This is a genomic window from Streptomyces sp. NPDC008092, from assembly GCF_042957285.1.
GTDB lineage: Bacteria > Actinomycetota > Actinomycetes > Streptomycetales > Streptomycetaceae > Streptomyces.
Genome location: NZ_JBIBHY010000004.1, coordinates 729,713 through 776,114 on the forward strand (window position 1 = coordinate 729,713; position 46,402 = coordinate 776,114).

A 46,402-nucleotide genomic window follows, 5' to 3' on the forward strand; every position below is an offset into this window, starting at 1 on the left:
CGCAGTTCCCCGCGCCCCTTTGGGGACGCTGCACCACCGTCGGTCGAAACGTCCCGGCGTTTTCCTGGACCCGCCGCGACGGCGCCCCCTTTTAGGTCGGCTGCCTCCGGCTCAGTTGTCCCCGTGCCTCCGGCGTCCCCGTTCCTCGCGGTGTTCGCGGCGTTGGTGGTGCCATTCCTGGCGGGCGGCGTGGAGTTCGTGGCGGGCCGACTTGTGGTCCAGGCGCTCCTGGCGGCGTTCCGCCTTCGTCACCTTGTGGGCCACCTCGACCCCGCCCCAGAACGCGAAGCCCGTGACCACCACCCGCGGGGCACCCGGGTCCGGCGACATGTCGTGCTCGCGTTCGTCGAAGCCGCCCATGATGCCGATGCCGCGCATCACCACCTCGACGCCCGGCGGCACGATCACGCTCATCCCGCCCATGATCGCGACGCAGTTGATCACGACCTCGCCGTCCGCGAAGTTCGCCTCGCGCAGGTCGATCTCGCCGCCGCCCCAGAACGCGAAGGCGTTGAAGCGCCGCGGCACCGTCCAGCGGCCCTTGCGCTGGAAGCCGGACATCACGGCCACCGCCCACGAGGAGGAGCCCTCGCCGCCGACGATCCGGCTTCCCCAACTCCCGCTCGCAACGGGGGGCTTGCTGAGCGGCACCGCAGGTGACCCGCCCGCCGGGGGCAGGTCCCTGGTGATCGGCGTCAGCTCACCGTACGTACGGGCCTGGTACGTCGCCTCCAGCCGTTCCTCGAACTCCGCCATGTCCAGCCGCCCCTCGGCGAGGGCGTCCCGCAGGATCTCGGCGACTCGTTCACGATCGGCGTCGGAGGCGCGCAGCTCCGGGGCATCGTCGGTCATAGAGTGCAGACTACGAGTTCGCGGCGCCGGGGACCACGGGGCTACGGGGCCTATGCGGTGGCCCGGTCCGCGTACATCTTCGCGATCACCGCCTCGATGTCCGGCTCCCGGACCGACAGGTCGGCCAGCGGGTACTCCGCCGCGATCCGCGCCACCAGCGGCGCCGCCGACTCCGACGCCGGGAACGCCAGCCACTGCCTCGGCCCCTCCACCTTCACCACCCGGGCCGCCGGGCCGGCGTCGATCGGCGGGAGCTCCCGCTCCAGGTCGACCACGAGGGTGCGCTCGCTCTCCCCCGCCTCGTGCAGGCCGCCGAGCGGACCGTCGTACACCAGCCGTCCGTGGTCGATGACCATCACGCGGGAGCACAGCTGCTCGATGTCCTGGAGGTCGTGGGTGGTGAGCAGGACCGTGGTGCCGCGTTCGGTGTTCAGTTCGCGGAGGAAGTCGCGGACCCTGGCCTTCGAGATGACGTCCAGGCCGATCGTCGGCTCGTCGAGGTAGAGGACGTCCGGGTCGTGCAGGAGTGCGGCCACGATGTCGCCGCGCATCCGCTGGCCGAGGGAGAGTTGCCGTACCGGGACGTCCAGGAGGGAGTCCAGGGAGAGGAGTTCGACCAGGCGGTCCAGGTTCTCGCGGTAACGGGCGTCCGGGATGCGGTACATGCGGTGCATCAGGCGGTAGGAGTCGATGAGCGGAAGGTCCCACCAGAGGGTCGTCCGCTGGCCGAAGACCACGCCGATGCGGTGGGCCAGGCGGGTGCGTTCGCGGGACGGGTCGATGCCGGCCACCCGGAGCCGGCCGGCGCTCGGGGTCAGGATGCCCGTCAGCATCTTGATCGTGGTCGACTTCCCGGCGCCGTTCGGACCGATGTAGCCGACCATCTCGCCGCGCGCCACCGTGAAGGAGAGCGAGTCGACCGCCCGTACCTGCCGGCGTTCCCGCTTCAGGAAGCCGGCCTTCTTCCTGACGTCGAAGACCTTCTCCACTCCGTCGACCTCGATGAACATCTCGCCCGCCTCGCCCGCCTCGTCCGGCATCGGATCAGCTCCCTGCTCCCCGGTCATCGGATCAACTCCCCGTACTTCGGTAGGCCCTGAGACCGGCCCGCCAGGCCAGGCCCGCCAGCGCGCAGCACCCCAGCGCCACCAGCGGCGTCGACCACGCCGTCCACGCCGGCAGCCGCAGCGGGTACGGCCGCCCCAGCACGTACGCGGCCGGCACCCAGTTGACGAAGGCCAGCGGCAGCATGAACGTCACCCCGCGCACGAAGTCCTTCCCGAACACCGTCGGCGGGTACTGCAGCAGCGTCGTACCGCCGTACGTGAACGCGTTCTGCACCTCCGCCGCGTCCTGCGCCAGGAACTGGAAGGCCGCGCCCGCCACGAACAGCGCGCAGAAGATCGCCGCGCCGCCGGCCAGCATCAGCGGGACCAGCAGCACCTTCGCCGGCGTCCACGCGACGTCCACGGAGACCAGCGCCCAGCCCAGCACCACCGCGCCCTGGGTGATCCGGCCGAGGCGGCGCAGCGCGAAGTGGTCCGCTCCTATCTGGGCGAGTACGGGGGCCGGCCGGACCAGCAGCGTGTCGAAGGAGCCGTCGCGGATCCGGGTGCCCAGCACGTCCATCGAGCCCAGCACCAGGTCGGCGACGCCGAACGCGGTCGCCGACAGCCCGTACAGGAAGCAGACCTCGGGCAGCGACCAGCCGCCGAGCGAGTCGACCTGCGAGAACATCAGCAGGATCGTGGCGAAGTCCAGCCCGGTCACCAGCAGGTTCCCGACCATCGTGATGGCGAAGGAGGTGCGGTAGGTCATCGTGGAGCGGATCCACATCGCGGCGATCAGCCGGTACGCCCGCAGACCGTCCAGGGCACGCTCACCCACCCCGCGCCGCCACTCCGCAACGCGCTCACCCACCCTGCACCACCACCCGTCGCGTCGCCGCCGACTGCAGCAGCCGGCCCGCCGCCAGCAGCGCCACCGCCCACCCGGCCTGGAAGGCGAACGCCCCCGCCACCCCGGTCTCGCCCATCAGCACGTCCGCCGGCATCTGGATCTGCGCCGCCCACGGCAGGACGCGGGCGACCTCGCCGAAGGCGCCCGGGAAGACGTTCAGCGGCAGGGTCATGCCGGAGAAGAAGATCCCCGTGATCATCAGCACCTGGTTGACGCCCATCCCGTCCAGCAGCCAGAACGCGCTCAGCGCGACCAGGTACCGGATGCCGAAGCTGACGAGCATCGCGAGGAACAGCGCGACCAGGAAGGCGGCCCAGGTGCCGGCGTCCGCGGGCAGCGCCATCGGGAAGAACACCGCGCCGAACAGGAAGGGGATCACGCCCCGGCCCAGCATCTGGAACAGCGAACGGCCCAAGTCGGTCGCCAGCCACCACATTTGGAGATCGGCCGGACGGTACAGGTCGATCGCGATCGCGCCGGTGCGGATACGCTCCATCAGGTCTTTTTCCACGCCCCCGCCCTGGATCGCGAGCGTCGCGTACAGGCACTGCCCGAGCCACACATAGGTCACCGCCTGTGCCTGGTCATAGCCCCCGAGGTGCGGTTTCTCGTCCCAGAGCGCCACGTACGTGTAGACGAGGATGATCCCGAAGACCGTGTTGGTGAACACCCCTGCGGCGGTGGCCGCCCGATACGTCGCGTACCGTCGGAAACCCCCCGCCGCGACGGCCGTGTACAACCGTCCCGCGCCCACGCCAACCGACCTCCCGGACCGCCCGACACCGAAGCGCAGGAGCCTACTGCGCCGACGACATCGCAGGCCACGCAATTTCCGTGACCGAAGCGTGCCGGAATCCGGGAACGGAACGCGCGGTGCGAGAGTCTTCAACAGGGGGCGCAGAAGCGTACGAGGTCGTACGGGAACGAATGTACGACGCGAAACAGGAGTCCGTGCACGACATGAGCGACGAGCCGCAGCCGCAACAGCCGAACCAGGGCGGCGGAGGCCCGACGGAGCCGCCGGCCGCGGCCGAGGAGAAGAAGACCCCGCCGCAGCCGGTGGCCGAGGCGAAGCAGCCGGAGCCGCCCGCGGCGGCCGGGGAGCGGACGGCGGAGCCGCCCGCGGCGGCCGAACGGGTGAAGACGGAGCAGGCGAAGGCGGAGCAGGCGAGGACGGAGCAGGCACCGGCGGGCGGGAGAGCCGGCGAGAACGAGAAGACGAGCACACCGCCGAGGGCGGCGGCCGAGGACACCCGGACCCGACAGCTCACGGCGGTCACGGTGCCCAGGGCGCGCCCGCCCGCGGCGGCCGAGAAGGGGCAGGACACGCAGACACGACAGCTCGCGGCGGTCAGGGTGCCGAAGGCGGCAGCGCCACCGGCACCCGCCGCGGTCCCGGCACCCACCGCGGTCACCGCGGTCCCGGCACCCGGGGCCGGGCCGGCCGCGGCCGACGTGCCGACGAACGGGGGCGAGAAGAAGATGAAGCGGCCCAAGCGGACCGGATGGCGGCGGATCATCCCGACCTGGCGGATGGTGCTCGGCACCTTCGTGCTCGGGGTGCTGCTGCTGATCGGCCTGTTCTTCCTCGGCTACTCGATGGTGAAGATCCCGGCGGCCAACACGTTCGCGACCAAGCAGTCCAACGTGTACCTGTACGCCGACGGCTCCCAGCTCGCCCGGGACGGCGAGGTCAACCGGGAGAACGTCGACCTCTCCCAGGTCTCCGTGGACGCCCAGCACGCCGTGCTCGCCGCCGAGGACCGGGACTTCTACACCGAGTCCGCGGTCGACCCCAAGGCGATGCTGCGCGCCGCCTGGAACACCGCGACCGGCAAGGGCACCCAGTCCGGCTCCACGATCACCCAGCAGTACGTGAAGAACTACTACCTCGCCCAGGAGCAGACCGTCACCCGCAAGGTGAAGGAGTTCTTCATCTCGATCAAGCTGGACCGCAGCGAGTCCAAGGCCCAGATCCTGGAGGGCTACCTCAACACCAGCTACTTCGGCCGCAACGCCTACGGCATCCAGGCCGCCGCCCAGGCCTACTACGGCGTGGACGCCATCGACCTCGACCCGGCCCGCGCCGCCTACCTCGCCGCGCTCGTCAACGCGCCGAGCGAGTACGACGTCGTCGCCCACCCCGAGAACAAGGCGGCCGCGGTCGCCCGCTGGAACTACGTCCTCGACGGCATGGTCAAGAAGGGCTGGCTCAGCGAGTCGAAGCGGGCCGGCATGAAGTTCCCGATGCCGAAGCAGCAGACCGTCTCCACCGGCATGTCCGGGCAGCGCGGCTACATCGTCAACGCGGTCAACGACTACCTGATCAAGAACAAGATCGTCGACTCGGACGCCCTGGAGGCCGGCGGCTACCGCATCACCACCACCCTGCAGAAGAGCCGGCAGAACGCCTTCGTCAAGGCGGTCGACGACAAGCTGATGTCCAAGCTGAGCAAGAGCAACAAGGTCGACAGCTACGTACGGGCCGGCGGCGCCTCCGTCGACCCGAAGACCGGCAAGGTCGTCGCCATGTACGGCGGCATCGACTACGTGAAGCAGTACACCAACGGCGCGACCCGCGGTGACTTCCAGGTCGGCTCCACCTTCAAGCCGTTCGTCTTCGCCTCCGCCGTCGACAACGGCTCCACCACCCAGTCCGGGCAGACCATCACCCCGAACACCTACTACGACGGCACCAACAAGCGCACCGTCCAGGGCTGGCCCGGCGGCTCCTACGCACCGGAGAACGAGGACGAGAAGTCGTACGGCCAGATCACCGTCCGCAAGGCCACCGACCTCTCCGTGAACTCGGTGTACGCGCAGATGGCCGTCGACGTCGGCCCGTCCAAGGTCAAGCAGACCGCCGTCGACCTGGGCATCCCCGCCGACACCAAGGACCTCCAGCCGTACCCGTCGATCGCCCTCGGCACCGCCACCGCCAGCGTCCTCGACATGGCGGAGGCGTACGCCACGCTCGCCAACCACGGCAAGCACGGCACGTACACGATGGTCGACAAGGTCACCCGGGACGGCACGCAGGAGATCAGGCTGCCGCAGGCGACGACCAAGCAGGCCGTCAGCCGACAGGCCGCCGACACCACCACCTCCATCCTGCAGAGTGTCGTCGACAACGGCACCGCCACCGCCGCGCAGGCCGCGGGCCGCCCGGCCGCCGGCAAGACCGGCACCGCCGAGGAGGACACCGCCGCCTGGTTCGCGGGCTACACCCCCGACCTCTCCACCGTCGTCTCCGTGATGGGCCAGGACCCGGTCACGGCCGCCCACAAGTCGCTCTACGGCGCGCTCGGCCTGGCGCGCATCAACGGCGGCGGGGCCCCGACCGAGATCTGGGCGCAGTACACCAAGGACGCCCTGAAGGGCACCACGGCCTCCGACTTCGACCTGGACCTCCAGGCCGGCGCCGAGACCGTGGCCCCGCCCACCCAGGGCACGGCCACCCCGGGCACCGGCGGCCAGGACAACGGCGGCACCACCGGCGGGAACCAGGACAACGGCGGCACCACCGACGGCGGCCAGGACAACGGCGGCACCACGGACGGCTCCACCACCGCCGGCACCACCGACGGCTCCACGACCGACGGCTCCACCACCGCCGGCACCACCACGTCGGGTACGACGACCGCCGGCACCGACTCCGGAACGACGACCTCGGGAACGGACTCCGGCACCTCGACCGGGACCACGACCGCCGGCACCAGTACCGGTACGACGACCTCGGGCACCGACACCGGCACCAGTACCGGCACCACGGCGGGCGACGGAGGCGGGTTCGGGTTCGTTCAATGACCGCTGGTCGCCTTGAGCCCCACCACGGCGACCAGCAGCAGGCACACGAAGAAGATCCGGGCGGCGGTGGCCGGCTCCCCGAGCACCACCATGCCGAACACCGCCGCCCCCGCCGCCCCGATCCCCACCCACACGCCGTAGGCGGTACCGATGGGGAGCGTCCTCGCGGCGTACGACAGCAGCAGCATGCTGGCGACGATCCCGCCGCCGGTGAGCAGACTGGGCAGGGGCCGGGTGAACCCGTCCGTGTACTTCATCCCCACGGACCACCCCACTTCGAGCAGACCGGCGACCAACAGCAGAACCCAGGCCATGACAGGCACCTCCGAGACGTCTCACTGAACGCAGGGTGCGTCGTCTTTGCCTTCACGGTCCCGGTACGGCGCGTCTCGTCGGGCTAGCTCCTTCGAACATAGCAAAGAAACGACAAAGGGGCCTGGTGACCGCAGTCACCAGGCCCCTTCAAGCCTCTGAATCAGAGAATCAGAGATACAGGCCGGTCGAGTCCTCCGAGCCCTCGAACCGGTCGGCGGCCACCGCGTGCAGATCGCGCTCCCGCATCAGCACGTACGCCACTCCCCGCACCTCGACCTCGGCACGGTCCTCCGGGTCGTACAGCACCCGGTCACCGGGCTCCACCGTCCGCACGTTCTGGCCGACCGCGACCACCTCGGCCCAGGCCAGCCGGCGCCCGACGGCCGCCGTGGCGGGGATCAGGATGCCCCCGCCCGACCGTCGCTCGCCCTCCCCGGTGTCCTGCTTGACCAGGACCCGGTCGTGCAGCATCCGGATGGGCAGCTTGTCGTGCCGGCTGCTCTGCTCGTCTCTCTTGGCGCTCACGCCTGTGAACCTACCTGCCTCTGATCAGCTCTTACGCCGCCGGGTACCGCTGAAGACCAGCAGCCCGACCACGCCCACGGCGACGAGGGCGACCGGTACCACCCGCTCCAGTCGCGGCGCGCCCTCTTCGTCCACGAACTGGGCCCGCACCTCGCTCACGACCCGGTTGACCTGGACGTAGGCCCTCCCGAGCGTGTGATCGACGTTGGCCGCCACCTTGGCCTTCGCATCGCCGACGATGGTCTTCGGGTGCACCCGCACCCCGATCTCGTCCAGCGTCTCGGCCAGCACCTCGCGGCGGCGCTTGATGTCCGCCTCGATCTGCGCCGGGGTTCTGGTGTCCGACGTCTCCGCCACCGTAGGCCCTCCGAAGTCTGCCGTACTGCCTGTTCTGGACAGTCTGTCAGCTCTCACCGCCGTCGCACGGCCAGGACCCCCCGTTACGCTAGACCGATGAGCGAGCGACTCCAGCCCGGGGACGTAGCCCCCGACTTCACCCTCCCCGACGCCGACGGCAACGAGGTGTCCCTCTCCGCCCACAAGGGCCGCAAGGTCATCGTCTACTTCTACCCGGCGGCCCTCACCCCGGGCTGCACGAAGCAGGCCTGCGACTTCACGGACAACCTCTCCCTCCTCGCCGACGCCGGCTACGACGTCCTCGGCATCTCCCCCGACGCCCCCGAGAAACTCGGCAAGTTCCGCGAGAAGGAGAACCTCAAGGTCACCCTCCTCGCCGACCCCGACAAGAAGGTCCTGGACGCCTACGGCGCCTACGGCGAGAAGATGAACTACGGCAAGACCTACCTGGGCGTCATCCGCTCCACGGTCGTCGTCGACGAGGAGGGCAAGGTCGAACGCGCCCTCTACAACGTCCGCGCCACCGGCCACGTGGCAAAGATCATCAAGGATCTGGGCATCTGAGAACCACCTGATCCACCGACGCCGACGGCTCGCACCGGGACACTCCCGGCGCGAGCCGTTCCCTCTTTTCCGGCTCCCGCGCGTGACCGTCCGACAACCGGTTCGTCACTCCGTACGGTCTGCGAACGCGCGGCCGGGACGGAGGGGGCTCGATGGGGGCCAGTGCGTACACCAGGGAGCGGCTGGAGGAAGCGGCTCGGGGGGCGCGGACGTTGCCGGAGGCGCTGGGGAGGGTGAAGTCGGGGGCGACGACCGGCAGGAGAACCTGCGACTGGTGTGCCCGAACTGCCATGCGGCCACGAGCAACTGGCGCCGGGGAGGCGCACGAAGAAAGTCATAGCCCCGTACACTGGGCCGAGCAAAACGGCAGTTCCAGAAAATGCCCGTTTTGGGGCGGTCGTGGCGAAATAGGCGATACGCGCGGGCTTTAGGTGCCCGTGGGAGAAATCCCGTGTGGGTTCGAGTCCCACCGACCGCACCCAGACAAGAGGGGCCGCCCGTCCGGGCGGCCCCTTGCTGCGCCTCAGCCCAGCAGCTCCCGCACCACCGGCACCAGTGCCCGGAACGCCTTCCCCCGGTGGCTGATCGCGTTCTTCTCCTCGGGGGTCAGCTCGGCGCAGGTCCGTGTCTCGCCCTCCGGCTGGAGGATCGGGTCGTAGCCGAAGCCGTTCGTGCCGGACGGGGTGTGGCGGAGGAGCCCGCGCAGCTGGCCCTCGACCACGCGTTCCGTGCCGTCCGGCAACGCCAGGGCCGCCGCGCAGGCGAAGTGGGCCCCCCTGTGTTCCTCGGCGATGTCGGCGAGCTGGGCGAGGAGGAGGTCGAGGTTGGCCTTGTCGTCGCCGTGGCGGCCTGCCCAGCGGGCGGAGAAGATGCCGGGGGCGCCGCCCAGGACGTCCACGCAGAGGCCGGAGTCGTCGGCGACGGCCGGGAGGCCGGTGGCCTGGGCGAGGGCGTGGGCCTTCAGCAGCGCGTTCTCGGCGAAGGTGACGCCGGTTTCCTTGACGTCGGGGATGTCGGGGTACGCGTCGGCGCCGACGAGGTCGTGCGGCAGGCCCGCCTCGGCGAGGATGGCGTGGAGTTCGGTGATTTTGCCGGCGTTGCGGGTGGCGAGGATCAGGCGGGTCGTCATGGCCAGCAGTATCGCAAGGGCCGGCGCGGCGCCTTACGGAGTGCAGACCTTGGTCAGTTCGCCGGCCGCGTCGGTGACCGGGGTGACGTCGGGGGTGGAGTCGCCGTTCCTGACGGCCGTGCGGACGTTGTCCACGGCCTGCTGGAGCTGGTCGACCGCCTTGTTGACGTCGGCGTCGTCGGTCTGGTCGCCGATCTTCTTGAGGTTCTGCTGGATGGAGTCGAGGGAGGCGTCGGTGCGGGTGGGGTCGTTCGCGGCGTTCTCCACGGCCTGCTGGAGCGCGGTGACGCTGTCGGCGATGGAGTCGGCGGTGCGGACGCAGTCCAGTGCCGTGTTGACCGAGTCGCAGCCGGCGAGGAGGGCACCGGTGAGTGCGGCGGTCGCGGCTACGGCGGCGATGGCGGTGACGCGACGGCTTCCTCGGCGTCGGCTGGCGGCCATGGTGGTGTTCCCTCCCCGTTGTAAGACTGGCCGGGCGCACGGTTGTACGTGCCGTGCGCCCGTATTGATAGGGACGCGGGGTGGACTGCTCGGGTTGCCCTCTCGTACCTCGGGTTTTTTCTTTTCCTTTACTGCTTCTTGAGGGCTTCTTCGAGCGCGGCCTGCTGGATCGTGGCCAGGTCGGTGCAGCCGGCGACGGCGAGGTCGAGGAGGGCGTTGAGTTCGTCGCGGGCGAAGGGTTCGGCCTCGGCGGTGCCCTGGACCTCGACGAAGCGGCCGTCGCCGGTGCAGACGACGTTCATGTCGGTCTCGGCCTTGACGTCCTCCTCGTAGCAGAGGTCCAGGAGCGGGACCCCGCCGACGATGCCGACGGAGACGGCGGAGACGGTACCGGTGAGGGGCTGGCGGCCGGCCTTGACGAGCTTGCGCTCCTTGGCCCAGGTGACGGCGTCGGCGAGGGCGACGTAGGCGCCGGTGATGGCGGCGGTGCGGGTGCCGCCGTCGGCCTGGAGGACGTCGCAGTCGAGGACGATGGTGTTCTCGCCGAGGGCCTTGTAGTCGATGACGGCGCGCAGGGAGCGTCCGATGAGGCGGGAGATCTCGTGGGTGCGGCCGCCGATCTTGCCCTTGACGGACTCGCGGTCGCCGCGGGTGTTGGTGGCGCGGGGGAGCATGCTGTACTCCGCGGTGACCCAGCCCTCGCCGCTGCCCTTGCGCCAGCGGGGGACGCCTTCGGTGACGGAGGCGGTGCAGAAGACCTTGGTGTCGCCGAAGGAGACGAGGACGGAGCCCTCGGCGTGCTTGCTCCAGCCGCGTTCGATGGTGACCGGGCGGAGTTGTTCGGGGGTGCGGCCGTCGATTCGAGACATGGCGACGAGCCTATCCGGAGCGTGAGCACGGGAAGGGGCCCCTCCCCAGGAGGGGAGGGGCCCCTTGCCGGTGGACCCGGCGGACCCGGTGAGCCCGTGGGCTCACATCATGTCTTCGATCTCCGCGGCGATCGGGTCGGCGTCGGTGCCGATGACGACCTGGATGGCGGTGCCCATCTTGACGACGCCGTGGGCGCCGGCGGCCTTGAGGGCGGCGTCGTCGACCAGCGAGGCGTCGTGGACCTCGGTGCGCAGCCGGGTGATGCAGCCTTCGATCTCGTCGATGTTCTCGATTCCGCCGAGGCCGGCGACGATCTTCTCAGCCTTGCTGGCCATGTTCCTTCTCCCTGATCCGAACCGCTTTGTCGCAGTAACCCACAGTTGGCCCATCTTTGCGAGCGGCCGTACCGCGTGTGCCGAATGATGGCGAGCAGCGCGGCGGAACCGTCTGTCGACTGGTCTACACCAGCTGGTGGGCGGTCGACAAACCCCGGCGGCAACCCCCGCGGTGCAGCCGAGCGGCCCGGAGGACGCGCCCATGAGTGCCGAGAGCGCCGACAGTACGGCACGTCCCGCGCGGGAGCGGTGGCACGTGCTGTTCCAGGGGCTGCAGAAGATGGGGCGCAGTCTCCAGCTGCCGATCGCGGTGCTGCCGGCCGCGGGGATCCTCAACCGGCTGGGCCAGCCCGACGTGTTCGGTGAGCAGGGGCTGGGCTGGACGGCGGTCTCCAAGGTGATGAAGGGGGCGGGCGGGGCGCTCCTTGACGGTTCGGTCGGGCTGCCGCTGCTGTTCTGTGTCGGGGTCGCGATCGGGATGGCGAGGAAGGCGGACGGTTCGACGGCGCTGGCGGCGGTGGCGGGCTTTCTCGTCTATTACGGGGTGCTGCACCAGTTCCCGGAGGACTGCCCCGGCGGTTCGAGGACGCTGCCGGGGATCGGGTGCCAGGTGCGGGACGGGACGGTGTCGACGTTCACGTTCCAGAATCCGGGGGTGTTCGGGGGGATCGCGCTGGGGCTGCTGACGGCGTTCTTCTGGGCGCGGTACCACCGGACGCGGCTGGTGGACTGGCTGGGGTTCTTCAACGGGCGGCGGCTGGTCCCGATCATCATGTCGTTCGTGGCCATCGCGTTCGCCGCGCTGTGCCTGTGGGTCTGGCCGCCGGTCGGCGGCGGCCTGGAGAGCTTCAGCCACTGGCTGCGGGACGCCGGGGCGTGGGGTGCGGGGGTGTTCGGGCTTGCGAACCGGGCGTTGCTGGTGGTCGGGCTGCACCAGTTCCTGAACGTGCCCATCTGGTTCCAGTTCGGCAGTTACACCACGCCCGGCGGGCAGACGGTGCACGGCGACATCAACATGTTCCTGGCGGGTGATCCGGACGCGGGGCAGTTCACGTCGGGGTTCTTCCCGGTCATGATGTTCGCGCTGCCGGCCGCCGCGCTCGCCATCACGCACTGCGCGAGGCCGCACCGGCGCAAGGAGATCGGCGGTCTGATGCTGTCGGTGGCGCTGACGTCGTTCGTGACGGGCATCACGGAGCCGATCGAGTACTCGTTCATGTTCGTCGCGCCGCTGCTGTACGGGGTGCACGCGGTGCTGACGGGGGTGTCGATGGCGGTGACGTGGGGGCTGGGGGTGCACGACGGGTTCAGTTTCTCGGCGGGGCTCATCGACTACGTCATCAACTGGAAGCTGGCGACGCGGCCTTGGGCGATCGTCCCGATCGGGTTGTGCTTCGCGGCGGTCTACTACGTGATCTTCCGGTTCGCCATCACGCGGTTCGATCTGAAGACCCCGGGCAGGGAACCGGAGGACGAGGTGGAAGACGTCACCGGGGCCTGAGCAGCCTGTGGCCGAACGGCATACACCGCGTAGTGCTCCGGTTGCGGAATTGACGGGTTCCTTATAACGCCCCCATCGTGTACAACAGGTCTACACCACTGAGTGGTGTAGACCACCACCGATGGAGGAAGTATGACAACCGCCACCGCGACGGCGGCCCCCACAAAGAAGTGGGGATCCGGTCTTTTCCAGGGCCTGCAGAAGGTCGGCCGCAGCCTCCAGCTCCCGATCGCCGTGCTTCCGGCGGCTGGTCTGCTGCTCCGCTTCGGTCAGCAGGACATCCACGACAAGCTGCACCTGCCCGACAAGGTCACCTCGGTCTTCGCCACGGCGGGCGGCGCGATCTTCGACAACCTCCCGATGCTCTTCTGTATCGGCGTCGCGATCGGCTTCGCCAAGAAGGCGGACGGCTCCACCGCACTGGCCGCCCTGGTCGGCTTCCTGGTCTACAAGAACGTGCTCACCGCGTTCCCCGTCACCGACGCGCAGATCCTGAAGGGCGCGGACGTCCCCGCGACCTTCAACAACCCCGGTGTGCTCGGCGGCCTGGTGATGGGTCTGCTGGGCGCGGTGGTCTGGCAGCGGTTCCATCGGACCAAGCTGGTGGACTGGCTCGGCTTCTTCAACGGCCGCCGGCTCGTCCCGATCATCATGGCCTTCGTCGGCACGATCATGGGCGTCTTCTTCGGTCTGGTCTGGAAGCCGATCGGCGAGGGCATCTCCAACTTCGGTGAGTGGATCACGGGCCTGGGCGCCCTCGGTGCCGGTCTGTTCGGCCTGATCAACCGTGCGCTGATCCCGGTCGGCATGCACCAGTTCGTGAACACCGTCTCCTGGTTCCAGATCGGCGACTACAAGACGGCGTCCGGCACGATCGTGCACGGCGACCTGACCCGCTTCTTCGCCGGTGACCCGACCGCCGGACAGTTCATGTCCGGCTTCTTCCCCATCATGATGTTCGGCCTCCCGGCCGCCGCCCTGGCCATCGCGCACACCGCCCGCCCGGAGCGCCGCGCGGCCGTGATGGGCATGATGATGTCGATGGCGCTGACCTCCTTCGTGACCGGTGTGACCGAGCCGATCGAGTTCACCTTCATGTTCATCGCGCCGCTGCTGTACGTGATCCACGCGGTGCTCACCGCCCTGTCCATGGCGATCACCTGGGCGCTCGGGGTGCATGCGGGCTTCACCTTCTCCGCGGGTGTCATCGACTACATACTCAACTGGAACCTGGCGACCAAGCCCTGGCTGATCATCCCGATCGGCCTGGTGTTCGGAGCGATCTACTACTTCGTCTTCCGCTTCGCCATCGTCCGCTTCAACCTCCCCACCCCGGGCCGCGAGCCCGAGGAGGAGATCGAGGACCTCACGAAGGCGTGAGTCCCGGCAGCACTCATGGAGAAGGCCCCCGCGGCGGCGGGGGCCTTCTTCGCGTCGTACGGCCCTGAACGCCGTACACGTGTCAGATCTCGTACGTCGCCCTCGGTGCCGCGAGATCCACCGGGCCGTCGAAGACCTCGCGGGCGTCGGCGAGGTTGACGGCGGGGTCGGTCCACGGCGGGATGTGGGTGAGGACCAGGCGGCGGGCGCCGGCCCGGGCCGCGGTCTCGCCGGCCTCGCGGCCGTTGAGGTGCAGGTCCGGGATGTTCTCCTTGCCGTGCGTGAAGGCGGCCTCGCACAGGAACAGGTCGGTGTCCCGGGCCAGGTCCTCCAGCGCCGGGGTGACGCCGGTGTCGCCGGAGTACGTCAGGGACTTCCCGGCGTGCTCGACGCGGATGCCGTACGCCTCCACGGGGTGCCGGACCCGCTCGGCGTGGACCGTGAAGGGGCCGACGTCGAACGTGGACGGCTTGACCGTGTGGAAGTCGAAGACCTCGCTCATCGAGGAGGCGGTCGGCGTGTCGGCGTAGGCCGTGGTGAGGCGGTGTTCGGTGCCCTCCGGGCCGTAGACCGGGATCGGCGGGCACGGGCCGCCGTCATGGCGGTAGTAGCGCGCCACGAAGTAGGCGCACATGTCGATGCAGTGGTCGGCGTGCAGATGGCTCAGGAAGATCGCGTCGAGGTCGTAGAGACCGCAGTGGCGCTGCAGCTCGCCCAGGGCGCCGTTGCCCATGTCGAGGAGCAGCCGGAAGCCGTCGGCCTCTACGAGGTAGCTCGAACAGGCCGATTCCGCGGACGGGAACGACCCCGAGCAGCCGACGACGGTGAGCTTCATGAAGCAGAAACCTCCGTTGGCGGAAACCCAGATGCGCTGGGATCTGGAGTCGGGAAAAAGGGCATGACGGGGGTCGTGCGGTTTGTCGAGCGTAAGGCGCAAAAGAGCCGGTCGCTCCTCCGCCAGGGGCCGTTGTGGGCGAACTCACCTGTGGCGTCACCGGTTCGGCTGGACCGGGGGCGTATGAGGATCGCGCAAGGGCGCGCATTGATTATCTCGCGCCGGTAACGTCGTCGTATGGACACGTCTTGGTGGCTCGCGCTCGCGGCAGTCGTTCTGCTGGCGCTGGTCGCCACGCTCGTCGACGGCTGGGGCAGGGGCCACCGCCCGCGCGGGCACCGCACCCGCCCCCCGGGGCATCCGCGCGGGACCCGCACACAGCTCGGACGGCCCCACCCGGGGGACATCTGGTGGGCCAACGTGCCCTACGAGGACGGACCCGGCGCCAAGGACCGGCCCTGCCTGGTGCTGGCCGTGCACGGCAACCGGGCGACGATCGCGAAGATCACCAGCAAGTACCACGACGAGCGCGCCGGGGTGATCCCGCTGCCGCCGGGCTCGGTCGGGGACGCCCAGGGCCGGCCGAGCTTCCTGGAGACGGACGAGCTGCGCGAGATCGCGGTGTGGGAGTTCCGGCGCCGGGTGGGCGTGGTCGACCCGGTGCTGTGGGACCAGGTGCGGCACCTCGCGTAGGACGCGCGGGGCGGGCTCAGCTCACCCGTACGGTGACCTGCCACTCCTGGATCCCCTTGCAGGAGACCCCGCCGGGCGCGGTGGGCTGGGCGCACAGGGGGCGGGTGGCGGAGAGGGTGACGGTCCCGGCGGCCGTCGCCCGGAAGGCGGAACCGGCGTCCCCGCCGCGGAGCATGATCCCGTAGTTGATCTCTTTCAGGGCACCCGTGTCCCCGGCGACGCCGATCTTCTTCCACGGGCGCTGCTCGGTCCCGTCCAGGGTGATCCGGAGAGTGCCGTCCTGGGCCAGGCAGAAGGTACGGCCGCTGTCGGCGGTGGTGAGTTCGGAGGTCACGGGCGTGCAGCCGGCGGCGGACCCACCGGCGGAGGGGGTGGGTGTCGAGGTCGCGCTCGGGGTCGGGGTCGAGGTCGGTTTCGGGGACACCGCACCGCTGCCCTTGTCGCCGCCTCCGCCCTGGGAGCCGCAGCCCGCCAGCAGGAGCAGGCTCGCCGCGGCGAGCGACGCGCGGTGGAACGTCGTACGGCGCATGGGGTGTCCGCCTTTCCGTAGGGGAACGGACCCTTGGTGCCGATATGACGTACCCGGCGGTCATACGGATCCCGCACCCGGACGGCTTCCGGGCGCGGGATCCGGTCAGTTCACGGGAGGGGTCAGCCGGTCGTGACGGCGGTGTCGTCGACGACGAAGCTGGTCTGGAGCGAGGAGTCCTCGACACCGCTGAACTTCAGGGTGACGGTCGAGCCCGCGTAGGACCCGAGGCTGAAGGACTTCTGCACGTAGCCGGAGGCCGCGTTGAGGTTGGAGTACGTGGCCAGGGTGGTCGAACCGGCGGTGACCGTCAGCTTGTCGTACTGGGTGCTGGTGGTGGTCTCGGCCGTGTCGACGTGCAGGTAGAAGGTGAACGTGGTGGCGGTGCAGCCGCTCGGGATCGTCACCGACTGGGAGAGCGTGTCGGTGTGCGAGGAGCCGTAGCCGTCGAGCCACGCCTTGTACGAGCCCGCGTGGGCGGCCTCGCTGCTGGAGTTGGTGATGACACCGCTGGTCGCGGTCCAGGTGGTGTTGCCCGACTCGAAGCCGGGGTTGCCCAGCAGCTGCGTGGAGGTGCAGGTGCCGCCGCCGCTGGTGCTGACGGTCCAGGTGAAGGAGGCGGACCCGGAGGCGCCGGTGGAGTCGGTCGCGGTGACGGTGGCGCTGTAGGTGCCCGCGGTGGACGCCGTGCCGGAGATCAGGCCGGTGGAGCTGGAGATGGACAGGCCGGTGGGCAGGCCGGAGGCGCTGTAGGTGAGGGTCGCGCCCGCGCTGTCGGAGGCCGAGATCTGCAGGCTGACCGAGGAGCCGGTCGCGGTGGACTGGCTGCCCGGGTTGGTGACGGTCACCGTGTTGCCGGTGCTGGTGCCGGAGGCGAAGGCGGTGGTGCCGTTCGGGGTGCCCCAGCCGGTCGGGCCGTCGTAGCCGGTGCCCGCGGTGCAGAAGTACGACGTCGAGCAGGAGCCGTTGTTGCCGCTGGTGACGTCGTACAGGTTGCTGGTGTGGGAGTACGGGTACTTCGCCGGGTAGTCGCTCGAACCCGGGGTGCCCGCGAGGGCGTACACACCGGCGATGATCGGCGAGGAGGCACTCGTACCGCCGTAGACCGCCCAGCCGGAGCCGCCGTAGGTGTCGTAGACCGCCACACCGGTGGCCGGGTCGGCGACCGCGGAGACGTCGGACTCCATGCGCTTGGTGCAGCCGGTGTCGGTCTGCCAGCTCGGCTTCGCGTCGTAGGCGGAGCAGCCGGAGCCGGTGCCCTCGGAGGAGCTGGTCTTCCACACGGACTCGGTCCAGCCGCGCGTGCTGGACGAGGTGGAGAGCGCGGTGCCGCCGACGGCGGTCACGTACTGGGAGGTCGCCGGGTACTCGGCGCCGTAGTCCTCGTCACCGGCGGAGACGGTGATGGCGACACCCGGGTGCTTGAAGTACGAGGTGTCCTCGCTGGTCTGGGAGGAGGACTCGGAGCCGCCCCAGCTGTTGGAGACGAACTTGGCGCCGAGCGCGACGGCCTCGTTCTCGGCGGTGCCGAGGTCGGAGTCGGTGGCGGAGCTGGCCTCGACGAGGATGATGTTGCAGTTCGGGCAGACGGCGCTGACCATGTCGATGTCGAGCGCTTCCTCGCCGGCCCAGCCGGAGTCGTTCGTCGGCAGCGAGGTCGTCGAACCGGTCTGGCTGACCTGCTTGAAGCAGCCGTTGGCGACGGTGCACGCGGACAGGCCGTACGTGGAGCGGTAGGTGGCCAGGTCCGAGGCGGCGTTCGGGTCGTTGTAGGCGTCGACCACGGCGACGGTGAGGCCGGAGCCGCCGGTCGAGGGCAGGTTGTAGGCGCTGTGCAGGTTGGTCGGGCTCAGGCCGGAGGGGGCGGCGGCGAGTGCCGAGGACAGCTGCTGCTTGATGTCGGTGCGGCGCTGCGCGAAGCAGTTGACCTCACCGGGCTTGGAGACGGTGGCGCACAGGTGCTTGGTGGGCACCTTCTGCCCGGCCTTGCCGGTGCTGTGCACCGCCTGCCGGGCGGGGTCGGTGAGGGCCTTGGAGTTCTGGGCGGCCCGGGTGGTCTGGGCGGTGGCCCTGGGGGCGATGGTCTGTGCCGATGCCTGTGCCTGCGCGGTCGGTGCCGCGACGAAACCGGAGACGGCGAGGGCGAGGGCGGGGAAAGCGAAGGCCAGAAGTCTTCGCAGGCTCCGTCGTGATTCACGCATGGGGGTACTGCCTCCATCGGTGGGGTTACAAGGCAGGCCCGTGACGCGCGTAGCGGCGGCAGAGTGCGGCGTCATGAGCATGACACTTCGAACACCCTGGGATGCCGATGAGCGTGGCATGACAGGACGGTGAGGAACCTAGCCGGGTTCACCGGGGACCGGTTCCCCCGGACGAAGATCTTTGCCGCGCCATAGGCAGCGCTTAGCCCCCTCATAGGAGGGGGTTGGCGCGTACATGATGAGCGCTATGCCCAGAGCTGACCCTGGAGGGTCTCGATGGCTTCCTCGGTGGTGGCGGCGGTGTACACGCCGGTAGAGAGGTACTTCCAGCCGCCGTCCGCGACCACGAACACGATGTCCGCGCTCTCGCCGGCCTGTACGGCCTTCTTCCCGACGCCGATCGCGGCGTGCAGCGCGGCGCCGGTGGAGATGCCCGCGAAGATGCCCTCCTGCTGGAGGAGGTCCCGGGTCCGGGTCACCGCGTCCGCGGAGCCGACGGAGTAGCGGGTGGTGAGCACGGAGGCGTCGTACAGCTCGGGGACGAAGCCCTCGTCGAGGTTCCTGAGCCCGTACACCAGGTCGTCGTACCGGGGTTCGGCGGCGACGATCTTCACGTCCGGCTTGTGCTCCCGCAGATACCGCCCGACGCCCATCAGCGTGCCGGTGGTCCCCAGCCCCGCCACGAAGTGCGTCACGGAGGGCAGGTCGGCGAGGATCTCCGGACCGGTGGTCGCGTAGTGCGCACCGGCGTTGTCCGGGTTGCCGTACTGGTAGAGCATCACCCAGTCGGGATGCTCGGCGGACAGTTCCTTCGCCACCCGCACGGCCGTGTTCGAACCGCCCGCGGCCGGGCTGGAGATGATCTCCGCGCCCCACATCCCCAGCAGGTCCCGGCGCTCCTGCGAGGTGTTCTCGGGCATCACGCAGACCATGCGGTAGCCCTTGAGCTTGGCGGCCATCGCCAGCGAGATGCCGGTGTTGCCCGACGTCGGCTCCAGGATGGTGCAGCCCGGGGTGAGCCGGCCGTCCTTCTCCGCCTGCTCGATCATGTGCAGCGCGGGGCGGTCCTTGACCGAGCCGGTCGGGTTGCGGTCCTCCAGCTTGGCCCAGATCCGGACGTCGGCGGACGGCGAGAGCCGCGGCAGGCGCACCAGGGGGGTGTTGCCGACCGCGGCCAACGGGGAGTCGTAGCGCATGGAGATCTCAGGCCATGCCGCCGGCGACGGCCGGCAGGATCGTCACGGTGTCGCCGTCGGTGAGCTTGGTGTTGATGCCGTCGACGAAACGGACGTCCTCGTCGTTCAGGTACACGTTCACGAAGCGGCGCAGCTTGCCGTCGTCCACGATGCGGGCGTGGATGCCGGCGTGCCGGGTCTCGAGGTCGTTGAAGAGGTCGGCGATGGTGTCACCACTGCCCTCCACCGCCTTCTGACCGTCGGTGTACTGGCGGAGGATGGTCGGGATGCGGACCTCGATGGCCATGGTTGCGGGCTCCTGTCGGGAAGTCTGGGTGGTTGGGCGCGCACAGCAGCACGCCGCGGCTCATGGCCGTACGGCGGCAGGGAAACGTCAACAGATGGCGCTGTTCAGCCTGCACAGATCGACGTGCAGCCGCGCCACGAGCAGGGTGCCCCGCGCCTTGTCGCCCACGTCGTTCAGAACCATGGGGTCATCGTATCGATTCCCGGTGCCGGTTCCGGAGTGTGATTCCATATCGCGGACGAATTCCGCCCGAACTCTGAGACGAGCTCAAGGACAGCCCACCTGGGGGCGCGGGGAACTGCGCGACCAGCCCCCACCGGCCCGCAGGTGCCCACCGGCCGGTCCGGCACCGCCGGAATCCACCGTCGCGGCCGAGCGCCGCTGCGGCGGGCGGAGGACAGGCGGCGGAGAAGAGGCACTGGATCACCGCCGGGCAGGGCAGCCGCCCCAGGGGCGCTGGGGGTACCCCCGGCCGAAGGCTGGGGGAGGAACTGCGCGACCAGCCCCCACCGGCCCGCGGGTGACCACCGGCCGTCCCGGCACCGCCGAAATCCGCCGTCGCGGCTGAGCGCCGTTGCGGCGGAGAAAGATTTGGTGAGCGGTGGTGACGGGAGAAGGACCTGGTGAGCGGCGGAGACCGAGGAGCGGGTGCCGGCTCGCCGGGAGTCAGTACGCCTCGACGACGCTGATCTCCTCCTCCGTCACCTCGCCGTCCACGATGCGGTACGAGCGGAACTGGAAGTCGCCCAGGCCGTCGGTGTCGGCGGTGGAGACGAGGACGTAGTGGGCGCCGGGCTCGTTGGCGTACGAGATGTCGGTCCGGGAGGGGTACGCCTCGGTCGCCGTGTGGGAGTGGTAGACGACCACCGGCTCCTCGTCGCGGTCGTCCATCTCGCGGTAGAGCTTGAGGAGGTCGCCGGAGTCGAACTCGTAGAACGTGGGGGACATCGCCGCGTTCAGCATCGGGAGGAAGCGCTCGGGGCGGTCCGAGCCCGCCGGGCCCGCGACGACGCCGCACGCCTCGTCGGGGTGGTCCTTGCGCGCGTGGGCGACGATCTGGTCGACGAGGGCCTGGGTGATGGTCAGCATGGTCGCCAGGATAAGCAGAGGGCCGCCCCGTACCGAAGGCTGGTACGGGACGGCCCGGATGCCGGACGCCCTGAGCGGCTGCCGCAGGGGAGCGCCACGAGTGCTCCCCTTCGGCGGGCGTCCTGGACGGGGTGGTCTTGGGTCAGCCCACCTGGGTCAGCCCACCTTTTCCAGGGGTGCCGGCTCGCGGCGCTCGGCGACCTCGGGGTTGCGGTTCTTCAGGACCAGCCAGCCGACGCCCAGCGCGGCGGCCCAGCCGGCCATCACGTAGAGGCAGACGCGGGAGTCGGCGTCGTACGCGATCAGGCCGGTCACGAAGAGGAGGAAGACGATCGCGACCCAGCTGAACTTCGCGCCGCCGGGGGCCGGGAAGGCGGAGGCCGGCAGGCGGCCCGCGTCGACTGCGCGGCGGTAGAGGACGTGGCTGATCAGGATCATCAGCCAGGTCCAGATGCCGGCCGCGGTGGCGACGGAGGTGACGTAGCCGAACGCCTTCTCCGGGACGACGTAGTTGAGGACCACGCCGATGCCCATGAAGAGGACCGAGACGGTGATGCCGAGCGCCGGGGTCTTCGACGCGGACAGCTTGCGGAAGGCGGCCGGGGCCTCGCCGCTGTCGGCCAGGTTCCGCAGCATGCGGCCGGTGGAGTACATGCCGGAGTTGCAGGAGGACAGCGCGGCGGTCAGCACGACGAAGTTGACGATGCCGGCGCCTGCCGGGATGCCGATCTTCGCGAAGGCGGCCACGAAGGGGCTGACGCCCGGGGCGAACTCCGTCCACTTCACGACGCAGAGGATGACGGTGAGCGCGCCGACGTAGAAGAGGGCGATGCGCCAGGGGAGGGTGTTGATCGCCTTGGGGAGGGTCTTCTCCGGGTTCTCCGACTCGCCGGCGGTGACGCCGACCAGCTCGACCGCGAGGTAGGCGAACATGACGCCCTGCAGGGTCATCAGGGAGGAGCCGACGCCCTTGGGGAAGAAGCCGTCGAACTGGTAGAGGTTCGCGACCGAGGCGGTGTCACCGGCGGCGCTGAAGCCGAAGGTGAGGACGCCGAGACCGATCACGATCATGCCGATCAGGGCGGTGACCTTGACCATGGAGAACCAGAACTCCAGCTCTCCGAAGACCTTGACCGAGATCAGGTTGACCCCGAAGAGGATCACCAGGAAGACCAGCGCGGTCACCCACTGCGGGACGGACGGGAACCAGTAGTTCACGTAGATCGCCGCGGCGGTGAGCTCCGCCATGCCCGTCACGACCCACATCAGCCAGTACGTCCAGCCGGTGAAGTAGCCGAAGAACGGGCCGAGGAACTCGCGGGAGTACTCGGCGAAGGAGCCGGAGACCGGACGGTAGAGCAGCAGCTCGCCGAGGGCCCGCATGATGAAGAAGATGATGCCGCCGGCGAGGGCGTACATCAGGATGAGGCTGGGACCGGCCTTGGCGATGTTCGCCCCGGCGCCCAGGAAGAGGCCGACGCCGATGGCGCCGCCGATGGCGATCATCTGGACCTGGCGGCTGCCGAGCCCGCGCTCGTACCCCTCTTCGGAGGCTTCGGAGGTCCCGGAGGAGTTCCCCGACGTGTCGACCTGAGCGGAGGTCATGTGTGGTGTGCGCCTTTCTCCATGCCGACCCGGGCCTCTCGTCGGCCTCGGATCGGGTTTCGATCCCCCCGGATGATGGAGCGGTGCCTGACCGGTGGTGGCCGGTTCGGTGGCGCACCCGGCGTACACGTGGGTGGTGTTCGCCGGGCGGTCGTGAAGATTTATCACGGCCGCAACACTGATCACCGGGTTCCGCCGAGAGGGATTGTGGCGCACACCACTGGAAGAACCGGACAAAACGCGACCGAAACTGCCATACCAGGCCGCAAGGGTGACGGGATCGTTATCCGGATTTGAGCGTCCTCTGAGCGAACGCGAGACCGGGAGGCATTCGGGGCGTACTACGGCATAAGGGTCGCGACCAGGGTCTCCTGGAGGCCGCCGAGCCACAGGTACGCCATCACCATCGGCTTGCGGGGGTCCTCGTCCGGGAGCCGGTAGAGGAGGTCGGTGTCGTCCTCGTCGGTGATGTCGAGGCGGCAGCCGATCGCGAGCCGCAGGTCGGTGAGGGCGCCGAGCCACTGCCGGGACTCCTCCGGCGCCAGCTTCAGGACCGCCTCGCCCTTCTCCTCCGGCGCGAGGGCGTCGAGGGAGCGGATCACCGCGAGGGCGGTCTCCCGCTTGCCCGCCCTGAGGTCGTTCTCGGTGAAGCGGCGGAACTCGGCGGAGTGCGCCTGCTGCTCCTCGGCCTCCTCCGGGGACTGCGGGAGCCGCTCCGGGTCCCCGTAGGCGTCCGGGAAGAGCCGGCGCAGCACCGGGTCGGCGGGCGCCTCGCTCGGGCCCTCGGCGAACAGCTCGGCGAGCGGGTCGTCGGGGGCGTCCTCGGCGGGGCCGGGGCCGATGAGCTCCAGGAGCTGGACGGCCAGCGACCGGATGATGGAGATCTCGACGTCGTCGAGCGCGACGGCCGCGCCGCCGCCGGGGAGCGGTTCGAAGATTCCTGGCATGGAGGGGATTCGCTGCTTCCGGAGCTGATCGAGGAGCTGATCGGGGGGGCGGTCGGTGGGGGCGGCCGGTGGGGCTACTTGCGGTCCTGCTGGAGGGTGGCCCACAGGCCGTAGCCGTGCATCGCCTGTACGTCGCGCTCCATCTCCTCGCGGGTGCCGCTGGAGACGACCGCCCGGCCCTTGTGGTGGACGTCCAGCATGAGCTTGGTGGCCTTGTCCTTGGGATAGCCGAAGTACGTCTGGAAGACGTACGTCACGTAGCTCATGAGGTTGACGGGATCGTTGTGCACGAGCGTGATCCACGGGACGTCGGGCTCGGGGACGGCGAATGTCTCCTCCGCCGACTCGGTGCGTTCGATCTCTACGGGAGCGGGTGACGTCACAAGGCCCATGCTGCCACGGGCGCCATAAATCGTCACACTGACGCGAAGGGGTGTAGCATCTGTCGTCATGCTGCATACATCGGGGGACGCGGTAATCAACAGCGGCTGCGCCGCGGGCCGAACCCCCGGCCGGCCTGGGGACACCCCGAGAGTCATAGCTAGGAGAGCTGTCGTGGATGTAGCGGACCTTGGGCTGCCGGTGGACGTCCCGTCGACGGCGCTCTTCACGGACCAGTACGAGCTGACGATGCTGCAGGCCGCCCTGAAGGCGGGTACGGCCGAGCGGCGCAGCGTCTTCGAGGTCTTCACCCGGCGGCTGCCGGAAGGGCGCCGCTACGGCGTCGTGGCGGGCACCGGGCGCGTCCTGGACGCGGTCGAGAACTTCCGCTTCGACACGGACGTCCTCGACTTCCTGGCGGAGCGGAACATCGTCGACGGGCCGACCCTGGAGTGGCTCGCCGGCTACCGCTTCAGCGGCGACATCTGGGGCTACCCCGAGGGCGAGGTCTACTTCCCGGGCTCGCCGATCATGCGGGTCGAGGGGTCCTTCGCCGAGTGCGTGCTCCTGGAGACCGTGATCCTCTCCATCCTCAACCACGACTCCGCGATCGCGGCCGCCGCCTCCCGGATGTCCTCGGCCGCCGGGGACCGCCCGCTGATCGAGATGGGCGCCCGCCGCACCCACGAGCTGGCCGCCGTCGCCGCCTCCCGCGCCGCCTACGTCGGCGGTTTCGCCACCACCTCCGACCTCGCCGCCGGCTTCCGCTACGGCATCCCGACGGTGGGGACGAGCGCCCACGCCTTCACCCTGCTCCACGACCACGAGCGCGACGCCTTCCGGGCCCAGGTCGACTCGCTCGGCCGGGGCACCACCCTGCTCGTCGACACCTACGACGTCGCCGAGGCGGTCCGTACGGCCGTGGAGGTGGCCGGGCCCGAGCTGGGCGCCGTCCGCATCGACTCCGGCGACCTGCTGCTCGTCGCCCACCAGGTGCGCCGGCAGCTGGACGAGCTGGGCGCGACGAACACCAGGATCACCGTGACCTCCGACCTCGACGAGTACGCCATCGCCTCGCTCGCCGCCGCCCCCGTGGACGCGTACGGCGTCGGCACCCAGCTGGTGACCGGCTCCGGGCACCCCACCTGCTCGATGGTCTACAAGCTGGTCGCGCGCGCCGAGTCCGCCGATCCGACGGCGCCGCTGGTGCCGGTCGCCAAGAAGTCGACCGGCGGGAAGACGTCCGTCGGCGGACGCAAGTGGGCGGCGCGGCGGCTGGACGCCGACGGGGTGGCGGAGGCCGAGGTCGTCGGCACCGGCGAGGTCCCGGCCGGCCTGGCCGACCGGCAGCTCCTGATCGAGCTGGTGAAGTCCGGCCAGGTCGTCGCCCGCGAACCGCTGGACGCGGCCCGCGCCCGGCACGCGGCGGCCCGCGCGAACCTGCCGCTCTCGGCGACCCAGCTCTCGCGCGGGGAACCGGTCATTCCGACGGAGTACGTGCAGGGGCGCTCGGGTAGCTAGAGCGGGTGCCCGCGTACGCGCCCTGCCAGGCCCCCTCCCCTACGCCCCCGTAAGTCTCTACGCTCGGAGGTTCAGGCCGGGCCCGCACCCCTTCATTCCGCGTCTCCACCGTCGACGGACCCGCTACCGATAGCGAAGGACATCCACCATGCGCCGCGCCTTGATCGTCGTCGATGTGCAGAACGACTTCTGCGAGGGGGGCAGCCTCGCGGTGGCCGGCGGGGCCGATGTGGCCGCCGCGATCACGGAGCTGATCGGGCAGGCGCCCGCCGGCTACCGCCACGTGGTGGCGACCCGCGACCACCACATCGCGCCGGGCGGCCACTTCGCCGACAACCCCGACTACGTCCACAGCTGGCCGGCGCACTGTGTCGCCGGCACGGAGGGCGTGGGCTTCCATCCGAACTTCGCCCCGGCGGTCGCCTCCGGCGCGGTGGACGCGGTGTTCAGCAAGGGGGCGTACTCCGCGGCGTACAGCGGCTTCGAGGGCGTCGACGAGAACGGCGTGAAGCTGGCGGAGTGGCTGCGGGCCCGCAGGATCGACGAGGTGGACGTGGTCGGCATCGCCACCGACCACTGCGTGCGGGCGACCGCCCTGGACGCCGCGAAGGAGGGCTTCCGCACCCAGGTCCTCCTCGACCTCACGGCGGGCGTGGCGGAAGCGACCACAGAACGCGCCCTGGAAGAGCTGCGCGAGGCCGGCGTGGAACTGACGGGCAAACCGGTGGTCTGACCCTCGCCATTCCCGCCGCCGAACCACCGGATCCCGCCGCCACCGAACCCGCCGGCGGCCACCCACAGCCCGGTGGGGGCTGATCGCGCCGTTCCCCGCGCCCCTGGGTCGGCTGCCCGGGACGGCGACGATCCGTCACCCCTTCTGCGCCCGTCCTCCGCCCACCTTCCCCTTCCGCCGCAACGGCGCTCAGCCGCGACGGCGGATCCCGGCGGTGCCGGACCGGCCGGTGGACGCCCGCGGGCCGGTGGGGGCTGGTCGCGCAGTTCCCCGCGCCCCTGAGTGGGCTGCCTGAAACGGCGACGATCCGTCACCCCTTCTACGCCCGTCCTCCCCCTTCCGCCGCAGCGGCGCTCCGCCACGGCGGCGGATTCCGGCGGTGCCGGACCCGGCGGTGGGCACCCGCGGCCCGGTGGGGGCTGGTCGCGCAGTTCCCCGCGCCCCTGAGTGGGCCGCCTGGAACGGCGACGATCCGTCACCCCTTCTGCGCCCGTCCTCCCCCTTCCGCCGCAGCGGCGCTCCGCCACGGCGGCGGATTCCGGCGGTGCCGGACCGGCCGGTGGGCACCTGCGGCCCGGTGGGGGCTGGTCGCGCAGTTCCCCGCGCCCCTGGGTCGGCTGCTCTGCCCGGCGCCAGAAGGCCCGCGTCCCTGGGGCGGCCGCCCGGAACGGCGCCAGAAGCCTCGCGCCCCTTGGCCAGCCGCTCGCCCGGTGCTCAGTGTGCAGCCCTGATGGACCGACGGTCATCTTCGCTCCGCCGCAGCGGCGCTCCGCCACGGCGGCGGATTCCGGCGGTGCCGGACCCGGCGGTGGGCACCCGCGGGCCGGTGGGGGCTGGTCGCGCAGTTGCCCGCGCCCCTGGGTGGGCTGCCCGGGGCGGCGACGGTCCGTGACCCCTTCTGGGCCCGGCCTCCGACCTCGGTTCTGGGGTGGCTACGCCGCCGTTGGTCTGCGGAGGAGGGATCTGATCGGTCTCCAGAGTTCGAGGGCGGTGACACCGTTGTCAGGGGTGGTTCGCCATATGAGGCCGTCGGGGTGGTGGAGGACGGCCGTGATCTCGTCGGGGGTGGGTGGGGCGGCGTTGCCGCGCAGGTAGACCGCTCGCATGCCGAGGTTGCGGAGCCGGGTCAGGGCGCGGGCACGGTTCTGGGCGTGGACGAGTACGCGGACGGCGGACGGGCCGTCCGTGGTGGCGGGGCTGGGCAGGTTGAGCGCCACCACCACCCTGCCGTTCGGCAGCTTGCAGAACCCTCCTGCGGCCATGCGGTCACACCCCCGTGTGCGTCGGTGTCAATAAGAAAGCCACAGGACGCACCTAAGCACGAGCGGCGGCGACCCGCCAAGGGGTCGCCGCCGATACGTGTCTGACCTGCAATGATGCGGATTACTTCACCGCGGGGCCGACCTGGAGGGAGATCGTCGAGCCGTCCCGGGCCTCCGTCACGATGTTGATCTTCGTGTTGGTGTCAGTGACCTTGACGCCGGCGGCCGGGTTCGAGGCGTCGTAGTAGTCGCTCTTGTGGTCGTTGAAGACCGACACCCCGGAGGACTGCCTGATCTTCGTCGCCACGTCCGCCTTGTGGAGGGTGATGCCGTCGCTCGCGTAGAGGCTGAACGGCGAGTCGTAGGCCTGGATGCGGTTGCGCATCAGCGTGCCGTCGGACCACTTCATCGCCGTCGGGTGCGAGTCGATCGGGAGGATCAGACCGGTACCCGGGTGACCGCCGTCGCCCGTGTGCGTGTTGTTGTCCGCCTGGGAGGTGTCCCACTTCCAGATCAACAGGCCGTTCTGGTACGGGTAGTGCTCCACCCAGTCCGGACGGGTCGTCGAGAAGCCGAAGTTGTACGGGCCGACCTTGAGGGTCTTGTCGTACGACACGTACTGGCGGTTCTCCGCGATGTAGTACTGCGCGTAGTCCTTGGTGAAGGACGCGCCGATGCGGGAGAAGCCGGAGGCGGTCCAAGCCGCGTCCGCGGACTCCGCGTTGTCGGCGAAGACCGTCGAGCCGTCCGCGGTCAGGGTGATCTCGTCGGCCGCGAAGCCCTTCAGCGCCACACCGCCGTCGGTCTGGTAGCGGAAGCGGAGCTGGATCTTCTGGCCCGCGTAGGCGTTCAGCGGGTACGACAGCTTGGTGTACGCGTCGACCGAACCGGTGAGCGCCGGCTTGTCGCTGCCGTCGCGCGGGATGGCGGCACCGTTCACCGTGCCGTCCAGGGCGGTCCAGTTGGCGCCGCCGTCGGTGGACACCTCGGTGTACAGGTAGTCGTAGCCCGACTCGATGTCGTACCAGCCGTCGAGCGACAGCGTGGCCGACGACTTGCCGGTCAGGTCGACGTCACGGGTCAGCGTGTTCTTGAGGTTGTCGCCGCTGCCGCTCCACCACTGGGTCGAGCCCTCGGCCGGGGTGACGACCGTGGTCGTGACCGCCTTGTCGGGGAGGGTGACCACGAGGGCCTGCTTGTTCTTCGTGTTGTACTCGGCGACGCCCAGCTTGTGGCTGGACTTCGTGCCGGCCTTGGCCACGTCGTAGTTGAGCCAGCCGAGCTGCAGCTTGTCCCAGGCGTTCATGTCACCGGGCAGGTCGCCGATGGCTTCCTTGCCGGTGCCCAGCCAGGAGCCGGAGGACATCAGGGTCCAGAAACCGGTGGAGTTCTCGCCGCCGTCGGTGTCGTACTCGTCCGGCAGGCCGAGGTCGTGGCCGTACTCGTGGGCGTAGACGCCGAGTCCGCCGTTCTCCGGCTGCATGGTGTAGTCGCCGACCCAGATGCCGGTGTCGCCGATCTGGGTGCCGCCGAGCTTGTTGTTGTCGGGGCCGGTGGCGCCGGCGTCGGTGCCGAAGGCGTACCAGCGGTGCGCCCAGATCGCGTCGGTGCCCTGGGCGCCGCCGCCCGCGGACTCGTCCTCGCCGGCGTGCACGATCTGGAAGTGGTCGATGTAGCCGTCGGGCTCGTTGAAGTTGCCGTCGCCGTCGTAGTCGTAACGGTCCCACTGGTCGTACTGCGCGAGGTCCGTCTTGATCGCGGCGGCGGACACGCCGGCCGCCTCCTGGTCGGCGACCCAGGCGGTCACGCCGTCCTTCACCAGGTTCCAGACGCTGGAGCAGGTGGTGGAGCCGCAGGCGTTGTTGCCGTAACGGGCCTCGTTGTAGGGGACCTTGACCCAGTCGGTGACCTCGCCGTCGACCGAGTAGCGGCCCGAGGACTGCTTCTCGTAGTACTTCTTCAGCGACTCGGTGTTCTTGCCGGTGCCGAAGTAGAGGTCCTGGAAGTGCTGCTGGTTGTAGTCCGCCTGCCAGGCCGTGGAGTTGTCCTTGGTGCGGTCCGGCTCGGCTATCTGGTTGTGCAGCGGGCCGGTGGTGCCGCCGTACCGCGGGTCCGTCTGGTCGCCGAACTCGACCAGGATCGTGAAGATCCTGTCCGTCTTCTCGCGGCCGAGTTCGACGTACTTGCTGTCGCCCTTCTTGCCCTTGAGCTGGACGACCTTCGAACCGTCGCGGTCCTTTACCTGGGCCTTGCCGGATATGACCTGGTCGAGGGCTTCCTGGCGCTGGGCCTCCTGGGTCTTGCTCAGGGGGCCGTCGAGGTCGTGCTCCTCCTGCTTCGTCGACGGGTCGTGCCGGTCGACGGTGCTGGTGGTCGCTGCCGGAGTCGTGGACGCCGCGACCGCGAAGGTGGCGAAGCCTACGGAGGCGGTCGCGAGCGTCACGCCGACGGCGAGCGCTCTGAACGTCCAGGGTCTGCTGGTCACTTGAGTTCCTCCCCCGCGCCGCGCGCACGGCAAGGAGGACCGGGTGATGGTTGGGGGTCCGTGCGCGCACGTTCAACGCGTCGATTCAAGTGACGATATTTGACTACTGGTTTACGAGAAAAGACAGACCTTGACTCGGACAGTTCAACTGCACTATGCGGAGAGGAAGTTCGCTTTACGGACGCCGGGGCACGGAGCTACCCGCGAAGGGCCGCACCCAACCGGCGCGCATATGCCTCCGGTCGCCACATGCCATGCGACCGTGCGCCCCCTGTGCACCGGTACCGTGGGTTAGGTCACGCTTACCGGACGTTCCTCTCGGGCATGCACGCGAATAGAGTCGAACGGTGGAACGTCCGGAAGCCGGTGGAAACCAAGGCCGGTTCCCCGTCTCACCCCCAAATCTTCCGAGGACACGATTGCCATGCCTCGTCCGACCCCGGCACAGCTCGTCTACGGTTCGGCCACCGTGATCTGCTCGACGCTCGCCATGCTGCTGCTGTCACAGACGAGTTCGGGCATCGGGATCGCGGTCATCGCGCTCGCCGCGCTCGGTCTGGGACTGCTGGTCGCGATGACGATCCCGCTCCCCCGGCCGCGCACCGTCGCACAGTCCACGCCCGCCCCCGTCGCACTGCCCGAGGTACGGGTCCCCCTGCACCGGGAGACCGTGGCCGCCGCCACGGCCGAACCCGTCCGGGAGCCCACCGCGCCCTGACACAAGCACACCAGCGAAGTCGGCGGGTCCGTGAGACTGACGGACCCGCCGACTGCTTGTGCGCCCCCGGTACCGGCGGCCCGGCTACGAACCCGTACTGACCACGACCGTCTTCGCGGCCTTGTCGTGCAGCCCCTGTTTGTACGGCTTGTCGAAGAAACTCCAGCCGCCGCAGATCGCCGTCCAGATGCAGGCGCAGCAGAAGGCGAACGGCACCCACAGCACCAGGGCACGCAGCAGCGACGTCTGGGTGGAGGGGGTGGAGCCGTCGGACAGGTTGGCGACCCGCATGCGGAGCCACTTCATGCCGAGGGTCTGCCCCGATCTGGCGATCAGCACGGTGTCGTAGGCGACGAACAGGACGGCGGCGATGAGCGACTGGGCGAAGGACCGGCCGGCCGAGATCTTGTCGCCGTCCATCTGGTACTCGCTCACCCCGAACGCCAGGGTCAGCAGGACGACCACGATGCCCACCAGGATCATGTCGATGATCCGCGCGAGGGTGCGCCTGCCGCTGTCGGCGAGGGGCGGCATCCCGGCGAGGGGATCGGCGGGGTAGCCACCGGTTCCGCCGCCGCCTCCGTAAGGGCCGCCGCCCGCGCCCCCGTAGGGGCCGCCGCCGTAGGAGGGCGGCGGGGGCTGCGAGCCGCCGTACGGGGTGTCGTACGGCGAGCCCGAACCCGGCCCCGCCCCCTCCGGCGGGGGCTGCTTCTTGAACGGGTCGTCGTCCGGCGGCTGTCCGGAGCCCGGGGGCGGTTCGGTGCTCATGGCCCGAGTGGACCGCGAAGCCGCCGGGCCCGCATCCGGCGAACCGCCGTAAGGGTGACGGCCGGTGTGAGAGTGACGGCCGGCGTATGGGCGACGACGGGTCCGGCTGCCTATCCGGCGACGAAGGTGTGCGCCGCCTTGTCGTGCCAGCACTGGTGCCAGGGCCGGTCGAACAGGCACCAGGCGACGCCGACGATCCCGATGCCGAGCAGCCCGGGCACGGTGTACACCAGCCAGCGGCGCAGCGCGGCGCCGAAGGCGGGGGGCTCGTGGCCCTCGATGTCCCGTACCTCCAGGCCGAACAGCTTCTTGCCGAGCGTGCGGCCCCACCTGGCGGTCGGCAGCACCTCGTAGAGGACGCCGGCGACGAGCAGGACGGCGAGCACGATGCCGAGGTACACGCCGGTCGTGCCGTCCAGCAGCCAGACCGTCTCGGTACGGCCGGAGAGCCTGGCCGCGTCGATCTTGTCCCGCACGTGGTCGGCGGCCTTGGTCCCGAACGGTACGGCGGCGGCCGCGGTCACCGCGCCGACGACCAGGCTGTCGACGAGCCGGGCCGCGAACCGCTTGCCGAGGCCGGCCGGCCGGGCCGCCGCCTGCCGCCGCGCGGCCGCCTGGAAGACGTCCTCCACCGGCGGCTTCCAGGGGGCGGCCTGCGGGTCGCCGGCGAGCTGGTGCACCTGCTGGGCCCAGGAGGACTGCCCGCCGCCGGGACCCGGGGCCATCGGAGCGGCGGGGGCCATCGGGGACCGGGGGGCGGCCGACTGCTGCGGGGGGACGGCGGATGCCGGAGCCTGGACGGACGGGCCCTGGACGGACGGGCCCTGGGCGGGCGGTGCCTGGGCCGCGGCGGCGCGGGCGGCGGCCGCCTTTCCGGCGCCGAAGCCGGGGCGTGCGGGACCGGCGGTGCCGGGAGCGCCGACCGGGCCCTGCGCGGCGGGACCGGCCGCGCCACCGGGGCCGCCGGGGTTCGGCGTGCCCTCGCCCCGGACCGGCCGGAAGGTCAGCGTGCCGTCGTCCATGGGCGGCCGGGCCGCCGGCGGGGTCCCCGCCGGGCCGACCGTCGGCCTGCGGAAGATGAACGTGCCGCCGGAGTCGAGGTCTCCCTGGTCTCCCTGGTCCGCCGGCGGGATCGACGCCGTGCCGTCGGTGCGGGCCGACCGGCCGTCCGGCTGGGCCGGGGAGCCCGCCGCCCGGGGGTCGCCCCAGGCGCTCCCCTCCGCCGTCCAGCCGGCGGCGCCGCCCGGCTGCGGGTCCTCGTCGAAGAAGTGCGGGCCAGTCTCCTCGACCGCGGCCGGGGCCGCGGGTCCCGCGGGTCCTGTGGGGTGCGACCCCGGCGGCGGGACGAGCGGTTCGCCGTCGGACGGGGCCGGGCGGCTGGTGCCCGGCACCCACGCGGCGCCGTTCCAGTAACGGACGTAGCCGGGGATGGACGGGTCCGGGTAGTAGCCCTCGCGGGGCCGTTCGTCACCGGGTGCCGGGGTTGGGGCGGTCATGTCCGTCATCCCGTATCTGCTCGGGGGTCATGTGGGAGGCTCCACATCTATCAGACCCGGATGCCCGCCACCGCCAGTCCCGCAGGACCCGCCCCTTTCCGGGCAGCTCTGTGCACCCCCTTCACCGCACCGGAAAAAAATTTCCCGGAACCCGCGTAATGCTCGCGGCCCCAGCCCCTCTCCACTCGTACGGGCCCACCCGCAGGCGCCCGCACGACTGACCGAGAGAGGAACCGAACGCCATGCATCACACCGTGGTGGAGCGCGAACTGGAGCTGCGGCTCGTCCTGTCCCCCGAGCGGAGCATCCCGGTCCCGGCCCGGCTGACCTACCGCTCCGACGACCCGTACGCCGTGCACGTCAGCTTCCACATCAACTCCGAGCAGCCGGTCAACTGGACCTTCGCCCGCGACCTGCTCGTGGAGGGGGTGTTCCGGCCGTGCGGGCAGGGTGACGTGCGGGTGTGGCCGACGAAGGTGGAGGGCCGCAGCGTCGTGCTGATGGCGCTCAGCTCCCCGGACGGCGACGCCCTCCTCGAGGCGCCGATCCCCCAGGTGTCCGCCTGGCTGGAGCGGACGCTGCGGGTGGTGCCCCCGGGGAGTGAGGGCGGGCAGCTGGGGATCGACGAGGCGCTCGACCAGCTGCTCGCCCAGTGAGGGCCCCACCGGAGGGAAGCCGTACGCGAGCATGTGGGATCAGAACAACTTGCCGGGATTGAGGATGCCCAGCGGGTCGAAGACCTGTTTCACGGCCCGCTGCATCTCCACTCCCACCGGCCCGATCTCCCGGGCCAGCCACTCCTTCTTCAGGACGCCGACGCCGTGTTCGCCGGTGATGGTGCCGCCGAGTTCCAGACCGAGGCCCATGATCTCGTCGAAGGACTCGCGGGCGCGGCGGCATTCGTCGGCGTCCTGGGCGTCGAAGCAGACCGTGGGGTGGGTGTTGCCGTCGCCGGCGTGCGCGACGACCCCGATGGTCAGCCCGTGCTTCTCCGCGATCCGCTCGACACCCTCGATCATGTCGCCGAGCCGGGAGCGCGGCACGCACACGTCGTCGATCATCGTGGTGCCCTTGACGGCCTCCAGGGCGACGAGCGAGGACCGGCGGGCCTGGAGGAGGAGTTCGGACTCGGCGGCGTCGTCGGCCGGGACCACCTGGGTGGCGCCCGCGGCCTCGCAGAGCGCGCCGACGGCGGCCAGGTCGGCGGCCGGGTCCGGGGTGTCGAAGGCGGCGAGCAGCAGCGCCTCGGTGGACTCCGGCAGGCCCATCCGGGTGAGTTCGTTGACCGCCTTCACGGTCGTACGGTCCATCAGTTCGAGCAGGGACGGCACATGGCCGCCCGCCATGATCCGGCACACCGCCTCGCAGGCGGCGGCCGCGGAGCCGAACTCGGCGGCCAGCACCAGCTGCTGCGGCGGTTTGGGCTTCAGCGCCAGCACGGCCCGTACGACGATGCCGAGCGAGCCCTCGGAGCCGACGAAGAGGCGGGTGAGGTCGTACCCCGCGACGCCCTTCGCCGTACGGCGGCCGGTGGACATCAGCCGGCCGTCCGCGAGGACGACGTCCAAGCCGAGCACGTACTCGGCGGTCACCCCGTACTTCACGCAGCACAGGCCGCCCGACGCCGTGCCGATGTTGCCGCCGATCGTGCACATTTCCCAGCTGGAGGGGTCCGGCGGGTAGTAGAGGCCGTGTTCCTCGACCGCGCGGGAGAACGTCGCGTTGACGACCCCGGGCTCGACGACCGCGATGCGGTCCACCGGCGAGATCTCCAGTACGCGGTCCATCTTCGTCAGGGACAGCACGATGCAGCCGTCGGTGGCGTTGGCCGCGCCGGACAGGCCGGTGCGGGCGCCCTGCGGGACGACCGGGACGCGCAGTTCGGTGGCGACGCGCATGACGTGCTGGACGTGTTCGACGGTGCGCGGCAGCACGACCACGGCCGGGGTGCCGGCCGGGCAGAAGCTCGCCATGTCGTTGGCGTAGGAGGCGGTCACGTCGGGGTCGACGAGGACCGCGTCGGCCGGCAGACCCGCGAGGAGCCGGTCGGTGAGGTTGCTGGTGGCCTCGTCCCGAGGCGCTTCGATACGGCTCATGATCACAGCGTCGCACCCGGGGCCATCGGTGTGAACCCCACAGGTGCCGTCCTTGGGCCGCCCGGATGCGGTGGTCGTATTGACGCACAGTGTCCGTCATGTGCGCGCTGGATAACCGACCGTCCCCTCCCGCCACCTCGCTGCTCCCCGAACCGGTGCCGCCGCGCCGCCGCGGCCGGGTGCTGCTGCGGCTGCTGGTCGTGGCGCTGTCGGCCGGGGTGGCGGCCGGCGGCACGCTGATGCTGCGGCCGCACGAGCCGCAGCGCGCCGCACCTGCCCCGGCGGCCGGGCCGCGGGCCCAGACCGCCGCGCGGGCGGCGGCCCTCGCGGCGGCGCAGACGGCCGTCCTGAGCGGCCTGCCCGCCGCGCTGCCCGACCTCACGACGCTGATCGGCGCCCGCGAGGCGCGGGTGCGGGCGCAGCCGAAGGACGCGGGGGCCTGGGCGGTGCTCGGGGCCGCGTACGTGGAGCGGGCCCGCCGGACCGCCGACACCGGCGACTATCCGCGCGCCGAACGCGCGCTGCAGACGTCCCTCAAGGCGGCCGGGAAGAACAACGCCGACGCGCTGGGCGGACTGGCGGCGCTGGCCGTGGCCCGCCGGGACTTCGCGGGGGCCAAGCGGTACGGCGAGGAGGCGCTGAAGGCGGCGCCGCAGCGGTGGTCGGCGTACCCGGTGCTGATCGACGCCTACAACGGGCTCGGCGACTACAAGGCGGCCCGGTCCGCGCTGGACAGGCTGATGGCGCTGAAGGTCGGGGCCGACGTGAAGCCGGCGGTGATGGCGCGGGCCTCCGCGGTGTACCGGGACCGGGGCTGGCGCGAGGACGCGGTGGCCCAGGTGACCGACGCGGCGGCGGCCGCCGGGACGCCCGCCGAGCAGGCCGCGTATCTGTGCCAGGCCGGGCAGCTGGCCTGGGAGCGGGGCGACCGGGAGGACGCGCTGCGGCACTTCACGGCGGCCGTCCGCCTGGACCCCGAGCAGTCGGCCGCGCGGGCCGGGCAGGGGCGGGCGCTGGCCGCGCTGGGCCGGACGCAGGAGGCGCTGACCGCGTACCAGGGGTCGCTCGCGCACCGGCCGGCTCCGCAGGTCGCCCTGGAGTTCGGCGAGTTGTACCAGTCGCTGGGGATGGAGCAGCAGGCGGAGGCGCAGTACGAGCTGATGCGGACGCAGGTGAGGCGGGAGCTGGAGTCCGGGGTCGACGACGATCTGGTGATCGGGCAGTACGAGGCGGACCACGGGGACGTCCAGGAGGCGGTGGAGCGGCTGACGGCGGAGTGGGAGCGGCAGCCGGGCATCGAGGTCGCGGACTCCCTGGGCTGGGCGCTGCACCGGGCCGGGGAGGACAAGGAGGCGCTGCCGTACGCCACGGTCGCGACGGACTCGACGAAGGGCGGCGGGGTGCGCAGCGCGCTGTACGCCTTCCACCGGGGCATGATCGAACGCGACCTGGACCTGGAGGCCCCGGCCCGCCGCCACCTCCAGGACGCGCTGCGGACCAACCCGTACTTCTCCCCGCTCCAGGCCCCGGCGGCCCGCACCGCCCTCACGGCTCTGGGCAACCAGCCGCCGAACGAGGAGCTGCCGCAGTAGGCCGACAGCGGCGGCCACGGCGGTCGGGCATCGCCGGGACCCGTCGTCGTGGCTGACCGCCGTCGCCGTACGGGGAACCGGGGCCGCGGGCCGGCGGGTCACAGGTTGCCGCGGCGGTCCTGTTCGCGTTCGATCGCCTCGAAGAGGGCCTTGAAGTTGCCCTTGCCGAAGCCCATGGAGCCGTGGCGTTCGATGATCTCGAAGAAGACCGTCGGACGGTCCTGGACCGGCTTGGTGAAGATCTGCAGGAGGTAGCCGTCCTCGTCGCGGTCGGCGAGGATCTTCAGCTCGCGCAGGGTGTCGATCGGGACGCGGGTGTCGCCGACCCACTCGCCGAGGGTGTCGTAGTAGGAGCCGGGGGTGTCCAGGAACTCGACGCCGGCCGCGCGCATGGTCCGTACCGTCTCGACGATGTCGTTGGTGTTCAGCGCGATGTGCTGGACGCCCGCGCCGCCGTAGAACTCCAGGTACTCGTCGATCTGGGACTTCTTCTTCGCGATCGCCGGTTCGTTGATCGGGAACTTGACCTTGAGGGTGCCGTCGGCGACCACCTTCGACATCAGCGCGCTGTACTCGGTGGCGATGTCGTCGCCCACGAACTCCTTCATGTTCGTGAAGCCCATGACCCGGTGGTAGAACTCGACCCATTCGTTCATCCGGCCGAGTTCGACGTTGCCGACGCAGTGGTCGACGGCCTGGAAGGTGCGCCGGGCGGGGGGTTCGACGATCGGGGAGGCGGCGACGAATCCCGGGAGGTACGGGCCGTCGTAGCCGGTCCGCTCGACGAGGGTGTGGCGGGTCTCGCCGTACGTGGCGATCGCGGCGAGGACGACGGTGCCGTGCTCGTCCTTGAGTTCGTACGGCTCGGCCACCGGCCGCGCGCCGTGCTCGACCGCGTAGGCGTACGCGGCGCGGGCGTCCGGGACCTCGATGGCGAGGTCGACGACCCCGTCGCCGTGCTCGGCCACGTGGCGGGACAGGAAGGTGCCCCACTCCGTCTCCGCGCGGACCACGGAGGTGAGGACGAACCGCGCCGAGCCGTTCTCCATGACGTAGCTCGCGGTCTCCCGGCTGCCGGTCTCCGGACCGGAGTACGCGACCAGCCGCATGCCGAAGGCGGTGGAGTAGTAGTGGGCCGCCTGCTTGGCGTTGCCCACGGCGAAGACGATCGCGTCCATTCCCCTGACCGGGAAGGGGTCGCTCTGCCGGACGGTCGCAGCGGGAGTGTGCTGTGTGGTCTGCGTCATGTCCGAAGGGTGAACCCGGCCCACAAGGTGCGCAATAGATACCGTTTCTACTGGGCAATATGCTCAGCAATACGGCCGTACAGGCGGACTTTCTGTACAGGGTGACCATCCGGAGGCGGACATGGCGATCGATCATCTGGACGGGCGGATCCTGGTGCTGCTGGCCCGGGAGCCGCGCATCGGGGTCCTGGAGATGTCCCGCCGGCTGGGCGTGGCCCGCGGGACCGTGCAGGCACGCCTCGACCGGCTCCAGTCGAACGGGGTGATCCAGGGGTTCGGCCCCCAGGTGGACCCGGCGGCCCTCGGCTACCCGGTGACCGCGTTCGCGACCCTGCAGATCCGGCAGGGCCAGGGGCCGGACGTGCGAGCGCACCTGGCGACCGTGCCGGAGGTGCTGGAGCTGCACACCACCACCGGCACCGGCGACATGCAGTGCCGGCTGGTGGCCCGCTCCAACGCCGACCTCCAGCGGGTGATCGACCGGGTCGTCGGATTCGAGGGCATCGTCCGGGCCTCCACGGCGATCGTCATGGAGAACCCCGTCCCGCTGCGGATCATCCCCCTGGTGGAGCAGGCCGCGGCGGACAGCGAAGGGGGCTGACCGGGCCGTCGCGGCAGTTACAAAGAACCCGCTGCAAAAAACCCATTGCAAAGGACTCTTTGCAATGCTACCTTTGTACGCATGACGGAGCACGAGGAACGGAAACAGCGGCGGCTGGACGCCCGCTCACTGCGCGGGCTCGCGCATCCGCTGCGGATGCAGCTGCTCGACGCGCTGCGGCAGCACGGCCCCGCCACCGCCTCCCAACTGGCCGAGCGGCTGGGCGAGTCGAGCGGCGCGACCAGCTACCACCTGCGCCAGCTCGCCGAACACGGCTTCGTCGAGGACGCCCCGGAGCGCGGCAAGGGCCGGGAGCGCTGGTGGCAGGCGGTGGACCAGGGCATCCGCTACGACAGCGCGGACTTCGAGGACGCGAGTCCCGAGGTACGGGGACTGGCGGAGGTGTTCCTGCAGGAGGGCGCCGCCCGGCACGCCCGCGAGCTGGCCGCCTGGCTCGGCACCCGGGACCGCTGGTCCCAGCCGTGGTCCCACGCCAGCGACATGAGCGACATGACCCTGCGGCTCACCCCCGGTCTCGCCCTCGAACTGATCGGCGAGATGCACGCCCTGATCGACGGCTACCGGGACCGGGCCCCCGACAAGGACACCCCGGAGTCGGAACAAGTACGCATCCACACGCACCTCTTCCCCATCGAGACGGACTGAGAGGCACCCACCATGTACCCCCAGGCACAGCTCGCCCGGCACCGGATGACGGAACTGCACGCCCAGGCGGAGCACTACCGGCTGGCGAAGGAGAGCAGGCCGGAGCGGGAAATCCGCAGGCGCATCGGCTGGACCCTGGTGGAGGTGGGCCTGCGCCTGGCAACTCCGGCACCGGCGTCAGCGCCCCTTTAGGGGCGCGGGGAACTGCGCGAGCAACCCCCACCCACCCGCACCCGAACCTCAACAGCTGGGAACCTTCTCCCCCTTCTCCAACGAAACCAGATCGGACACGGCCCCCTTCAGCGTCGTCACCGGCACCAGCCGCAGCCCCTTCGGCAGCTCGGCCTTGGCATCCGCGCACTCGTCCCTCGGCACAAGAAAGACCGTCGCCCCGTCCCGCCGCGCGGCCTGCGTCTTCAGCGCGACCCCGCCCACGGCCCCCACCGCACCGTCCGCACTGATCGTCCCGGTGCCGGCGATGTTCCTGCCCCCGGTGAGGTCGCCCCCGCTGCCGTTCCCGTCCAGCTTGTCGATGATCCCGAGCGAGAACAGCAACCCCGCGCTCGGCCCGCCCACATCCGCCAGCTTCAGGGTCACCTTGACCTTGCTCGCGCTCAGGTCCAGGTACTTGAGCGCGGCCTGGGTCGCCGCGTCCTGCGACTGCTCCATCTGCTCGGTGTTGTGCTGCTCGATCTCCTGGACGTTGTTCCCGCTCGGGTAGACCGAGTCGCGCGGCATCACGGCCCGGTCCGTCCGGAACCAGCTGCCGATCACGTCGCCGAGCGAGACCCGCGCGTCCGGCCCGGTCGCCTCGATCGTCGTCATCCGCAACTGCCCGCTGGTCGTACGGGTGGGCGCCCCGGACACGGTGATCACCGGGGTGCCCCGGTTGGCGCCGAGCACGTTCGCCGTCATCCCGGGCTGGGCCACCGAGAACGGCAACGGCGCGAAGACGGCCGTACCGATCAGAGCCACGACGGGAACCGCACAGACGGCGACGGCCTGGAGACGCGTGAGACGTGAGAGCACGGAGTCAATCTAACGTGGCGACCTGTTCAGGCCACCGCCCCGACCCCGCGCACCGCACCGCCTACCGCACCGCCTCCGCGACCGTCCGCGCGGCTGCCGCCCGTCAGCGCAACGCCTCCGCGACCTCCCGGGCCGCGTCCATGACCCGTGCGCCGACCCGTTCCGGCACGGCGTCGGCCAGCATCACGACCCCCACGCTGCCCTCGACGCCGGTGACCCCGATCAGCGGCGCCGCGGCCCCGCTCGCCCCGGCCTCCAGTTCGCCGTGGGTCAGCGTGTACCCGGGATCGTCCCGCGCGGAGTGCCGGGCGGCCAGGATCGCCCGGCCCGCGGCACCGCGGTCCAGCGGGTGCCGGAACCCGGCCCGGTAGGCCACGTGGTAGTCGGTCCAGGTCGGCTCGACGACCGCGACGGCGAGCGCCTCGGTCCCGTCGACCAGGGTCAGGTGCGCCGTCGCCCCGATGTCCTCGGCGAGCGACCGCAGCGCCGGCAGGGCTGCTTCCCGTACCAGCGGATGCACCTGCCGGCCAAGACGCAGCACCCCCAGCCCGACCCGGGCTCGCCCGCCCAGGTCACGCCGTACCAGCGCGTGCTGCTCAAGCGTGGCGAGCAACCGGTACACCACGGTCCGGTTCACGCCCAGTTTGTTGGAAAGCTCGGTGACGGTCAGCCCGTGGTCCGTGTCGGCCAGCAGTTTGAGGACGCGCAGTCCCCGGTCGAGCGTCTGAGAGGTCTCCGCGGTCACGACGCCCACACTCCTTAGGTGGTGAGGCCGGCAACCTCCGACGCGGCGGATGCGTCGCCGAGTCCCGTCAGCGACGCGCTTCAGAGGCCGCCGATCGGCAGGACGGCCCGGCGGCTCCGGGCCCAGTCGCTTCACGGCTGCGCTCCGCGGCGGCGCTGCCACGGGGCGTATGCGTAGGCGGACAGTAGCGAAGCGGGTTCGCTGAGCGGAAGCCTCCGTCCAGAATCCGGTCACACACCGGTATGGACTACTTCGGTATGTGTCGGTATGCGTCCACCGGAGAACTACCGCATCCGGGTAGCCCACTCCTGCACCTTGGCGATCCGCTGCCGCAACTGCCCCGCCGTGGCCTCCGCGCTCGGCGGCCCGCCACAGACCCGCCGCAACTCGGTGTGAATCACCCCGTGCGGCTTCCCGCTCTGATGCACATACGCGCTGACCATCGTGTTCAGCTGCTTGCGCAGCTCCATCATCTCCTTGTGGGAGACCACGGGCCGCCGCTCCGCGGGCAGTTCCAGCAGGTCGGCCTCGGTGTCCGGCTTCTTGCGGCTGTGCGCGATCTGCCGGGCCTGCCGCTTCTGCAGCAGCAGCTGCACCTGGTCGGGTTCGAGGAGCCCCGGGATGCCGAGGTAGTCCTGCTCCTCCTCGCTCCCCGGGTGCGCCTGCATACCGAACTCGGCACCGTCGTAGAGCACCCGGTCGAAGACGGCCTCGGACTCCAGCGCCTCGAAGGCGAACTGCTCCTGCTCGCCGGTGTCCTCGTCCTGCTCCTTGTTCGCCTCCTCCATCTCCTTCTCGGACTCGGCGTACGGGTCGTCCTCGCCGTCCTTCTTCGGCTTGTCGAGGGCGTGGTCGCGCTCGACCTCCATCTCGTTGGCGAAGGTCAGCAGGTCCGGGACGGTCGGCAGGAACACGGACGCGGTCTCGCCGCGCCGCCGGGACCGCACGAAACGGCCGACCGCCTGGGCGAAGAAGAGGGGAGTGGAGATGGTCGTCGCGTAGACCCCGACCGCGAGCCGGGGCACGTCGACGCCCTCGGACACCATCCGCACCGCGACCATCCACCGGTCGTCACTCGCGCTGAAGTCGTCGATCCGCTTGGAGGCGCCGGTGTCGTCGGAGAGGACCAGGGTCGCCTTCGTACCCGTGATCTCACGGATCAGCTTGGCGTAGGCCCGGGCGGACTCCTGGTCGGAGGCGATGACGAGGGCCCCCGCGTCCGGAATGCCCTTCCGCACCTCGGTCAGCCGCTGGTCGGCCGCGCGCAGCACCGCCGGCATCCACTCGCCGCGCGGATCGAGCGCCGTACGCCAGGCCTGGCTGACGGCGTCCTTGGTCATCGGCTCGCCGAGGCGCGCGGCGATCTCGTCACCGGCCTTCGTCCGCCAGCGCATGTTGCCGCTGTAGGAGAGGAAGATGACGGGGCGCACGACGTGGTCGGCGAGGGCGTTGCCGTACCCGTAGGTGTAGTCGGCGGACGAGCGCCGGATCCCGTCCTGCCCTTCCTCGTACGTCACGAAGGGGATGGGGTTGGTGTCCGACCGGAACGGCGTACCGGTCAGCGCGAGGCGCCGGGTCGCCGGCTCGAACGCCTCCAGGCAGGCCTCGCCCCAGGACTTGGAGTCACCGGCGTGGTGGATCTCGTCGAGGATGACGAGCGTCTTGCGCTGCTCGGACCGGTTGCGGTGCAGCATCGGCCGCACACCGACACCGGCGTACGTCACGGCCACCCCGTCGTACTCCCGGCTGAGCGGTCCGGCGCTGTACTCGGGATCGAGCTTGATCCCTATCCGCGCCGCGGCCTCCGCCCACTGCTTCTTCAGATGCTCGGTGGGCGCGACGACGGTGACCTGCTGCACGACATGGTGGTGCAGCAGCCAGGAGGCGAGCGTCAGCGCGAACGTCGTCTTCCCGGCGCCGGGCGTGGCCACGGCCAGGAAGTCGCGCGGCTGCTCCTGGACGTACTTCTCCATGGCCCCCTGCTGCCAGGCACGCAGCTTGCTGGCGGTACCCCAGGGCGCCCGGCCCGGGAAGGCCGGCGAAAGGTGATGGGAGGAGGCGGCGGAGGAAGCGGCGGTGGTAGTCACGGTCTCCGTAGTAAGGAAGTCGGGCGGCTGCTACGTATGACAACCGGGCCACCCTACCGGCGCGCCCCGGCGGTCAACGCGCGGACAAGGCCGCCTCACCGCCGGGTGGGACTCACGTCACAGATCACGAACCCGGGTCGTCACCCAGGCCCCGGCGAGGGCCACCCCCGCCATCGGCAGGAACACCGCGGTGAACGCGGCCGGATGGGAACCCGAGCCCGCCGCCCCCGTCATGCTGCCGCCGCCGAGGGAGGCGAAGGCCGCACCGGCCACGGCGAGCAGGACCACGTTCGAGAGGGCGTCGGAGATCTGCAGGGCGGCGGAGTTGGCACCGGCCTCGGCGGGGGCGGAGAGCCGGAGCATCAGCACGCTGGCCGAGGCGATCACCAGGCCCATCCCGAAGCAGCCGAAGGCCCAGGCGACAGCGACGGTCCACACCGGCACACCGGGCACCAGCACCGCCGGCGCCGCGGCGACCGCCGCCGCCACCAGCACCATCCCCACGGTCATCAGCCGCTCCCGGTACGGCTCCATCCGCGGCCGCGCCTGCACCCACGAACCCACCGCCCAGGTGACCCCGCCCGCCGCCAGCGAGAACCCGGCCAGGGTGGGCGACAGGCCGCGCTGGGTGACCAGCATCAACGGCACGAAGGACTCCGCGGAGATGAAGGCGCCGGCCGCGACCCCGCGCAGCAGGACGACGGAGGGCAGCCCCCGGGCCGCCCGGTACGTACCGCGGGGCAGCAGCCCGAGCACGGCGGGCACCAGCAGCGCACCACCGAGCAGTCCGGGGATCACCGACACCCACCGCAGATCCTGGGCCGCGTACTGCAGCAGCCCCGCCCCCAGCGAGATACCGAAGGCGAGCCGGATCCGCCGCCGGTCGAACGCCCTTCGCCCCCCTTCCTCCGCCACCGGCCCGCCGGCCCGGCGCCGTATCTGCGGCAGGGCGAGCGCCACCGGGAAGACCACGAGCACCGGAATCCCGAGGAACACCCACCGCCACCCGAGCTGCTCGGTCACCGCGCCCGCGGCCAGCGGCCCGACGATGGACGGCACCACCCAGCCAGCGGCGAAGGCGGCCATGATCGCGGGCCGCAACCGCTCCGGGTAGGCCCGCCCCACCACGACGTACAGCGCGACGATGACCAGTCCGCCGCCGAACCCCTGCACGGCCCGCCCCGCGATGAACACCCACATGCCCTGCGCGGTCCCGGCCACCAGCAGCCCGGCGGCGAAGCCCGCGATCCCCGTCGTCAGCGCCCCGAGCGGCCCCTTCCGGTCCGACCACTGCCCGGCCAGCACCATCCCGAACAGGCTGGTCGTGAAGTACCCGGAGAAGGCGAACGCGTACAGCGACACCCCGTCCAGCTCCCGGGCCGCAACGGGCATCGCCGTCCCGACAGCCGTCGCCTCGAAGGCGATGAGCAGCACGACGGAGACGATCCCGACGCTCAACGCCCGATACGTCCGCCCCAGCACGCCGCTGCTCTCATCGGCTCCGTCGGCGGTCTCGTCTGCGACAACGGCGTCGCTCGGTTCAAGGGCGGTCATGCTGACCACGGTAAGGCCCATTCCCCACCCTGACCCCTGTCGTAAGCCCCACCCCACCTCGGACCTTGGTCGTACACCCCGCGTCCCGCCCCACCCCGCCATTCATGAACGCCGTATGGCAGTCCCGTTGCAGCCCGACCGATCCCCTTGAGCCCCTCCCCCACACCCCCGTACCTTCAACTCACCGACACGGCCGTGTGCCCGAGTGGTTTAGGGACTCGCCTGCAAAGCGGGTTACGCTGGTTCGATTCCAGTCACGGCCTCTGACTGCCCGACCAGGCAAAACGGAAGGGGTGGCACCTCCGAAGAGGTGCCACCCCTTCCGCCATCCGTCTCAGTCCCCGTCTCAGTCAGCCCTGCCTCTGACTGCGGAGTCGCGCTCAAGTTCACCTTGCGAGACGGTCGTAAGGGCAGCTGGACCCTAGATGCTGAGCGACTGCAATGCTCCACCGCGCATGAGACGACACCATGACGCGCCGAAGCGAGGGACTTGCAGGGGGTCCAGGCTGTGGGTGCCTGGTCACCACGGTCACCCTCACCACTCGGTCGCCACCGAGTAATGGCGTATTCATCAGTCAAGGGAGAAATCCGGTACAATTATCTACCGTGTAGCCCTTAGGGCGGCCGTCGGGGACCCTAAGGGCACCGAGTATTTGTTTAACATAGTTCTTGAACGTGCTCTCCACCTGCCCAACACGGCTTCCCATATTCAGCATGTTCGCTATGGCTGTTGCTGCCTGCTGAGCTGCGAAAGCTGCGTCACGCTGGGCCTCAGCCGCCGTGATCCGGTACCCATTCCCCAACTTAAGAGGTGCCCCGACCTTGATACCCACGACAAACGCGAACCCGCCATTACGGAATACGGTAGGAACGCAGCCGGTCTCCTGCCAATTCCGGATTGTCCGCGTAAACTTATACGCCTTCGCTGCCACATATCCGGACGCCCCTTGAGACGGGCTCCCACCCGTCCCACTCTCAAGCCCATCAGGTGGCGTCAGGTCAACGCGGCTAGGCGTTCGATCCTCAGTGACAACGGTTGTCTCCGGCTCCGTGAACTCAACTGTCCCCGTTTCGCGGTCGTACCTAGCCCCGGCGACGACCTCCCCTGTCGCAACGTCCACTACCGGAACATAACCATCGAGTCGGGGCCTATCTGGCTCAACCCGGAATACGAAGCTAGACCCCGACCTCGTGTCGGACGGAAGATCGACCGTATCCCCGTCGGGATGCTCATCACCGGCTTCCCCCTCGGCCCCCACCGCCTCTTCCCCTTCTCCCGCGCCACCCCCTGTGGAGGCGCTGTCAGGGCTCCCTCCGCCACTGCCCCGCTCGTCGGGCCTGCCCTCGCCACGCTCATCATAGAGATGTAGACGACCGTCCCTATGCAGATCTTTGAACAAGTCTTGGACATCACCGCGGTCGATGGGACTGCGCCACGTAGCCGTTTCAAACTGGTAGATCTTCCCAGCCATTGGGACTCATCTCCCAATATCCCCTAGGCAAACGCACCATTGGATACGTACCGGTCGCATACGCCCAGCCTAAGTCCAATTAAGGCCAGGCGCACGTTGAGGTAGAGGAATCAGAGGTTGAAACCGCTAATAGCGACAACTATGAAAGAAGTCAGGTGACTCCTGCTCAGGTACTGCCTGCCCTCCTTGCCCACAACTCAACTAGCGGTCCCCCTCGCCTCTCCAAATGAGGCCATCCACCTGCCTCGCGATGTCGGTCCGCACCGCGTCGACCATGTGTTGATACCGAGCAGCCATGGCCGTGGATGACCAACCCATGAGACCCATTACGGCGCGCTCGGGGACACCGAGGATCAGCAGAACCGTCGCGGCCGTGTGGCGCGCGTCGTGCAACCGCGCGTCGCGAACCTTCGCCTCTGCCAGAAGAGCCTTCCACTCAGACCGCGTTTGAGATCTACTGTGATGCCAGCCATGCGGTGTACCACTCGTGAAAGTCTGGTCCTGGGGTGAGACCACCCCATGCGCGGTCGTCG

General features: G+C 70.3%; 45 protein-coding genes, 2 tRNA genes, 3 pseudogenes and 1 riboswitch. Of the genes and pseudogenes, 17 read left to right on the forward strand and 33 right to left on the reverse strand.

What is annotated here, in order from left to right; genetic code table 11:
- Window positions 1-111: 111 nt before the first annotated feature.
- The 4 genes from ACFZB3_RS16250 to ACFZB3_RS16265 all read right to left on the reverse strand — a co-directional run bounded on the left by ACFZB3_RS16250 (window position 112) and on the right by ACFZB3_RS16265 (window position 3,550).
- A complete protein-coding gene (locus ACFZB3_RS16250) occupies window positions 112-852 on the reverse strand; it encodes a DUF1707 domain-containing protein (RefSeq protein ID WP_391375657.1) in 741 nt (246 codons plus the stop codon).
- A gap of 50 nt (window positions 853-902) precedes the next feature.
- Entirely contained in the window at window positions 903-1,919 is a 1,017-nt protein-coding gene (locus tag ACFZB3_RS16255) for an ATP-binding cassette domain-containing protein (protein ID WP_391375660.1), read from the reverse strand.
- A 4-nt stretch (window positions 1,920-1,923) separates the two neighbouring features.
- Window positions 1,924-2,688, reverse strand: coding sequence for an ABC-2 family transporter protein (locus ACFZB3_RS16260; protein WP_391375837.1), 765 nt, complete (start codon window positions 2,686-2,688; stop codon window positions 1,924-1,926).
- Between the two features lie 76 nt (window positions 2,689-2,764).
- Window positions 2,765-3,550, reverse strand: a complete 786-nt coding sequence (locus tag ACFZB3_RS16265) for an ABC-2 family transporter protein (protein ID WP_391375840.1) — start codon at window positions 3,548-3,550, stop codon at window positions 2,765-2,767.
- 743 nt (window positions 3,551-4,293) lie between these two features.
- On the opposite strand from ACFZB3_RS16265, the gene ACFZB3_RS16270 reads away from it, so the two are divergent.
- A complete protein-coding gene (locus tag ACFZB3_RS16270) occupies window positions 4,294-6,618 on the forward strand; it encodes a transglycosylase domain-containing protein (protein ID WP_391375843.1) in 2,325 nt (774 codons plus the stop codon).
- On the opposite strand, the gene ACFZB3_RS16275 is transcribed toward ACFZB3_RS16270, so the two are convergent.
- The 3 genes from ACFZB3_RS16275 to ACFZB3_RS16285 all read right to left on the reverse strand — a co-directional run bounded on the left by ACFZB3_RS16275 (window position 6,612) and on the right by ACFZB3_RS16285 (window position 7,815).
- Window positions 6,612-6,932: an SMR family transporter gene (locus tag ACFZB3_RS16275; protein WP_391375663.1), complete on the reverse strand. Its 321-nt coding sequence runs from the start codon at window positions 6,930-6,932 to the stop codon at window positions 6,612-6,614. The genes ACFZB3_RS16270 and ACFZB3_RS16275 overlap by 7 nt on opposite strands.
- A 34-nt stretch (window positions 6,933-6,966) precedes the next feature.
- Window positions 6,967-7,035, reverse strand: a riboswitch (guanidine-III (ykkC-III) riboswitch).
- A gap of 66 nt (window positions 7,036-7,101) precedes the next feature.
- Window positions 7,102-7,458, reverse strand: coding sequence for a co-chaperone GroES (locus ACFZB3_RS16280; RefSeq protein ID WP_189261159.1), 357 nt, complete (start codon window positions 7,456-7,458; stop codon window positions 7,102-7,104).
- A 24-nt stretch (window positions 7,459-7,482) separates the two neighbouring features.
- Entirely contained in the window at window positions 7,483-7,815 is a 333-nt protein-coding gene (locus ACFZB3_RS16285) for a DUF3618 domain-containing protein (RefSeq protein WP_089106679.1), read from the reverse strand.
- Window positions 7,816-7,911: 96 nt separating this feature from the next.
- Here ACFZB3_RS16285 and bcp point away from each other — a divergent pair, with 96 nt between their 5' ends.
- The 4 genes and pseudogenes from bcp (at window position 7,912) to ACFZB3_RS16305 (ending at window position 8,857) form a co-directional block, all read left to right on the forward strand.
- Window positions 7,912-8,379, forward strand: a complete 468-nt coding sequence (gene bcp, locus ACFZB3_RS16290) for a thioredoxin-dependent thiol peroxidase (RefSeq protein WP_391375667.1) — start codon at window positions 7,912-7,914, stop codon at window positions 8,377-8,379.
- Between the two features lie 152 nt (window positions 8,380-8,531).
- Window positions 8,532-8,615, forward strand: a pseudogene (locus tag ACFZB3_RS16295) (HNH endonuclease); the annotation flags it as partial.
- Between the two features lie 11 nt (window positions 8,616-8,626).
- Window positions 8,627-8,719, forward strand: a pseudogene (locus ACFZB3_RS16300) (HNH endonuclease); the annotation flags it as partial.
- A 53-nt stretch (window positions 8,720-8,772) separates the two neighbouring features.
- A tRNA-Leu gene (locus ACFZB3_RS16305) sits at window positions 8,773-8,857 on the forward strand.
- A 45-nt stretch (window positions 8,858-8,902) separates the two neighbouring features.
- Here ACFZB3_RS16305 and rdgB read toward each other — a convergent pair.
- From rdgB to ACFZB3_RS16325, 4 genes are all read right to left on the reverse strand, one after another.
- Window positions 8,903-9,508, reverse strand: coding sequence for an RdgB/HAM1 family non-canonical purine NTP pyrophosphatase (rdgB, locus tag ACFZB3_RS16310; RefSeq protein ID WP_391375670.1), 606 nt, complete (start codon window positions 9,506-9,508; stop codon window positions 8,903-8,905).
- A 33-nt stretch (window positions 9,509-9,541) separates the two neighbouring features.
- A complete protein-coding gene (locus ACFZB3_RS16315) occupies window positions 9,542-9,949 on the reverse strand; it encodes a hypothetical protein (protein ID WP_391375673.1) in 408 nt (135 codons plus the stop codon).
- Window positions 9,950-10,077: 128 nt separating this feature from the next.
- Window positions 10,078-10,818 carry a ribonuclease PH gene (rph, locus tag ACFZB3_RS16320; RefSeq protein WP_391375676.1) on the reverse strand — a complete coding sequence of 247 codons (741 nt, stop codon included), beginning with the start codon at window positions 10,816-10,818 and terminating at the stop codon, window positions 10,078-10,080.
- 102 nt (window positions 10,819-10,920) lie between these two features.
- The gene (locus ACFZB3_RS16325; RefSeq protein WP_089106674.1) at window positions 10,921-11,154 is read right to left on the reverse strand and encodes a glucose PTS transporter subunit EIIB; all 234 of its coding nucleotides are present in this window, start codon (window positions 11,152-11,154) and stop codon (window positions 10,921-10,923) included.
- Window positions 11,155-11,356: 202 nt separating this feature from the next.
- Between ACFZB3_RS16325 and ACFZB3_RS16330 the strand changes: the two genes are divergently transcribed.
- Both ACFZB3_RS16330 and ACFZB3_RS16335 read left to right on the forward strand, forming a co-directional pair.
- Window positions 11,357-12,655, forward strand: coding sequence for a PTS transporter subunit EIIC (locus tag ACFZB3_RS16330; RefSeq protein WP_391375680.1), 1,299 nt, complete (start codon window positions 11,357-11,359; stop codon window positions 12,653-12,655).
- A gap of 132 nt (window positions 12,656-12,787) precedes the next feature.
- The gene (locus ACFZB3_RS16335) at window positions 12,788-14,035 is read left to right on the forward strand and encodes a PTS transporter subunit EIIC (protein WP_391375683.1); all 1,248 of its coding nucleotides are present in this window, start codon (window positions 12,788-12,790) and stop codon (window positions 14,033-14,035) included.
- 82 nt (window positions 14,036-14,117) lie between these two features.
- Here ACFZB3_RS16335 and ACFZB3_RS16340 read toward each other — a convergent pair whose 3' ends face one another.
- Complete coding sequence (locus ACFZB3_RS16340) at window positions 14,118-14,870, reverse strand: MBL fold metallo-hydrolase (RefSeq protein WP_391375685.1); 753 nt, start codon at window positions 14,868-14,870, stop codon at window positions 14,118-14,120.
- 237 nt (window positions 14,871-15,107) lie between these two features.
- Between ACFZB3_RS16340 and ACFZB3_RS16345 the strand changes: the two genes are divergently transcribed.
- The gene (locus ACFZB3_RS16345) at window positions 15,108-15,563 is read left to right on the forward strand and encodes a type II toxin-antitoxin system PemK/MazF family toxin (protein WP_391375688.1); all 456 of its coding nucleotides are present in this window, start codon (window positions 15,108-15,110) and stop codon (window positions 15,561-15,563) included.
- Between the two features lie 16 nt (window positions 15,564-15,579).
- On the opposite strand, the gene ACFZB3_RS16350 is transcribed toward ACFZB3_RS16345, so the two are convergent.
- From ACFZB3_RS16350 to clpS, 9 genes are all read right to left on the reverse strand, one after another.
- On the reverse strand, window positions 15,580-16,092 hold the full coding sequence (locus ACFZB3_RS16350) for a hypothetical protein (protein ID WP_391375691.1): 513 nt from the start codon (window positions 16,090-16,092) through the stop codon (window positions 15,580-15,582).
- 122 nt (window positions 16,093-16,214) lie between these two features.
- Window positions 16,215-18,293, reverse strand: a complete 2,079-nt coding sequence (locus ACFZB3_RS16355; RefSeq protein ID WP_391375694.1) for a putative Ig domain-containing protein — start codon at window positions 18,291-18,293, stop codon at window positions 16,215-16,217.
- A 245-nt stretch (window positions 18,294-18,538) separates the two neighbouring features.
- Window positions 18,539-19,489: a PLP-dependent cysteine synthase family protein gene (locus tag ACFZB3_RS16360; protein WP_089106667.1), complete on the reverse strand. Its 951-nt coding sequence runs from the start codon at window positions 19,487-19,489 to the stop codon at window positions 18,539-18,541.
- Between the two features lie 7 nt (window positions 19,490-19,496).
- Window positions 19,497-19,775, reverse strand: coding sequence for a MoaD/ThiS family protein (locus ACFZB3_RS16365; RefSeq protein ID WP_089106666.1), 279 nt, complete (start codon window positions 19,773-19,775; stop codon window positions 19,497-19,499).
- A gap of 87 nt (window positions 19,776-19,862) precedes the next feature.
- A complete protein-coding gene (locus tag ACFZB3_RS16370; protein ID WP_350784557.1) occupies window positions 19,863-19,958 on the reverse strand; it encodes a putative leader peptide in 96 nt (31 codons plus the stop codon).
- A gap of 483 nt (window positions 19,959-20,441) precedes the next feature.
- Window positions 20,442-20,864, reverse strand: coding sequence for a Mov34/MPN/PAD-1 family protein (locus tag ACFZB3_RS16375; protein ID WP_391375698.1), 423 nt, complete (start codon window positions 20,862-20,864; stop codon window positions 20,442-20,444).
- Between the two features lie 156 nt (window positions 20,865-21,020).
- Window positions 21,021-22,469, reverse strand: a complete 1,449-nt coding sequence (locus tag ACFZB3_RS16380) for an amino acid permease (protein WP_391375701.1) — start codon at window positions 22,467-22,469, stop codon at window positions 21,021-21,023.
- A gap of 341 nt (window positions 22,470-22,810) precedes the next feature.
- Window positions 22,811-23,416, reverse strand: a complete 606-nt coding sequence (locus ACFZB3_RS16385) for a DUF2017 family protein (RefSeq protein WP_391375704.1) — start codon at window positions 23,414-23,416, stop codon at window positions 22,811-22,813.
- A 74-nt stretch (window positions 23,417-23,490) separates the two neighbouring features.
- Entirely contained in the window at window positions 23,491-23,808 is a 318-nt protein-coding gene (gene clpS / locus ACFZB3_RS16390; protein WP_351958189.1) for an ATP-dependent Clp protease adapter ClpS, read from the reverse strand.
- A gap of 163 nt (window positions 23,809-23,971) precedes the next feature.
- Here clpS and ACFZB3_RS16395 point away from each other — a divergent pair, with 163 nt between their 5' ends.
- Both ACFZB3_RS16395 and ACFZB3_RS16400 read left to right on the forward strand, forming a co-directional pair.
- Complete coding sequence (locus ACFZB3_RS16395) at window positions 23,972-25,318, forward strand: nicotinate phosphoribosyltransferase (protein WP_391375706.1); 1,347 nt, start codon at window positions 23,972-23,974, stop codon at window positions 25,316-25,318.
- A 148-nt stretch (window positions 25,319-25,466) separates the two neighbouring features.
- A complete protein-coding gene (locus ACFZB3_RS16400; RefSeq protein WP_391375709.1) occupies window positions 25,467-26,051 on the forward strand; it encodes an isochorismatase family protein in 585 nt (194 codons plus the stop codon).
- A 932-nt stretch (window positions 26,052-26,983) separates the two neighbouring features.
- Here ACFZB3_RS16400 and ACFZB3_RS16405 read toward each other — a convergent pair.
- Together ACFZB3_RS16405 and ACFZB3_RS16410 are read right to left on the reverse strand one after the other, a co-directional pair.
- The gene (locus tag ACFZB3_RS16405; RefSeq protein ID WP_391375712.1) at window positions 26,984-27,313 is read right to left on the reverse strand and encodes a hypothetical protein; all 330 of its coding nucleotides are present in this window, start codon (window positions 27,311-27,313) and stop codon (window positions 26,984-26,986) included.
- 121 nt (window positions 27,314-27,434) lie between these two features.
- A complete protein-coding gene (locus ACFZB3_RS16410) occupies window positions 27,435-29,798 on the reverse strand; it encodes an immune inhibitor A domain-containing protein (RefSeq protein WP_391375714.1) in 2,364 nt (787 codons plus the stop codon).
- Between the two features lie 424 nt (window positions 29,799-30,222).
- Between ACFZB3_RS16410 and ACFZB3_RS16415 the strand changes: the two genes are divergently transcribed.
- Window positions 30,223-30,516, forward strand: coding sequence for a hypothetical protein (locus ACFZB3_RS16415; protein ID WP_391375717.1), 294 nt, complete (start codon window positions 30,223-30,225; stop codon window positions 30,514-30,516).
- A gap of 84 nt (window positions 30,517-30,600) precedes the next feature.
- Here the strand turns inward: ACFZB3_RS16415 and ACFZB3_RS16420 are convergent, their stop codons facing one another.
- Window positions 30,601-31,284, reverse strand: a complete 684-nt coding sequence (locus ACFZB3_RS16420; RefSeq protein ID WP_391375720.1) for an RDD family protein — start codon at window positions 31,282-31,284, stop codon at window positions 30,601-30,603.
- Between the two features lie 110 nt (window positions 31,285-31,394).
- Window positions 31,395-32,780 carry an RDD family protein gene (locus tag ACFZB3_RS16425; protein ID WP_391375722.1) on the reverse strand — a complete coding sequence of 462 codons (1,386 nt, stop codon included), beginning with the start codon at window positions 32,778-32,780 and terminating at the stop codon, window positions 31,395-31,397.
- Between the two features lie 242 nt (window positions 32,781-33,022).
- On the opposite strand from ACFZB3_RS16425, the gene ACFZB3_RS16430 reads away from it, so the two are divergent.
- The gene (locus tag ACFZB3_RS16430) at window positions 33,023-33,436 is read left to right on the forward strand and encodes an SsgA family sporulation/cell division regulator (RefSeq protein ID WP_391375724.1); all 414 of its coding nucleotides are present in this window, start codon (window positions 33,023-33,025) and stop codon (window positions 33,434-33,436) included.
- Window positions 33,437-33,475: 39 nt separating this feature from the next.
- On the opposite strand, the gene ACFZB3_RS16435 is transcribed toward ACFZB3_RS16430, so the two are convergent.
- On the reverse strand, window positions 33,476-34,882 hold the full coding sequence (locus tag ACFZB3_RS16435) for an FAD-linked oxidase C-terminal domain-containing protein (RefSeq protein WP_391375727.1): 1,407 nt from the start codon (window positions 34,880-34,882) through the stop codon (window positions 33,476-33,478).
- A gap of 92 nt (window positions 34,883-34,974) precedes the next feature.
- On the opposite strand from ACFZB3_RS16435, the gene ACFZB3_RS16440 reads away from it, so the two are divergent.
- Window positions 34,975-36,468 (forward strand): tetratricopeptide repeat protein, encoded by a 1,494-nt coding sequence (locus ACFZB3_RS16440; protein ID WP_391375730.1) that lies wholly within the window; start codon window positions 34,975-34,977, stop codon window positions 36,466-36,468.
- A 98-nt stretch (window positions 36,469-36,566) separates the two neighbouring features.
- On the opposite strand, the gene hppD is transcribed toward ACFZB3_RS16440, so the two are convergent.
- A complete protein-coding gene (hppD, locus tag ACFZB3_RS16445) occupies window positions 36,567-37,715 on the reverse strand; it encodes a 4-hydroxyphenylpyruvate dioxygenase (RefSeq protein WP_391375733.1) in 1,149 nt (382 codons plus the stop codon).
- A gap of 121 nt (window positions 37,716-37,836) precedes the next feature.
- Between hppD and ACFZB3_RS16450 the strand changes: the two genes are divergently transcribed.
- From ACFZB3_RS16450 to ACFZB3_RS16460, 3 genes are all read left to right on the forward strand, one after another.
- Window positions 37,837-38,316: an Lrp/AsnC ligand binding domain-containing protein gene (locus tag ACFZB3_RS16450; RefSeq protein WP_391375736.1), complete on the forward strand. Its 480-nt coding sequence runs from the start codon at window positions 37,837-37,839 to the stop codon at window positions 38,314-38,316.
- A gap of 81 nt (window positions 38,317-38,397) precedes the next feature.
- Window positions 38,398-38,982, forward strand: coding sequence for a helix-turn-helix domain-containing protein (locus tag ACFZB3_RS16455; protein ID WP_391375739.1), 585 nt, complete (start codon window positions 38,398-38,400; stop codon window positions 38,980-38,982).
- 12 nt (window positions 38,983-38,994) lie between these two features.
- Window positions 38,995-39,174, forward strand: coding sequence for a hypothetical protein (locus ACFZB3_RS16460; RefSeq protein WP_391375742.1), 180 nt, complete (start codon window positions 38,995-38,997; stop codon window positions 39,172-39,174).
- A gap of 48 nt (window positions 39,175-39,222) precedes the next feature.
- Here ACFZB3_RS16460 and ACFZB3_RS16465 read toward each other — a convergent pair whose 3' ends face one another.
- From ACFZB3_RS16465 to ACFZB3_RS16480, 4 genes are all read right to left on the reverse strand, one after another.
- Window positions 39,223-40,011: a S16 family serine protease gene (locus ACFZB3_RS16465; RefSeq protein ID WP_391375745.1), complete on the reverse strand. Its 789-nt coding sequence runs from the start codon at window positions 40,009-40,011 to the stop codon at window positions 39,223-39,225.
- Window positions 40,012-40,114: 103 nt separating this feature from the next.
- The gene (locus ACFZB3_RS16470) at window positions 40,115-40,756 is read right to left on the reverse strand and encodes an IclR family transcriptional regulator (protein WP_093502420.1); all 642 of its coding nucleotides are present in this window, start codon (window positions 40,754-40,756) and stop codon (window positions 40,115-40,117) included.
- Between the two features lie 284 nt (window positions 40,757-41,040).
- Complete coding sequence (locus ACFZB3_RS16475; protein ID WP_391375748.1) at window positions 41,041-42,843, reverse strand: DEAD/DEAH box helicase family protein; 1,803 nt, start codon at window positions 42,841-42,843, stop codon at window positions 41,041-41,043.
- Between the two features lie 117 nt (window positions 42,844-42,960).
- Complete coding sequence (locus tag ACFZB3_RS16480; protein ID WP_391375751.1) at window positions 42,961-44,397, reverse strand: MFS transporter; 1,437 nt, start codon at window positions 44,395-44,397, stop codon at window positions 42,961-42,963.
- Between the two features lie 191 nt (window positions 44,398-44,588).
- Here ACFZB3_RS16480 and ACFZB3_RS16485 point away from each other — a divergent pair.
- Window positions 44,589-44,660, forward strand: a tRNA-Cys gene (locus ACFZB3_RS16485).
- A 312-nt stretch (window positions 44,661-44,972) separates the two neighbouring features.
- Here ACFZB3_RS16485 and ACFZB3_RS16490 read toward each other — a convergent pair.
- On the reverse strand, window positions 44,973-45,869 hold the full coding sequence (locus tag ACFZB3_RS16490; protein ID WP_391375753.1) for a hypothetical protein: 897 nt from the start codon (window positions 45,867-45,869) through the stop codon (window positions 44,973-44,975).
- Between the two features lie 201 nt (window positions 45,870-46,070).
- A pseudogene (locus ACFZB3_RS16495) lies at window positions 46,071-46,310 on the reverse strand (tyrosine-type recombinase/integrase); the annotation flags it as partial.
- Window positions 46,311-46,402: the final 92 nt, after the last annotated feature.

What these genes read in the sequence shown, in the direction of transcription:
- ACFZB3_RS16250 (WP_391375657.1), bottom strand. Translation starts at nt 852, where the DNA reads ATGACCGACGATGCCCCGGAGCTGCGCGCCTCCGACGCCGATCGTGAA.
- ACFZB3_RS16255 (WP_391375660.1), bottom strand. Translation starts at nt 1,919, where the DNA reads ATGACCGGGGAGCAGGGAGCTGATCCGATGCCGGACGAGGCGGGCGAG.
- ACFZB3_RS16260 (WP_391375837.1), bottom strand. Translation starts at nt 2,688, where the DNA reads ATGTGGATCCGCTCCACGATGACCTACCGCACCTCCTTCGCCATCACG.
- ACFZB3_RS16270 (WP_391375843.1), top strand. Translation starts at nt 4,294, where the DNA reads ATGAAGCGGCCCAAGCGGACCGGATGGCGGCGGATCATCCCGACCTGG.
- ACFZB3_RS16275 (WP_391375663.1), bottom strand. Translation starts at nt 6,932, where the DNA reads ATGGCCTGGGTTCTGCTGTTGGTCGCCGGTCTGCTCGAAGTGGGGTGG.
- bcp (WP_391375667.1), top strand. Translation starts at nt 7,912, where the DNA reads ATGAGCGAGCGACTCCAGCCCGGGGACGTAGCCCCCGACTTCACCCTC.
- rdgB (WP_391375670.1), bottom strand. Translation starts at nt 9,508, where the DNA reads ATGACGACCCGCCTGATCCTCGCCACCCGCAACGCCGGCAAAATCACC.
- ACFZB3_RS16315 (WP_391375673.1), bottom strand. Translation starts at nt 9,949, where the DNA reads ATGGCCGCCAGCCGACGCCGAGGAAGCCGTCGCGTCACCGCCATCGCC.
- rph (WP_391375676.1), bottom strand. Translation starts at nt 10,818, where the DNA reads ATGTCTCGAATCGACGGCCGCACCCCCGAACAACTCCGCCCGGTCACC.
- ACFZB3_RS16325 (WP_089106674.1), bottom strand. Translation starts at nt 11,154, where the DNA reads ATGGCCAGCAAGGCTGAGAAGATCGTCGCCGGCCTCGGCGGAATCGAG.
- ACFZB3_RS16330 (WP_391375680.1), top strand. Translation starts at nt 11,357, where the DNA reads ATGAGTGCCGAGAGCGCCGACAGTACGGCACGTCCCGCGCGGGAGCGG.
- ACFZB3_RS16335 (WP_391375683.1), top strand. Translation starts at nt 12,788, where the DNA reads ATGACAACCGCCACCGCGACGGCGGCCCCCACAAAGAAGTGGGGATCC.
- ACFZB3_RS16340 (WP_391375685.1), bottom strand. Translation starts at nt 14,870, where the DNA reads ATGAAGCTCACCGTCGTCGGCTGCTCGGGGTCGTTCCCGTCCGCGGAA.
- ACFZB3_RS16345 (WP_391375688.1), top strand. Translation starts at nt 15,108, where the DNA reads ATGGACACGTCTTGGTGGCTCGCGCTCGCGGCAGTCGTTCTGCTGGCG.
- ACFZB3_RS16350 (WP_391375691.1), bottom strand. Translation starts at nt 16,092, where the DNA reads ATGCGCCGTACGACGTTCCACCGCGCGTCGCTCGCCGCGGCGAGCCTG.
- ACFZB3_RS16355 (WP_391375694.1), bottom strand. Translation starts at nt 18,293, where the DNA reads ATGCGTGAATCACGACGGAGCCTGCGAAGACTTCTGGCCTTCGCTTTC.
- ACFZB3_RS16360 (WP_089106667.1), bottom strand. Translation starts at nt 19,489, where the DNA reads ATGCGCTACGACTCCCCGTTGGCCGCGGTCGGCAACACCCCCCTGGTG.
- ACFZB3_RS16365 (WP_089106666.1), bottom strand. Translation starts at nt 19,775, where the DNA reads ATGGCCATCGAGGTCCGCATCCCGACCATCCTCCGCCAGTACACCGAC.
- ACFZB3_RS16370 (WP_350784557.1), bottom strand. Translation starts at nt 19,958, where the DNA reads ATGGTTCTGAACGACGTGGGCGACAAGGCGCGGGGCACCCTGCTCGTG.
- ACFZB3_RS16375 (WP_391375698.1), bottom strand. Translation starts at nt 20,864, where the DNA reads ATGCTGACCATCACCCAGGCCCTCGTCGACCAGATCGTCGCCCACGCG.
- ACFZB3_RS16380 (WP_391375701.1), bottom strand. Translation starts at nt 22,469, where the DNA reads ATGACCTCCGCTCAGGTCGACACGTCGGGGAACTCCTCCGGGACCTCC.
- ACFZB3_RS16385 (WP_391375704.1), bottom strand. Translation starts at nt 23,416, where the DNA reads ATGCCAGGAATCTTCGAACCGCTCCCCGGCGGCGGCGCGGCCGTCGCG.
- clpS (WP_351958189.1), bottom strand. Translation starts at nt 23,808, where the DNA reads ATGGGCCTTGTGACGTCACCCGCTCCCGTAGAGATCGAACGCACCGAG.
- ACFZB3_RS16400 (WP_391375709.1), top strand. Translation starts at nt 25,467, where the DNA reads ATGCGCCGCGCCTTGATCGTCGTCGATGTGCAGAACGACTTCTGCGAG.
- ACFZB3_RS16405 (WP_391375712.1), bottom strand. Translation starts at nt 27,313, where the DNA reads ATGGCCGCAGGAGGGTTCTGCAAGCTGCCGAACGGCAGGGTGGTGGTG.
- ACFZB3_RS16415 (WP_391375717.1), top strand. Translation starts at nt 30,223, where the DNA reads ATGCCTCGTCCGACCCCGGCACAGCTCGTCTACGGTTCGGCCACCGTG.
- ACFZB3_RS16420 (WP_391375720.1), bottom strand. Translation starts at nt 31,284, where the DNA reads ATGAGCACCGAACCGCCCCCGGGCTCCGGACAGCCGCCGGACGACGAC.
- ACFZB3_RS16425 (WP_391375722.1), bottom strand. Translation starts at nt 32,780, where the DNA reads ATGACCGCCCCAACCCCGGCACCCGGTGACGAACGGCCCCGCGAGGGC.
- ACFZB3_RS16430 (WP_391375724.1), top strand. Translation starts at nt 33,023, where the DNA reads ATGCATCACACCGTGGTGGAGCGCGAACTGGAGCTGCGGCTCGTCCTG.
- ACFZB3_RS16440 (WP_391375730.1), top strand. Translation starts at nt 34,975, where the DNA reads ATGTGCGCGCTGGATAACCGACCGTCCCCTCCCGCCACCTCGCTGCTC.
- hppD (WP_391375733.1), bottom strand. Translation starts at nt 37,715, where the DNA reads ATGACGCAGACCACACAGCACACTCCCGCTGCGACCGTCCGGCAGAGC.
- ACFZB3_RS16450 (WP_391375736.1), top strand. Translation starts at nt 37,837, where the DNA reads ATGGCGATCGATCATCTGGACGGGCGGATCCTGGTGCTGCTGGCCCGG.
- ACFZB3_RS16455 (WP_391375739.1), top strand. Translation starts at nt 38,398, where the DNA reads ATGACGGAGCACGAGGAACGGAAACAGCGGCGGCTGGACGCCCGCTCA.
- ACFZB3_RS16460 (WP_391375742.1), top strand. Translation starts at nt 38,995, where the DNA reads ATGTACCCCCAGGCACAGCTCGCCCGGCACCGGATGACGGAACTGCAC.
- ACFZB3_RS16480 (WP_391375751.1), bottom strand. Translation starts at nt 44,397, where the DNA reads ATGACCGCCCTTGAACCGAGCGACGCCGTTGTCGCAGACGAGACCGCC.
- ACFZB3_RS16490 (WP_391375753.1), bottom strand. Translation starts at nt 45,869, where the DNA reads ATGGCTGGGAAGATCTACCAGTTTGAAACGGCTACGTGGCGCAGTCCC.